The organism is Jannaschia halovivens, assembly GCF_046452375.1.
Taxonomy (GTDB): domain Bacteria; phylum Pseudomonadota; class Alphaproteobacteria; order Rhodobacterales; family Rhodobacteraceae; genus Jannaschia; species Jannaschia halovivens.
In genome coordinates, this window is the sequence record NZ_JBKFDJ010000002.1 from 654,034 (window position 1) to 707,500 (window position 53,467).

The following is a 53,467-nucleotide window of genomic DNA, read 5'->3' on the forward strand; positions in this document are numbered from 1 at the left end:
CAGATCGACAGCCGAACGACCGACGACATCCTCATCCTGGAATTGACGGAGGCCCGGCTCGACGCGGCCTGCGCCGTCGGCTTCAAGGAACAGGTGCGCGAGTTGTGCGGCGGCCATGGGGGTCGCGTCGTGCTCGACATGGCCAAGGTCGATTTCCTCGACAGCAGCGGGCTCGGCGCGCTGGTGTCGGTTATGAAAGGGCTCGACGGGCGCACGCTGGAACTCGCGCGCACGCGCGGCGCGGTCAGCCGCGTGCTCGACCTGACGCGGATGGACCGGGTCTTCGCGATCCACGACGATCTTCCGGGCGGGGCGGCGCCGGGACAGGACGCGGCCTGATGGCGCAAGCGATGGCTGCCTCGCCGCCGATGACCACGCGCAGTGCGCGGATCGCGGGTACGGCCAACGCCGTAGCCGAGGCGATGACCGCCTTCGCGCGCCTCTTCGAATTGGACTGGCTCCCGGAGGCCCGACGCGCGGAAGTCGAACTCGTCGTGGCCGAAGTGCTCAACAACATCGTCGAACATGCGCTCGCCGGGCGAGACGATGCGTGGATCGAACTGGCCGTCACGGCCGAGGGGGGACGCGTGTTCGTCATGACGGCCGATGACGGCTGCCCGCTGCCTTCGCCGCTTCTCGCGATCGCGGAGCTTCCGACGCAGGATCCGCAAACGGGCGAATTGCCCGAGGGGGGATTCGGCTGGTTCATCATCCATGCCCTGACCGAGGATATGACCTACGAGCGGGCGGACGGGCTGAACCGGCTGCACTTCTCGTTCGTGATCTGAGCCGGGCCTGCATCCCTCGGCATCGCCGTTCGTGCCCCGGCTGGGTACGCCGGTTTGGCGCCCTACCCGATTTCCTCGACGGAGCTGGTTCGCGGCAGATGCGTGACGTGTTGGCAATGCCCGCCCTGCGACCTAGCCTCCGATGCGAATTCGATCCCCGAGAGGTGCGCATGCGTGATTTCCACCGGCCCGGCCGTTCCCCCGTCCTGGCGCGCAACGGCATGTGCGCGACGTCCCACCCGCTCGCGGCAAAGGTCGCGATCGACGTACTGGAACGGGGCGGCAATGCCGTCGATGCGGCGATCGCGGGCGCGATCCTCCTGGGATTGTGCGAGCCGCAGATGACCGGGATCGGGGGCGACTGCTTCGTCCTCCTGAAGCCAGCGGGATCGGACGAGGTCCGCGCGTTGAACGGATCGGGCCGTGCGCCGGCGGGCGCTTCGGCCCAGACGCTGCGGGCGCAAGGCCACAAGACCGTCCCCGCCCATTCGCCCTGGGCCGTGACGGTGCCGGGCGCTATCGACGCATTCTGCACGCTCTCGGAGCAGGAGGGGAAACTGGGGATCGAGGACACGCTCGCCCCCGTGATCCCTTATTTCGAGGAAGGCGTGCCGGTCGCACCCCGCGTCGCCTTCGACTGGGCCAAGGACGCGGCGACCCTTCAGGGCCACGCGCGCAGGGCGTATCTGGGTGACGACATCCCCGCGACGGGCGCCACCTTTGCGTCGCCGAGGCAGGCCGCCGCCCTCCGCCGGATCGCTGCCGAGGGGCGGGACGGGTTCTACGCGGGCGAGGTCGCCGAGGACATGGTCGCGGCGCTGACCAAGGCGGGCGGGCCGCATACGATGGAGGATTTCGCGGCGACGGCCTGCGACTGGGCCGACCCCGTTTCGGGTCTCTACAAGGGCACCGAACTGGTGGAGCATCCGCCCAACGGCCAGGGCGCGACGGCGATCCTGATGGCCAACATCCTCGCGCAATTCGACATCGCCGCGATGGACCCGTTCGGCGCGCGCCGCACCCATATCGAGGCCGAGGCCGCGAAACTGGCCTATGACGCGCGCAATCGCTTCCTCGCCGATGCAGATCACATGACTCGGCTCGAGCACATGCTCGACCCGGCAACAGGCGCCGCCTTGGCGGAACTGATCAATCCCAAGCGCGCCACGCCGCGCCTGACCGAGACGGCCGAGGCGGTCCACAAGGACACGATCTACATCACCGTGGTCGATCGCGACCGCATGGCCGTCTCGCTGATCTATTCGATCTTCCACGGCTTCGGATCGGGGATCGCGTCCGAAAAGTTCGACATCCTGTTTCAGAATCGGGGGGCAGGCTTCACGTTGGACCGCTGGCATCCGAACGAAATAGCACCCGGCAAGCGGCCGATGCACACGATCATCCCCGCGATGCTGCGCGAGGGCGGGCGCGTGACGATGCCGTTCGGCGTCATGGGCGGACAGTATCAGCCGAACGGGCATATCCGCGTCCTGTCGAACATGCTCGATTTCGGGATGGACGCGCAGAGCGCGATCGATGCGCCGCGGGCCTTCGCCGACGGTGGCGTGCTGAAGCTGGAGCGGGGTTATGACGACGGGGTCGTCACCGAACTGGCGGCGATGGGGCACCGGATCGAGGTTCCGGAGACGCCGATCGGCGGCGCGCAGGCCATCCGGATCGACGCCGACGGCTATCTCGAAGGTGCGTCCGATCCGCGAAAGGACGGTTGCGCGCTGGGGTACTGAGGCGCGGGCGGGCGCCCTAGATGCGCTCGATCGCCAATGCGATGCCCTGACCGCCACCGATGCACATCGTAATGAGCGCGCGGCGCCCGCCGATGCGCTCCAGCTCGTGCAGCGCCTTGACGGTGATGATCGCACCGGTCGCGCCGACCGGGTGACCCAGCGCGATGGCCCCGCCATTCGGGTTCACGCGGGCCGGGTCGAGCCCCAGCTCGGCGGTCACGGCGAGGGCTTGCGAGGCGAAGGCCTCGTTGGATTCGATGACGTCGAAATCGCCGGCCGAAAGCCCTGTACGTTCGAGGAGCGCGCGGACCGCCGGGACGGGTCCGATCCCCATCACCTCGGGGCGCACGCCCGCATGGCCGTAGCCGAGGATGCGCGCGCGCGGCGTCAGGCCCGCCGCGTCGGCCGCGTCCGCGCGCGCCAGCACGAGCGCCGCCGCGCCGTCGTTGATGCCCGAGGCATTGCCCGCAGTGACCGTGCCGTCCTTCTGGAAGACCGGACGAAGGCCGCCCAGGGTCTCCATCGTCGAGATCTTCGGGTGCTCATCGACCTCGAACGCGACCTCCTCGCGCCGACGCCGCACCGTGACCGGCACGATCTGATCGGCGAAACGCCCCTCGGCGATGGCGGTAGCCGCCCGCTCCTGACTTTGCAGCGCGAAGGCGTCCTGATCGGCGCGAGTGACGCCGTGTTCGGCGGCGACGTTCTCGGCGGTGACGCCCATATGACCCGTGCCGAACGGACAGTTCAGCGCGCCCAGCATCATGTCGCGCCCCACGACATCGCCCATCTTCGCGCCCCAGCGGGCATCGGGCAGGATGAAGGGCGACCGGCTCATGTTCTCGGCGCCGCCGACCAGCGCGAAATCGGCATCGCCGAGATCAAGCGCCTGGGTCCCCGACACGATCGCCTGCACGCCCGATCCGCAGAGGCGATTGACGTTCATCGCGGGCACCGTCTCGGGCACGTCGGCCTGCATGGCGGCGACGCGGCTGAGATACATGTCGCGCGGCTCGGTGTTGATGACGTGGCCGAAGACGCTCGTCCCGATCTGCGTGCCTTCGATGCCCGCATCGGCGATGGCGGCCCGGGCTGCCACGGTGGCCAGCTCGATCGGCGGAATGGCGGCGAGGCTGCCGCCGAAGGTTCCGATGGCGGTGCGGCGGGCGGACAGGATGACGACGTCGGACATGGGGCCTCCGGGGGCAACAGGGTGCTGGCAGTCTGACGGGCGTGGGTCGCGGTGAAAAGCGGGACGTCGCGGCGGGATCAGCCGTCGCGCGACGCCAGGAGGTCGAGCGCGCGCAGAAGCGGCGCCGCATCGGCCCCGAGTTCGGCCACGAGCTGTCGCTGATAGGCGGTCGCGATGGGTGCCAGTTCGGCGACCATGGCGTGCCCGCTCTCCGTCAGGGTGAGGTCGACGAGCCGCTTGTCCCCCGCGTTCACGCGCTTGGCGACATGACCCGCCGCCTCGAGCCGGGCGGCGGCGCGGGAGACGCGGGATTTCTCCATGTCGGCCCGGTCGGCGATCTCGCGCACCGAGACCGTGCCCGACCCCGCGAGATGCGCGATCACGCGCCATTCCGCGCGCGTCAGGCCGAACCGGTCGCGGTAGTCGCGGGCGAAGTCGCGGCTGACCCGCCCGGCGGCCACGGCCAGCCGATAGGGCAGGAAGTCGTCGAGGCGGAAATCGTCCATCCCGCTTCAGTGCCGCGCGGAGGCGGGCCGTGTCCAGCCCGCCCGAACGCGTCAGGCGTCGAACCGCAGCGGCGCGACCGTGCGGAACATGCCCGTCGCGCGCAGCTTGTCGAGCACGGCGGCGGGCGGCTGGTCGTCGAGATAGAGCAGCGCGATCGCCTCGCGCCCGCGATCCGACCGGCCGAGCGTGAAGTTCGCGATGTTGACGCCGTTGTCGCCCATCGTCTGGCCCAGCGTGCCGATGATGCCCGGTACGTCTTCGTTGGTGGTGTAGAGCATGTGGGCCCCGATCTCGGCGTCGATATTGATGCCCTTGATCTGGATGAAGCGCGGCTTGCCGTCGGTGAAGACGGTGCCCGCGATGGACCGTTCGCGCGATTTGGTGCGGACGATCAGCTTGATGTAGCCGTCGAAGACGCCCGACTTGTCCTGCCGCGTGGTCGACAGATCCACGCCCCGCTCGCGCGCGAGGACGGGGGCCGAGACCATGTTCACGTCTGGGTTCGTAGCCTTCATCACGCCCGCGATGGCCGAGCAGTTCAGCGCCTCGAGGTTCATATCGGCGACGGTGCCGTTGTAGAGGACTTCGATCGCCTCGATCGGCTCGTCGGTCATCTGGCCCACAAAGGCGCCCAGATGGTCGGCCAGCTTGATCCAGGGGCCCATGACCTTGGCCTCCTCGGCGGTGACCGACGGCATGTTGAGCGCGTTCGAGACTGCGCCCGTCAGGAGGTAGTCGGCCATCTGTTCGGCCACCTGCAGGGCCACGTTCTCCTGCGCCTCGGTGGTGGCGGCGCCCAGATGCGGGGTCACGACCACGTTGGGCAGGTTGAAGAGCGGGCTGTCGGTCGCGGGCTCGGTCTCGAACACGTCAAAGCCCGCACCGGCGACATGGCCGGATTTCAGGAGGTCGGCGAGTGCCGCCTCGTCCACCAGGCCGCCGCGTGCACAGTTGACGATCCGCACGCCCTTCTTGGTCTTGGCGAGGTTCTCGGCCGACAGGATGTTGCGGGTCTGGTCGGTCAGAGGCACGTGCAGGGTGATGACATCGGCGCGGGACAGAAGGTCGTCCAGCTCGACCTTCTGGACGCGCAGGTCGGTCGCGCGTTCCTCCGACAGAAAGGGATCGTAGGCCACGACCTTCATCCCGAGGCCCACGGCCTTCTGGCAGACGATGCCGCCGATATTGCCGGCGCCGATCACGCCCAGCGTCTTGCCGGTCAGCTCGACCCCCATGAAACGCGACTTCTCCCATTTGCCCGCATGGGTCGAGGCACTGGCCTCGGGGATCTGGCGGGCCACGGCGAACATCATGGCGATCGCATGCTCGGCGGTTGTGATCATGTTGCCATATGGCGTGTTCATCACGATTACGCCGCGCTTCGAGGCCGCGGCCTTGTCGACATTGTCGGTGCCGATGCCCGCGCGGCCGACGACCTTGAGGTTGGGCGCGGCCTCGAGCAGCTTCTCGGTAACCTTGGTGGCGGACCGGATGGCGAGGCCGTCATAGTCGCCGATCACGGACAGGAGCTTGTCCTTGTCCTTGCCGAGGCTGGGGTCGAAGGTGACGTCGATGCCGCGATCGCGGAAGATCTGGACGGCGGTTTCGGAGAGCTTGTCGCTCACGAGGACTTTGGGGGCCATGTCGGGCTCCTTCAAGATGGGTTCGGGCGGGCCGGTGGCCCGGAGATGGGATCAGGCGGCGGTCTCGGCATGATACGCCCAGTCGATCCAGGGCAGCAGCGCTTCGATGTCCGAGGTCTCGACCGTCGAGCCGCACCAGATGCGAAGGCCTTCGGGTGCGTCGCGATAGCTGCCGATATCGAGGGCCACGCCCTCCGCCTCGAGCCGCTTGGCGATGCGCTTAGACGTGCCCTCGGGCGCGTCGATGGTCAGGCAGACGCTGGTGGTCGAGCGCGTCGCCGGATCCGACGCGAGGTTCGCGATCCAGTCCCGCGTCTCGCAGAAATCCCAGATGGCCGTCGCGTTGGCGGTGGCGCGGTCGATCAGGCCCGAAAGGCCCTCGCCCTCGGCCCAGTCCAGCGCGGCGAGGTAATCCTCGACGCAGAGCATGGACGGCGTGTTGATCGTAGCGCCGGAGAAGATCCCCTCGATCAGCTTGCCGCCTTTCGTCAGGCGGAAGATCTTCGGCAGCGGCCAGGCGGGGGTGTAGCTTTCCAACCGATCGACGGCGCGGGGACTCAGGATGATGACACCATGCGCGCCCTCGCCGCCGAGAACCTTCTGCCAGCTGAACGTCGTCACATCGAGCTTGTCCCAAGGCAAATCCATCGCGAAGGTCGCGCTGGTGGCGTCACACAACGTCAGCCCCGCGCGATCGGCAGAGATCCAGTCGCCATCAGGCACGCGCACGCCGCTCGTGGTGCCGTTCCAGGTGAAGCAGACGTCGGTGTCCCAGTCGACCGCGCCCAGATCGGGCAACGCACCGTAGGGCGCCTCCATCACGGTCGCATCGAGGTTCAGTTGCTTGACGGCATCGGTGACCCAGCCCGCGCCGAAGCTCTCCCAAGCCATCATGGTCACGGGGCGTGCGCCCAGCATCGTCCACATCGCCATCTCGTAGGCGCCGGTATCCGAGGCGGGCACGATGCCGACGCGGTAATCGTCGGGCAGGCCCAGAAGCGCGTGGGTCCGATCGATCGCGGCCTTGAGCTTGGCCTTCCCGACGCTCGCGCGGTGCGAGCGGCCGAGGGGCGCGTCATCGAGGGCGGAGAGGGTCCAGCCGGGGTGCTTGGCGCAGGGGCCGGACGAAAAACGCGGATTGGCCGGCCGCGTGGCCGGGGTGTTCGTCGCAGTCATGTCTATCCTTGCAGATATGTGCCCTTCGTTGGGGAAGGGTGTCCCACCGCCGTCGCTATCGGGGGCCGAGGGGTCGCGCAAGGCGCATAATGACGCTAGTCGGCGGGAAACCGGGGCCGCGCGCCCTGCCCCGTCGCTTATCGGAAACGCCCATGCACACCATCGTCCTGACCGCCGCCGCCCCCATGATCGAGATCCCGCTGGTCGAGGCGTTGCGCAACGGCTGGGGCGGAGGCGATGCGCGCTGGCTGGATCGGGACCGCGCCGCCGAATTCGACCTCGACCACCTGCCTGACACGCTGGACGCGACGCGCGCCGAGATGGACGGCATGGGCATCGACCTGAACGTCGTACCCCGAGAGGGACGGCGCAAACGCCTGCTGCTGGCCGACATGGACTCGACGATGATCCGGCAGGAATGCATCGACGAGCTGGCGGACGAGGCGGGCGTCGGTGAGCGCGTCGCGGCCATCACGGCCCGCGCGATGAACGGCGAGATCGACTTCGAAGGCGCGTTGCGCGAACGGGTCGGCCTGCTGGAGGGGTTGGACGAAGGGGTGATCGAGGCCGTGCTGCGCGACCGGATCGACCTGATGCCGGGCGGACCGGTGCTCTTGGCGACGATGAAGGCGCATGGCGCGAAGGCCGCGCTTGTCTCGGGCGGGTTCACGGCCTTCACGCAGGCCATCGCCGCGCGGCTGGGCTTCGACTGGAACAGGGCGAATACCCTCCTGACCGAAGGCGGCCGCCTGACCGGGCACGTCGTCGATCCGATCCTCGGGCGCGCCGCCAAGGTGCAGGCGCTCGAAGAGTTGACCGCCGAGATGGGCGTGACCGCGGCCGACGTGATCGCGGTCGGTGATGGGGCAAACGACCTCGGGATGCTGACCCGCGCGGGGATGGGCGTGGCGCTCCATGCCAAGCCGACCGTACAGGCCGAGGCCGGGCTTCGCGTCAATCACGGCGACCTGACGACGCTCCTCTATCTTCAGGGCTACCACCGGGAGGCGTTCGCGGCTGCCTGACGGCCGCGCCGCGATCCGCGTGCCGGATCGTCATGGCCATGTCATTCGGCCGCACTATCTGGCGGCTCGAGACCGACAGGAGCCCGCCATGACCGAGATCGATCCCGTCCGCTTCGTGCTCGACATCCTTCTGCCGCGGCGCTTTCGCCGGCACCGCTAGCGCCGGTCGCGCTTAGAGCCCGGCTTCGGAGACGATCTGCGCCCGGCTCTTCCGCTGGCGTTCGGTCGCGGATTTCAGCTGGCCGCAAGCCGCCATGATATCCTCGCCGCGGGGCGTGCGGATCGGCGAGGCATACCCAGCCTGCATCAGGATCGTCGCGAAGGCGCGGATGCGGTTGTTCGACGATCGCGTATAGGGCGCGCCGGGCCATTCGTTGAACGGGATCAGGTTCACCTTGGCCGGAATGCCTTCGAGCAACTCGACCAGCCGATGCGCGTCTGCGTCGCTGTCGTTCACCCCGTCGAGCATCACGTATTCGAAGGTGATCCGCTCGGAGTTGGTGGCCTTCGGATAGTCGCGCAGCGCGTCGAGCAGAGTGTCGATGTTCCAACGCTTGTTGATGGGCACCAGCACGTCGCGCACCGCGTCGGTCGTGGCGTGGAAGCTGACGGCCAGAAGGCACCCGATCTCCTGGGCGGTGCGCGCGATCTCTGGGACGACGCCGCTCGTCGAGAGGGTGATCCGGCGACGACCCAGCGCGATGCCCTCGCCATCCATCACGATGCGCATCGCATCGCGGACATTCTCGAAATTGTAGAGCGGCTCGCCCATGCCCATCAGCACGATATTCGACAGAAGGCGCGGCCCCTTGTCGCCGGTGCCGGTGCCCGGTTCGGGCCATTCCTCGAGGTCGTCGCGCGCCAGCATGACTTGGCCCACGATCTCGCCTGCCGTCAGGTTGCGCACCAGCTTCTGGGTGCCCGTGTGGCAGAACGAACAGGTCAGCGTGCAGCCGACCTGGCTCGACACACACAGCGTGCCGCGCCCCTCCTCGGGGATGTAGACGACCTCGACCTCGTGCCCGCCCGCGATGCGCACGAGGTATTTGCGCGTCCCGTCCCCGGAGACCTGCCGCGTCACCACCTCGGGTAGTTCGACCGTGAACCAGTCGGCGAGCTTCGCGCGGATGTCCTTCGACAGGTTGGTCATCGCCGCGAAATCGCGAACGCCCCAATGATAGAGCCACTGCCAGATCTGGCCCGTACGCATCTTGGCCTGCCGCTCGGGGATGCCGATCTCGATCAGCGCGTCGCGTAGCGCATCGCGGGTCATGCCGATCAGGTTCGGACGGTCCGCCACCTCCTTGCGGGGCACGGTCAGGACGTCCGGGGTGACGGGCGCTTTCATGGCATACTCCGGGGGCAGGTGCCGAAACGTAAACGGGCGCCCCATATAGGAGCGCCCGCGCGAGAACTCAAATGGCCGCGCCTAGCTGCCGCAGCGGGCCTCTGCATCGGCAACGGCGGCGGTGAAGCCCAAGAGGCTGAACGTGTCCTGAGTCTGCGTACCGCGACCCGAACGACCCGAGACCACCGCCTCGGCGCCGCGGCGCATCGATGCGACGATCCGCTCGTCATCGGTGGGCGACGCGGCCCAGGCCAGTTCGCCATCGGTGAAGAGCTCGTAGGAATCCGATCCGATCTGGATCGTCACGGTCGAGCCGTCTGCGTAAGGATACCCCCCCGTCGCCGAGACCTCGCCCTTCTTCTCCGAGCCGGGCCAGTAGCTGACGAACAGGCGGATATCGCCGCGCCGGGCCGCGACCTCGCGGCCGTCGCGCGTGTTCCGGATGGATTTCGGCGCCGAGACGATCCAGCATTGCGTCGGATTGTCCTCGACGAAGACGGACCAATCCGTCTCGGTGTTCACGCGGTTCGCGCTCTCCTGCGCGACCGCGGGGGTCACGCAGAGCAGGGCGGCCAAGATCGCGGGGGCCATCGCCTTGTGAGTCATGTCTGTCACTGCCTCTTCACGTCGTTCGAGGCCGCCCCCGTCCGGGTTGGCCCGGATCGCGGGCATGGGCCTCGCGTGGTTCCCAATTTCGCAACCCGGTGTTAGCGCAGGCGGAGGCCACGGGGGAAGCCCGTGCGGCGGAAAATCGCGCATGGAGGCGATATGGACGGGATCAGCGGAGATGCGGTCGACCTCGTGCAGGTGATCCGGGGCGATCGGGTCGAGTCGGTGCATCGCGGACATGCGGTGATCTGCGATGGATCGGGGGCCGTGATCGAGAGCTGGGGCGCGCCCGGCGTCGTGATCTATCCGCGCTCCTCGGCCAAGATGATACAGGCGCTGCCACTCCTGGAATCGGGGGCGGGACGGGATCTCGACGATCGGCAGCTGGCCTTCGCCTGCGCGTCGCATAACGGCGCCACCATCCATCGCGAAGCGGCGGCGGGCTGGCTCGATGCCATGGGGCTGTCGGAGAGCGATCTGCGCTGCGGCTCGCAATGGCCCGATGACCGCCCCGAGCGGGACCGCCTGATCCGGGCCGGGGACACGCCTTGCCAGCTTCACAACAACTGTTCGGGCAAGCATTGCGGCTTCCTGATGCTCGGGCGGCATCTGGGCGCAGGGCCAGGATACGTTGACGCCGCGCATCCGGTCCAGACGGCCGTCCGGGCCGCCTTCGAAGAGGTGACGGAATTGGACAGTCCGGGCTACGGCATCGACGGCTGTTCGGCGCCGAATTTCGCGACCCGGCTGTCGGCCTTCGGCGGGGCGATGGGCCGGTTCGCCGCCGCACGCGCGGGCGGCGGGACGCGGGCCGACGCGATGGCGCGGCTGGTTACCGCGATGGCGACCCATCCCGAGATGGTCGCGGGCGAGACGCGGGCTTGCACCGACCTGATGCGTGCGATGGAGGGCCGCGTCGCGGTCAAGACGGGCGCGGAGGCCGTCTATGTGGCGATCGTCCCGGAACTCGACCGGGGGATCGCGCTGAAGATCGCCGATGGCGGAACCCGTGCCGCCGAAGCCGTGATCGCGGCGCTGCTGGTGCGGGTCGGGGCGCTCGCGGCGGACCATCCGGTGGCGCGGCGCCTGACCCATGGGCCCATCACCAACCGGCGCGAGATCGTGACCGGCCGCTACGATGTGACGCTCGGCTGACCGGGCGCGCCCTGGGCGGCCCAAGCCGCCTCGAGGGCCTCCAGCAGGATCTGCTTCTTGAGCGGTTTCGTCAGATGCGCCGCGAAGCCCGCCACGCGCAGGCGCTCGCCCATCTCGTCGCCCGTATGCGCCGTCAGCGCGAGCAGAGGAACCGGCGCCAGCCCGGCCTCGGCCTCGGCGGCGCGGATCGCGGCGGCCGCGCCGATGCCGTCGAGCACCGGCATCGAGATGTCGAGCACGACCGCGTCGAACCGGCTCTCGGCCTGCGCCGCGACCGCCTCGGCCCCATCCTCGACGATCGTGTAATCCAGTGCGCCGCCCGCCAGCATCCGGTCCAAGAGGAAGCGGTTGGTTTGGTTGTCATCCGCCAGGAGGATACGCCGCGCCGCTCCCCCTGACGCGGTAAATACGGGGCCGGGGGCACGAGTGGCTTCGTCGGATACGGCCAGCGCCGCCGCCAGATCCGCCGCCGCAGCCGGCAGTGACAGCACCGCGCGGGCGCGCGCCGCAAGCGCGGCCTCGACCGGGGCGCCGTCGCGCAGCACGATCGGCGCCACGGCGTCCGCCGGGACATCCTGCGCCCGCGCGACAAGCGGATGGGGCCCGGATGTCGTCCGCAAGACCTCGACTTCCGCAGCCGAGAAGCTCTCGGCCAAGGCGTCGCAGATCACGCCCGGCCCCAGCGCCACGGTGGCGGGCAGAAGCGGCAGCGACGGTCCGGGTTCGAGCATCCGGAGCGGCAGCGATAGCAGGAAGGTCGCCCCCGGCCCGGCCTCGTCCGAGAGGTGCAGCGTGCCCCCCATCCGCTCCGCCAGTCCGCGCGAGATCGTCAGGCCCAACCCGGTGCCCTCCTTGGTCGACAGCCCCGCATCGCCGGCCTGGCCGAACGCCTCGAAAATCGCGTCGCGCTGGGCGTCCGCGATGCCCGGCCCGGTGTCGGCGACCGCGATCGACACCGCGTCGGGCGCGCGCGCGACGCGGACGGTCACGCCGCCCACCGACGTGAACTTCATCGCGTTGCCCAGAAGGTTCATAACGATCTGCCTCACCCGACCCTCGTCGCCGATGACGGGCGCGGAAGCGTCCAGCGGCCAGGACAGCGCGATGGGCACGCGCGCCCGGCCCGACGCCTGCGCCAGCCGGATGCAATCGCGCAGCATCGCCTCGAGGTCGAAGCGGTCGGCGCGCAGGTCCATCTTGCCCGCCTCGATCTTCGAGACGTCGAGCGTGTCGTTCACGATCGTCAGCAGCGCCTCGGCCGAGTCGCGGATCGTCCGGGCCGAGAGCCGACCCTCCTCGTCGGTCACCTGCTCGGCCAGCATGTCGGCCAACCCGATCACCCCGTTCATCGGCGTCCGGATCTCGTGGCTCATCCGGGCGAGGAAATCGGCCTTCATCCGCGCCGTCGCTTCGGCCGTGTCGCGCGCGGCGGCCAGTGCGTCCACCCGCGCCTCGTCCTCGGTCACGTCGACGGCGAGCGACACCAGATCGCCGTCGGGCGCACGCCGGTCCGACAGCCGGATGATGCGCCCGTCATAGTGCCGCAGGATCATTGGATCGAACTGGTCACCGTGCCAGCGTTCGGTCATGGCGTCCGCCCATTCCCCTTCGTCCTGATCGCCGGTGTCGAAGCTTCCCTCCTCGGCGGCGATCTCGAACATTTCGGCGGCGGATGCGCCGGGCCCGACCACGCCCGCGCAGTCGAAGAGGTTGAGATAGACATGATTGGCCGCGACCATCGTGCCCTGTGCGTCGAACAGGGCGAAGCCGTCGCGCATCGCTTCGAGCGCGTGCCAGAGGCGGCGGCGGGCGCGGTCGGCCTTTTCGGCGGCCTCCTTGCGCTGGGCCAGAACCTGAGCCTGCCGTTCGGTCAGCCGCAGGTTCGTTTCGCGCTCGGCAAGGTAGTCGCGCGACAGGCGGTCGGCATTGGCAACCAGGGCCGCATGGGCCCGGCTCAGATCCCGCTTGGCGCGATCCAGCATCCGCTCGGCGGCGAGGCGGCGGCGGCGTTCCTGCTGATAGAGACCGTCCGGCGGCGATCCGTCCATGCCCAGCCCTCTCGCGCGTCCGGCCGATCCGGGCGCCCGCGCCTTGTTGGCAGGGTCGGGTAAAAGGCGGGTTAAGCGAGCCGGATCAGTTCAGGTCGAAATGCAGCGGATATTGCCGCCCGTCGAACGCCCCGAAGAGATCGCCGATATCGGGATGCGTCACCGGTTCGCCCGAGCGATCGAGGGTCAGGTTCTGCTCGGAGACATAGGCCACGTAGTAGCTTTCGTCGTTCTCGGCGAGCAGGTGATAGAAGGGCTGATCCTTGCGGGGCCGCGCCTCCTGCGGGATGTTGTCGTACCACTCCTCGGAGTTCGAGAACTCCGGATCCACGTCGAAGATCACGCCCCGGAAGGGGTGCTTCTTGTGGCGAACGACTTCGCCGAGGCCATATTTGGCGTGGTTATGCAGCATGACACGTTGCCCTTTCCCCTGTCCGTTCCTAGACCGCGCCCGCGGGACTTGTAAATCGCGCACCCCCCGATTCGGCGGAAACACACTGTGGAATCAGTCCTGACAGTCCTGCAGATCGTGGCGCCCGTCTTCACCCTCGCCGCGATCGGCTTCGCATGGGTCCGTCTCGGGTATGATTACGACACGGCCTTCGTGACCCGACTGGCGATGACCCTCGCGGTGCCGTGCCTCGTATTCGCCGCCCTGGCCGAGGGTCAGATCGATGCCGCTGCCGCCGGACGCCTGACCGTGGCGACGCTGGCGGTCTATGCCGCGATGGTCGTCGTATTCCGCATGGTCTGTGCGGTGCTCGGGCTCGAGCCGCGGACCTTCTGGGCGCCGTTGATCTTCGGAAACACGGGCAATCTGGGCCTGCCGCTGGCGCTTTTCGCGTTCGGCGATGTGGGGCTCGGCTATGCGGTGGTCGTCTTCTCGGTGACCGCGATCCTGCAATTCACGCTGGGGATCTGGATCGTCGCGGGCGGCGGCAACCCGGTGCGCGCCCTGAAGGAGCCCATGGTCGCGGCGACCCTGCTGGGCGGGCTGTTCCTGTGGCAGGGTTGGACCCTGCCCGATGTCGCGATGAACGCCATCGGCCTCGTCGGGCAGATGGGGATCCCGCTCATGCTGCTGACGCTGGGCGTCGCGATCGCACGCATACGCCCCGCCGGACTCTGGCCGATGGCAGGTCTCTCGCTGCTGAAGCTCGCGATCTGCGCCGGGCTCGCGCTCGGGATCGGCCTTGCCTTCGGGCTGTCAGGGCCCGTGCTCGGCGTGCTCGTCGTCCAATTGGCGACGCCCGTCGCCGTGTCATCCTACCTCTTGGCGCTGAAATACGGCGCCGACGCGCCGCCGGTCGCGGGCCTCGTGGTGGTCTCGACGCTGATGTCCGTGGCCGCGCTGCCGCTGATCCTCGCCGCTTTCGTATGACGTGATTGGCAGGACCGGGTCGGGCCTGCTATCATCGCTCAAAATCGGACGAACAAGAGCCGGGCAGTGACCATGAAATTCATCTTGCAGATCGCGTGTCTGCTGCTTCTGACCGCGTGCGGCGGCGGCAGCTCGGGCGGGGACGGTCGCGCGCCGCGCGACCTCGACGACGCGTGCCGTATTCTCGACCAGCGCCCCGGATACCTGCGCGCCTTCCGCGCGGCCGAACGCAAATGGGGCGTGCCCGTGCATGTCCAGATGGCGACGATCTACCAGGAATCGAAGTTCATCTCGGATGCCCGCACGCCGCTTCGGTTCGCCCTCGGCGTGGTTCCGATCGGGCGCCAGAGCAGTGCCTTCGGCTACTCCCAGGCCCTCGACGCGACCTGGAAGGAATACCAGCAGCAGGAGGGCGGTCGGCGCACGCGGCGCGACAACATCCGCGACGCGACCGATTTCATGGGCTGGTACATGGCCGAGACCAACCGATCGCTCGGCATCTCGCTGTCGGACGCGCGCAACCAGTATCTCGCCTATCACGACGGGCGCACCGGCTTCCGGCGCGGGACCTATCGCTCGAAGCCGTGGCTGATGCGGATTTCCGGCGAGATCGAAACCCGCGCGGCCAACTACCAGCAACAGCTTCTCCGCTGTCGCTGAGACGGCGGCGCGCGCGCCGTCATCCCGCCCGGTCCGCCCCGCGTAGCATCGCGCGGTGGATCGCCTCGGCGAGGCCGGTCTGTCCACTGCCCGCGACGGCCTCGGCCTGGGCGCGGCGCAGGAAGCTGTCGAACTGCGATTCGCCGCCGCCCGATGCGCCGGGCGGCCCCGTTCCCGACGCACGCATCATCTCGGCGAAGAGAAACGCCTCGAGCTGTACGGCCTGTTCGCGCAACGGATCCGGTGCTGACACCCGATCCGCCGGGGCGGGCGGTGCCGTGATCGAAATTGTCATAGGCGGGCCTCCTCTGACGTTCAGAGATCATCTCCGGGTAAAGGATTCCGTAACGCCCGGTCGCTAGGTCTCTCGCCGACAGAACCGGAGCGCAGCCTTGCCGTCAGTCAGCCCGATCCCGACCCAGATGCCCGCCCAAACCCCGCCGCCGCGCGCGCCGGGGATGGCCGCGAAGGACGGGTTCGCCAAGGCGCTCGCCGCAGAAATGGAAGGGCGTAACGGCGACCCCGCGGTCGGAGAGGCGGATGTCGAGGATGTACTCTCATCCGACGACGCGACCGCCGAATCATCGACCGAGTCCGCGTTCGCCGACAACCATCTTGTCGGTTTCGGGGACGCCGTGCCGTCGACCGACCCGCGCGAACCGATGCAGGGTCGGCCGGACGCGGCTCCGCCGCCGCTCCAAACCGCCGGACCTCTGGGCCTCGCGCCGCTGTCCCAAGATGCCGGGACGGACGGAGCACCGCGCATGGTGGAGGTGACGGCGCCACGCCCCGGCCCGCCTGGTTCGGTGGCCGGATCCCCCCTGCACGTAGACGCGGCGGGCAGCGGGACGCCGATGCCTCCACCAGACCCCGTCGCGCAGGCGATGTCTTTGCCGCGCGGGCAGCCCGCGCCGCGCGAGGACGCGGTCCTGCCTCCTGCTCCCAAGGACGTCGCGGTGCCGCGCCGCCCGATCGATGGCGATCTCGAGGGCCCGCTGATGCAATCGCCGCGCGCCAAGGCCGAGACTGTCGGGGCCGACCCGCGACTGTGGATACCGTCCCCCCGGACGACGGTCGCAGAGCACCCTGGTCGAGCGATGCCACAGACCGGTCCGATGCCGCCTGCAGCCGACACGCCGCCGGACGATCCGCCGCCAGAGGTCGCCGCGACCTCGCATCGCGGGATCGGCCGGTCCGAACCCTCCCCGACGATACCGGCCAACGTCGCGTCGTACCCCCCTGCCCCGCCCGTATCGGCGCCCGTCATGGACCTGTCGGCGCCTCCGGTCGCGGTCGCGGTCGAAGGCGGACCGGTCGCACACATCGATGGAGGCGCGACCCGCGCTCCGATCGTGCCGCTACGCGACCTGCCGCAGGTGCTGACCCAGCTCGCGTCTCCGATCACCCGGTCCGACATCCAGGCCGGGACCGAGCGGCTTGCGAACGGGGCACTGCGCACCGAGCTGGAACTGGCCCCGGCCGAGCTCGGGCGGCTGCGCCTCGTGATGCAGACGGGTGAGCGCGGGTTGCAGATGATCATCACCGTCGAACGCCCAGAGACCATGGACCTCGTGCGGCGCCATATCGACGGGCTGCAACGCGGCCTTCTGGGCGATGGCGTCGCGCTCGACCGGATCGACCTGGGAATGGGCGGGGCGGGTTGGGACCGCCGCGACGATCGGCCCGACGGGGCCCCGGGCCCCGAAGACGACGCCATGGCGGCGATGGACCCGGCATCGACGCCTGCCCCGGCCGCGGCCGGGGCCGTCCAACCCGGCCGCCTCGACATTCGCCTTTGAAGGAGCAGACATGGATGCCCTGACCCCGCTCGCCGGCACAGCCGTCGCCAGCGCCACTCCCCCGAGTTCGGCGGCCAAGATCGCGTCGGATTTCGACACGTTCCTCACCCTTCTGACGGCGCAGATCCGCAACCAGGATCCGCTCGAGCCGGCAGACAGCACCGCCTATACCGCGCAGCTCGCGACCTTCTCGAATGTCGAACAGGCGGTGCAGACCAACGAACTCTTGACCACGATGATCGGGCGAATGGACCAGGGCCAGGCAAGCACCGCCGCCTCGTGGATCGGCCTCGACGTGCGTCATGCCGGACCCGTGAGGGTCGGCGGCGCGGCCACCGACCTCGTGGTGACCGTCCCGCCCGGGGCGGATCGAGCTGTGCTGGTCGCGTCACTGCCGGACGGATCAGAAGCGGGGCGCTGGCCCATCCCGACGGACACGACCGCGCTGACCTGGCCCGCGCCGGGCCGGGGCGAGGGCGTGCCGGACGGGACGTACCGCCTGCATGTCGAATCGTCGGCGGGCCAACAGGAGAATGTCGCCATGCCGGTGTCGCATTACGGCCGGGTCGAGGAGGTCGTGCTGGGCCCATCGGGCGCCGAGCTGGTCCTCCACGGCGGCATCCGCCTGCCCGCAACGTCGATGGAGGCGATCCGCAGCCCGCAGACGAGCTAGGCCGGCGACGGCGGTGACGGCAGACGAAGAAGCCGGTGGCGCACGGCTAGAGCATCGCGCCCAGCGCGAAGGCGCCGGCGGCGACGGCGGACCCGGCGAGGAACCAGACCACGGGCGAACGGCGCGAGCGGCGCGCGTCGACGACGACCGTGCGGTCGGGGCGCCGCAGCGCATCCTCGACGGCGGTCGGAAGATGCGGCCCGAAGCGCGCCAGAACCCGGGCCGTGCGCGCAAGGTCCCGCGCGAAGGCCCGAGGCCCGAGATTCTCGCGGATGTAGCGCTCCACTTCGGGCCGTGCGGCCGTCCAGAGGTTCATATGCGGGTTCAGCGTCCGCGCCACGCCCTCGACCACAACCATCGTCCGTTGCAGCAGGATCAGTTCGGTCCGCGTCTCCATGCCGAACCTCTCCGTCACCTCGAAGAGATAGGCGAGCAATCGTCCCATCGAAATGCGGGAGGCGTCCATGCCGAAGATCGGCTCGCCGACCGAGCGCAGCGCCTGCGCGAAAAGGTCGACGTCGCGGTCGGCCGGCACGTATCCCGCCTCGAAGTGGACTTCGGCCACGCGGCGGTAGTCCTTGCGGATAAACCCCATCAGGATTTCGGCGTAGACGCGGCGCGTGTACTCGTCGAGCCGCCCCATGATCCCGAAATCGACGGCCACGATGTCGCCGCCGGGAGCGACCATCAGGTTTCCCTGATGCATATCCGCGTGGAAATACCCGTCGCGCAGCGCGTGCCGCAGGAACATCGCTATGACCCGCTCGGACAGCTCGACCCGGTCGTGTCCCGCCGCGTCCAGCGCCTCCAGATCGGCCATCTGGATGCCTTGGGCCCAATCGAGCGTCAGGACGGCGCGGCCGGACAGGCCCCATTCGACCTGCGGCACAGAAAATCCTTCGTCGCGCGCGGTGTTGGCGGCGAATTCGCCCGCCGCGGCCGCTTCGGTGCGCAGATCCAGCTCCTGCTGCACAGTCGCGTCGAAATGCGCGATCACGTCCATCGGGCGCAGGCGACGCGCGCCCGGCGACAGGATCTCGACCATGCGTGCGCCGAAGTAGAACGCGTCGATGTCGCGGCGAAAGGCGCGCGCGATGCCCGGCCGCAGAACCTTCACCGCCACGCGGCGCCCGTCCGAGACGAGCCGCGCTTCGTGGACCTGCGCGATCGAGGCCGCGGCGACCGGCTCGGAAAAGCTCGAGAACATCGCATCGAGCGGCAGACCGAGATCGCGCTCGACCATGGCTCGCGCTTCGGATGTCGGGAATGGCGGCAGCTTGTCCTGCAGGATGCGCAACTGGACCGCGAGATCAGAGCCGACAAAATCAGGTCGGGTCGAGAGGATCTGGCCCAGCTTGATGTAGCTCGGGCCCAGCGCCGTGATCGCGCGCGTCACCGGCGGCAGCGCGGGATCGCCCTCGTATCCCAGCCAGCGAAAGGGCCAACCGAGCACGCGCGCCGCGATGCGCAGACCGCGCGGCGCATCGACCTGATCGAGCACGACCGCCATCGCGCCCGTCCGCTCGAACGTGCCCGCCGTGCGGATCAGACGCCAGATGTTGTGGGGACCACGCATCGTCGGGTCGGACCTACAGCTTCCAGCCGGAATGCAGCGCCGCGATCCCGAACGAGAGGTTGCGATACGCCACGTTGCCGAAGCCCGCATCCGCGATCATTCCGGCGAAGCGGTCCTGATCGGGGAACCTTCGGATCGATTCGACGAGATATTGATAGGAGTCGCGATCCCCGGCGATCGCCTGGCCCATGCGCGGAATGACGTTGAAAGAGTAGAGGTCATAGGCCTTCTGCATCAACGGGTTGGGCAGCTGCGAGAACTCGAGCACCATCAGCCGTCCGCCGGGTCGCAGCACGCGGTAGGCCTCGGCCAGGGCATCGGGGATGCGCGTGACGTTCCGGATGCCGAAGCTGATCGTGTAGACATCGAAGCGCCCGTTCTCGAACGGCAGCGCCATCGCGTCGCCCGCCACCCAGTCGATGGCCGCGCCCTCGGCCTCGGCACGGCCGCGCCCGGCGACGAGCATGCCCTCGGTCATGTCGCAGACGACGGCCTCTGCACTCGGCGCGCGGTCGAGGAAGCGGAAGGCGATGTCCCCGGTCCCGCCCGCCACGTCCAGCAGGCGCTGACCGGGGCGCGGCGCCAGCCAGTCCATCATCGCGTCCTTCCAGACGCGGTGGATGCCCATCGACATCGCATCGTTCATCACGTCGTATTTCGAGGCCACGTTGGTGAAGACGCCGTGGACGCGGCCCGCCTTCTCGCCCTCGGGGATATCCTCGAAGCCGAAATGGGTGGTCTTGGGGGTGTCTTGCGTCATCGGGCGGCCGTCCTCATGTCTCGGCATGACTTATAGGGCGCGAGGCCCCGACCGAAAGGGCACCATGCCGGAACTTCCCGAAGTCGAGACGGTACGCCGCGGGCTGACGCCCGCGCTCGAAGGCGCGCGCCTGACCCGGGTCGACGTCAACCGCCCCGATCTGCGCTGGCCGTTCCCCGAGCGGATGGCCGAGCGGTTGCAGGGTGCGACCGTGACGGCGCTGGGGCGGCGATCGAAATACCTGCTCCTCCATCTCGACACCGGCGAGACGCTGATCGTGCATCTGGGCATGTCCGGGCGGATGGTCGTCGACGATGTGCAACAGGGTAGCTTTCACCGCGATGCGGGATGGCTGCCGCAGCATGACCATGTCGTCTTCCACACCGACGGGCATCAAGTGACCTTCAACGACGCGCGGCGCTTCGGGTTCATGGACCTCGCGGCGACGGATGCGCTCGACGCGCATGTCCACTTCGCACGGATGGGGCCCGAACCGATGGGCAACGGGTTTCACGAGGCGCATCTGATCGACGCGCTGGCTTCGAAGAACACGCCGATCAAATCCGCGCTGCTCGACCAGCGCGTCGTCGCGGGTCTGGGCAACATCTATGTCTGCGAGGCGCTGCACCGGGCCGGCATCGCGCCCACCCGCAGAGCACGGCGCATCGCCGCCCCGCGCGTCGCCCGGCTGGTTCCGATCATCCGCGACGTTCTGGCCGAGGCGATCGCGGCGGGCGGATCGAGCCTGCGCGACCACCGGCAGGCGGACGGCACGCTGGGCTATTTCCAGCACGGGTTCCGGGTCTATGACCGCGAAGGCGCGCCCTGCCCGACGCCCGATTGCGACGGGACGATCCGGCGGATCGTGCAGGCCGGACGTTCGACGTTCCACTGCCCGCGCTGCCAGAGATGACTTGAACCGCGTCGGACCATCGGGCAGGCCTGACATCCCAGGCACCATGCGGAGCGGCGAAATGGGTTACGAGACGTTGAACGTGGACGTGAGCAATCACGTCGCCCTGATCCGGCTCGACCGGCCTGACGCGCTGAACGCGCTCAACTCGAAGCTCTTGGGCGAGCTGTCCCGCGCGTTGAAATCGGCGCAGGACGACAAACAGGTGCGCTGCATCGTGCTGACCGGATCCGAGAAGGCCTTCGCCGCCGGGGCCGACATCCGCGAGATGTCCGAGAAATCCTTCACCGACGTCTTCATGGGCGATCTCTTCGGGCCCGAGGTCGAACAGTTCCTCCGCGTCCGCAAGCCGATCATCGCCGCCGTGTCCGGCTATGCGCTGGGCGGCGGCTGCGAGCTGGCGATGATGTGCGACTTCATCATCGCTGCCGACACCGCCAAGTTCGGCCAGCCCGAGGTCAATCTAGGCGTGGTCGCGGGCATCGGCGGCACCCAGCGCCTGACGCGGGCGGTGGGAAAGGCCAAGTCCATGGACATGCACCTGACCGGTCGTTTCATGGATGCCGAGGAGGCCGAGAAATCGGGCCTCGTCAGCCGGGTCGTGCCCGCCAAGAAGCTCGTCGAAGAAGCGCTCGCGGCGGCGGGCAAGATCGCCGAGAAGTCGATGATCACGGTCACCGCCATCAAGGAGGCGGTGAACCGCAGCCAGGAGGTCGGGCTGGCCGAGGGGCTCCTGTTCGAGAAGCGGCTGTTCCACGCGCTCTTTGCGACAGAGGACCAGACCGAAGGCATGACCGCATTCGTCGAGAAGCGCGAACCCCAGTTTCGCGACCGCTGAGCTCCGGTGCGGTCTCGCGCCCGGCGGTTGACGCCGCGCGCGTGGCGTTCTAAGGCGCGCTCCATATGCGTGTGAGGCCCGCTTTGGCCGGATCGAGATCCTGGGGGCGTCCGCCGTCCCCCGACCGGATCGGGCCTTCGCGCGACTGAACACGAACCCGATCCGAAGGACCGATCATCATGGCAAATTCGCCCCAGGCCAAGAAGCGCGCTCGTCAGAACGAGGCCCGATTCGCCGTCAACAAGGCACGTCGCTCGCGCATCCGCACCTATCTCCGCCGCGTCGAGGAGGCCATCGCCTCGGGCGACCAGGCCGCCGCCGCCGAGGCCCTGAAGGCCGCCCAGCCCGAGCTGATGCGCGGCGTGACCAAGGGCGTCTTCCACAAGAATACGGCCGCCCGGAAGGTGTCCCGCCTGTCGTCCCGCGTGAAGGCTCTGGCCAACTGATTCCGTGTTCCGGGCGCGGCCCGGAGACACAGTCAAGAATTTTAAGGGCCTGCCGGATCGGCGGGCCCTTTTTCGTTGAAACACAGTAGCCTGCGACGCGAGAGCGAGATTCTTTTCCGCCCAGCGGCGAGTCAAGACCAACGTTCGATTGAAGCGGATCGGGCGCGAACGATATTCCCTCCATACAGCGAGTCAGATCGCTCTAGTGGGAACATCGCATGGGCACCGAAGCGGGTCCGCAAATCCTCGAGGTGGGGCCTCGGGAGGCGTGGGATATCTTGTCGAAAGAAACCGCCGCGATGCTTGTGGATGTTCGGACCCGACCCGAGTGGGATTTCGTGGGAGGGGCCGACCTGTCGGACCTGAACAAGGACGTCGTTCGCATCGAATGGAAGTCCTGGCCCGGCATGGACCACAACCCCGCGTTCGTCGCGGCATTGAAGGAAGGGCTTTCGGGACTGCCATCCCACCTTCTCTTCATCTGCCGTTCGGGCGCCCGGTCGATGCAGGCGGCCCAGGCCGTGGCGGAGGCCCTCGGTGACGAGGGACGCGCCGTGACATGCATCAACGTGGCCGAGGGGTTCGAAGGCGATCTGGATCCGTTGGGACGACGGGGGGGCCTCAATGGATGGAAGGCCCGAGGATTGGCGTGGCGTCAGTCCTGAATGGAACGATTGAAGCGGGACAGGGCCGGAGAGCAGACATGACGGACGGGACGTGGCAACACGCCAAGGGCGTGATCGCGAAGGACGTGGGAGCGCATAACTTCAAGGCGTGGATCGCGCCACTGGAATTCGCGTCGGTCGAAGGCCGCGTCCTGCACCTGACGGCCCCGACGGATTTCATCGGCAAGTGGGTCGGCCAGAACTACCAGGACGTGATCCTGCGCCGGATGACCGAAGGCGGCGCCGACGTCACCCGCCTCGTGTGCGCCGCCGCCTCCGATCGCCCCGCCGCCAGCACGCCCGACGAGGTCGCACCCCGCACGCGGTCCCGCAGCGAGAGCGAGCTGGACAAGCGCTTCACCTTCGATCGCTTCGTGGTCGGCAAGTCCAACGAGATGGCCCACGCCGCCGCACGCCGCGTCGCCTCCGGTGCCACCGTCAGCTTCAATCCGCTGTTCCTGCATGGGCGCGTCGGCCTCGGGAAGACCCACCTAATGCAGGCGATCGCCTGGCAGATCCAGGAACGCGATCCCGACTGCCGCGTGCTCTACCTCTCGGCCGAGCAGTTCATGTATCGCTTCGTGCAGGCCCTGCGCGAAAAGAACACCATGGATTTCAAGCACCTCTTCCGCAGCGTCGACGTGCTGCTGGTCGATGACGTGCAGTTCATCGCCGGCAAGGACAGCACCCAGGAGGAGTTCTTCCACACGTTCAACGCGCTGGTGAACCAGGGCAAGCAGGTCGTCATCTCGGCCGATCGCAGCCCGGCCGAGATCTCGGACCTCGAGGAGCGGATCACCTCGCGTCTCGAGATGGGCCTCGTGGTCGATCTGCACCCTGCCGATTACGAGCTTCGCCTCGGCGTCCTGCAGCAGCGCGTCGAGAGCCTGGGCGAGCACTACAAGGGCTTCACGGTCGAGGACGGCGTGCTGGAATTCCTCGCCAGCCGGATCAACACCTCGATCCGCGCGCTCGAAGGGGCGGTCACCCGCCTCGCGGCCTATGCCGACCTCCTCAAGCAGCCGGTCTCGATGGCCCACGCGCAGGAGGTGCTGTCCGACGTCCTGCGCTCCAGCCAGAAGAAGCTGACGATCGACGACATCATGAAGACGACCTGCGAGCATTATAACCTGCGCATGTCCGACATGACCTCGGCACGGCGCTCGCGCACGGTCGCACGCCCCCGCCAGATGGCGATGTATCTCTCCAAGAAGTTGACGCCGCGCAGCTATCCCGAGATCGGGCGCAAGTTCGGCGGGCGCGATCACACGACCGTTCTCTACGCCGTCCGCAAGATCGAGGAGCTGATCGCGGCGGAGCCGCAGATCGCCGAGGATGCGGAGCTTCTGACGCGCAAGCTCGACGGCTGACGCGGGCATTGCGCGCCGGCGCGCGGCGGGTATGCTGCGCGTCCGAAACCCGACGAGGCCGACATGAAATTCTCCATCGAACGCGCCGCCCTCCTGAAGGCGGTGAGCCAGGCGCAGGCCGTCGTCGAGCGCCGGAACACCATTCCGATCCTCGCCAACGTCCTGATGGAGGCCGCGGATGACGGGGTCAGCTTCAAGGCGACCGATCTCGATATCGAGGTGATCGACAAGGCCACCGCGCAGATCGAGCGCTCGGGCGGAACGACCGTCAGCGCCGTCCTCTTCCACGAGATCGTGCGCAAGCTGCCCGACGGCGCGCTGGTGCAGATCGACGAGGATCAGGCGGCGGGCCGGATGAACGTCACCGCGGGCCGGTCGCATTTCTCGCTCGCGACCCTGGCCAAGGAAGACTTCCCGGTCATGGCGTCCTCGGACTACGCGGCCAATTTCTCTTGCGATGCGCCCGTGCTGCGGCGGCTCTTCGACAAGACGCGGTTCGCCATCTCGACCGAAGAGACGCGCTATTACCTCAACGGCGTCTACATGCATGTGGCCGAGGGCGCCGACGGCCAGGCGCTGCGTTGCGTGGCGACCGACGGCCACCGGCTGGCGCGCGTCGACGCGCCGCTGCCCGACGGGGCCGCCGACATGCCCGGCGTGATCGTGCCCCGCAAGACCGTCGACCAGATGCGCAAGCTTCTGGACGATGACGAAATGCAGATCGCCGTCTCGGTATCCGAGACGAAGGTCCGCTTCGCCACGCCCGAGATCACGCTGACCTCGAAGGTGATCGACGGCACCTTCCCCGATTACGGCCGCGTCATCCCGACCGGCAACACCCGCAAGCTGGAAGTGGACGCCGCCGATTTCGCCAAGGCGGTCGACCGGGTGGCCACCGTCTCGTCGGAGCGGTCGCGCGCCGTCAAGCTGAGCCTCGACGAGGACCGGCTGACCCTTTCGGTCAACGCCCCCGACGCGGGCGCCGCCGAGGAAGAGCTGGCCGTGGCCTATGGCGACGAGAAGCTGGAAATCGGGTTCAACGCCAAGTACCTGCAGGAAATCGCGGGCCAGGTGGATCGCGAGAATGCGGTCTTCCTCTTCAACAACGCGGGCGATCCCACGCTGATGCGCGAGGGCGGCGACGAGAGCGCCATCTACGTCGTCATGCCGATGCGTGTCTGACGCCCCTCCGGGGCGATGCGTGTCTGATGCCCCCCCGGGTCGGGTCGCCACGCTCGCTCTGTCGCATTTCCGCTCGCACCGCCGCACGCGGCTGACCTTCGACGCGCCGATCACCGCCATCCATGGCCCGAACGGCGCGGGAAAGACCAACCTCCTCGAAGCCATCTCGCTGCTGTCGCCCGGACGGGGCATGCGCCGCGCCCAGGCCGAGGAGATCATCCGCCGCCCCGAGGCGTTGGGCTGGCGGATCGCGGCGACGGTTTCGGGCGATGTGCCGCACGACATCGAACTGCGCGCCGAACCCGGCCAGCCCCGCACTACCCGCATCGACGACAAGGCGACCGCGCAGGTGGCGCTGGCACGGCTCTTGCGGGTGCTCTGGCTGGTGCCGTCGATGGACCGGCTCTGGCTTGAAGGGGCCGAGGGACGTCGCCGCTTCCTCGACCGCCTTGTCCTGTCCTTCGACCCGGCCCATGCCGAGGGCGCGCTGCGCTACGAGAAGGCGATGCGCGATCGAAACCGCCTCCTGAAGGACGGCGTGCGGGACGCGCATTGGTATGCCGCACTCGAGGCGCAGATGGCCGAGTACGGCGCCGGCATCCAATCGCGCCGCGTGGCCGCGCTCGCCCGCCTTGTCGCCGCGCAGGATACCGACGGCCCCTTCCCTGCCGCGGCGCTTGCGCTCTCGGATGGCGGCGCGCAGGTCGGGGCCGAGGATTTCGCCGCCAGCCGGTCCCGTGACATGGCGGCGGGTCGCAGCCTGGTTGGGCCGCATCGCACAGACCTCCTGGGGCGCTATGCCGCCAAGGACATCGAGGCACGGCTCTGTTCGACCGGCGAGCAGAAGGCGCTCCTGATCTCGCTCATCCTCGCCAATGCCCGTGCGTTGAAGACGAGCGAAGGCACGCCACCGATCCTGCTGCTGGACGAGGTCGCGGCGCATCTGGATGCCGACCGCCGCGCGGCCCTCTATGCTGAGTTCCATGCGCTCGGCGGGCAGGTCTTCCTGACGGGAACCGGCCGGGAATTGTTCGAGGGGCTGGAGGGTGCCATGCATCTGGAGGTGACCGAGGCGGACGGCGAAAGCCGCGTGGAGATCGCATGACACCGAACCGGCTGAACCTCGTCACGCTGGGCGTCACCGATCTGGCTGCGTCGAAGGCGTTCTACGAAGCGTTGGGCCTCGTTGCCGAAGACGCGCCGCCCTCTGTCGTGTTCTTTCCGATGGGCGGGTTCAAGCTCGGGCTGTTCGGGCTCGATACGCTCGCGCAGGAACTGGGTCGCCCGGTCTCCGAACTCGGGCGGGGCGCGGTGACGCTCTCGGTGAACTGGCCGTCCGAGGCGGATGTGGACGCGGCGTTCGAGGCGGCGATCGCCGTCGGCGCCCGCGCGGTGTCACGGCCCACGAAGATGGAATGGGGCGGATATTCCAGCCACTGGGCGGACCGGGACGGGCACCTCTGGGAGTACGCGTTCAACCCGGTCTGGCCGCTCGATTCGGACGGCTGGATTTCGGACGCCTGAACCCACCAGATTTGGTGTCATTCGCGTGACAATCCCCGCCCGGGATCATATATCTTGGGGGACACGAAGGGGATAATCGACAATGGCTGACGCAGCCCCCACGCCCGAGGAATACGGTGCGGATTCCATCAAAGTTCTCAAGGGCCTGGAAGCCGTGCGCAAGCGGCCGGGCATGTATATCGGCGACACCGATGACGGGTCCGGTCTGCACCACATGGTCTACGAGGTCGTGGACAACGGCATCGACGAGGCGCTGGCGGGTCACGCGACCGAGGTGAGCGTCAAGATCCACGCCGATTCCAGCGTCTCGGTGAAGGATAACGGGCGCGGCATTCCGGTCGGCCTGCACGAGGAAGAGGGCGTCTCGGCGGCCGAGGTCATCATGACCCAGCTCCATGCGGGCGGGAAGTTCGACCAGAACAGCTACAAGGTCTCGGGCGGCCTGCACGGCGTCGGCGTCTCGGTGGTCAACGCGCTGAGCGACTGGCTGGAGCTGCGGATCTGGCGCGACGGCAAGGAGCATGTCGCCCGGTTCGAGCACGGCGACACGGCCGAGCATCTGAAGGTCGTCGGCGACACCACCGAGACCGGCACCGAAGTGCGGTTCATGGCCTCGCTCGATACCTTCTCGAACCTCGATTACGTCTTCGCGACGCTGGAAAAGCGGCTGCGCGAGCTGGCCTTCCTCAACTCCGGCGTGAAGATCGTGCTCGAGGACGAACGTCCGGCCGATCCCCTGCGCACGGAGCTGTTCTACGAGGGCGGCGTGAGGGAGTTCGTCAAGTATCTCGACCGCTCGAAGAGCGCCGTGATGCCCGAGCCGATCTACATGGAGGGCGAGCGCGACGGGATCGGCGTCGAAGTCGCGATGTGGTGGAACGACAGCTACCACGAGACGGTCCTGCCGTTCACGAACAACATTCCCCAGCGCGATGGCGGCACCCATCTGGCGGGCCTGCGCGGCGCGCTGACGCGGACGATCAACCTCTACGCGCAATCCTCCGGGATCGCGAAGAAAGAGAAGGTCAGCTTCACTGGCGACGACGCCCGCGAGGGCCTGACCTGCGTGCTGTCGGTCAAGGTGCCCGATCCGAAATTCTCCAGCCAGACGAAGGACAAGCTCGTCTCGTCCGAGGTGCGGCCCGCGGTCGAGAACCTCGTCAACGAGAAGCTCGCCGAATGGTTCGAGGAGAATCCCCAGATCGCGCGCGAGGTGGTGGGCAAGATCATCGAGGCCGCGCTGGCGCGCGAGGCGGCGCGCAAGGCGCGCGAACTGACGCGGCGCAAGACGGCGATGGACGTGGCCTCCCTGCCCGGCAAGCTGGCCGATTGCCAGGAGAAGGACCCCTCCAAGGCGGAGCTGTTCCTCGTCGAGGGCGACAGCGCCGGCGGCTCGGCCAAGCAAGGTCGCGCCCGCCAGAACCAGGCCGTCCTGCCGCTCCGGGGCAAGATCCTGAACGTGGAGCGCGCGCGCTTCGACCGGATGCTGTCCAGCCAGGAGATCGGGACGCTCATCACCGCCATGGGCACCGGCATCGGCCGCGACGAGTTCAACTTGGGCAAGCTGCGCTACCACAAGATCGTCATCATGACCGATGCGGACGTGGACGGCGCGCATATCCGCACGCTGCTGCTCACCTTCTTCTATCGCCAGATGCCCGAGATCATCGAGCAGGGGCATCTCTACATTGCGCAGCCGCCGCTCTTCAAAGTCGGGCGCGGCAAGTCCGAGGTCTATCTCAAGGATCAGACCGCGCTGGAGGATTACCTCGTCCAGCAGGGCACCGACGGCGCGGTGCTCCGCCTGCCCTCGGGCGAGGAGATTGCGGGCCGCGACCTCGACCGCGTCGTGCAGGCGAGCCGGGTGTTCAAGCGCATCCTCGACGCCTTCCCGACCCACTACCCGCGCCACATCCTCGAACAGGCGGCGCTGGCCGGGGCCTTCGACGCCGAGGGCCTGTCGGACCTGCAGGGCGTCGCGGACCGCGTGGCCGCCCGGCTGGACCAGGTGGCCGAGGAATACGAACGCGGCTGGCAGGGTCGGATCACGCAGGATCACGGCATCCGGTTGGCCCGCGTCCTGCGCGGGGTCGAAGAGGTGCGGACGCTTGACGGCGCGGTCCTGCGCTCGGGCGAGGCGCGCAAGCTGGCGCAGGCCGCCGGCGCGACCGAAGGCACCTATCGCGAACCGGGCCGGCTGGTCCGCAAGGATCGCGAGAACATCGTGCACGGGCCGACGGATCTGCTCGAGGCCGTGATGGCCGAGGGCGAGAAGGGCCTGAGCCTCCAGCGCTACAAGGGTCTGGGCGAGATGAATCCCGACCAGCTCTGGGAGACGACGCTCGACCCCGAGGCGCGCACGCTCCTGCAGGTCAAGGTCGACGACATGACCGAAGCCGACGACGTGTTCACCAAGCTGATGGGCGACGTGGTCGAACCCCGTCGCGAGTTCATCCAGGAGAACGCGCTCTCGGTCGAGAACCTCGACTTCTGACGCCGATGCGGACGCTCTACGAGGCCTCCGGCGGGCATGACCGCCTCCGCGAGATGACCGAGGCGTTCTATGCCAAGGCCGTCGCCGACGATGTGCTGGGCGCGATGTTCACCGCCGCGGCCAGCGAGCACGCGCGCTGGCTGGCCGGCTGGATGACCGTCTCGTTCGGCGGCCCGCGCGATTATGTCGAGGAGCGGGGCGACCTGCGCTTCGTCATCTGGCAACACGCGGGCCTGAAGTTCACCGAAGACCAGCGCGCCCGCTGGGCGGAGTTGATGCTGACCTCCGCGCGGGAGGTCGGCATGCCGGCGGCCTTCATGCCGGGCTTCACCCAATATGTCGAAGTCATCACCCGCAGCGTCGCCGAGCAGTCGCACATGTCCCTGCCCGAGATGCGCGTGATGCTGGGCTATCCAGAAGGGTTCACGCCGACGCCCGCTAGCGGATGAAGCAGTCGACGTACTCCTCGCCAAGGCCAACCTCGGCATAATGTGTCCGGCACAGCTCGATCTTGGTGAACACGTCCTCGTATCCCAGGACCTCGCCCCACGGATCGACGTAGCACATCACGCCGTTGACCTGGAAATGGGTGATCATCTCGTCCACGCCCTCGGGCACGACGAGCGTGTGCGTCTCGCCCGGCGGCTCGTAGACGTAAGAGCCGGTCTCGGCCATCCAGTCGTGCTCAAGATAGTGCCAGCGCCCCTTGAGAACGAGGCCGTGCACCCCTTGCGGATGCCGGTGGCGCGACAGCACGCCCGACTTCCGGACGCGCAAGAGATTCATCCAGTAGCCCTGCGACCGGTTGAGGCAGAGCGGCCGGAACCACACGTTCTCGGCCTGCGGCACCCAGAGACGTTCGTCCTCGGGGATGGCGTCGGGCACCACGATTTCCTCCAGCGCGTCCTTCGGAAACGGCAACTGGTAGGGCATCCTCGGGTCGTGATCCTTCATATCCGTCCTCCTCACATCGCCATGTAGCCGCCATCGACGGGATAGACCGCGCCGGTGACGTAGCTCGCCTCGTCCGACAGCAGCCAGCGGGCAAGCGCCGCGACCTCCTCGACCCGGCCCCAGCGCCCGGCGGGGGTGCGCGCCATGATGGCGTCGTTGCGCGTGGTGTCGTCCTGCAACCCTTGGGTCATCTCGGTGTCGATCCAGCCCGGCGCGACGGCGTTCACGCGCACGCCGTCCCCGGCCCAGCGCCCGGCCAGCGCCTTGGTCAGCTGCGCCACGCCACCTTTGGACGCCGAATAGGCCGGCACGCGTGGGCCCCCGAAGGTCGACAGCATCGACGCCGTGTTCACGATCGCCCCGCCCGACGCGGCCAGCAGGGGATGCGCGGCGAGGCAGCAGCGCATCGTCCCCGTCAGGTTCACGTCGATGACGCGGGCGAAGGTCTCGATCTCGTATTCGTCGTCGCGGGCGATGATGCCCGCGCAGTTCACCAGCCCATCCAGCCTATCGAGCCCGTCGAAGGCGGCCGCGACCGACGCCGTATCGGTCACATCCATTAGCCGTGTCTCGATGTCGGGGGTGTCGAAGGCGTCCAGCTCGGCCCGGCTGGCCGAGGCGGCGACGACGTGCCAGCCCGCACCGGCGAGGCTGCGCGCGATGCCCGCACCGATCCCGCGCGTGCCGCCGGTGACGAGGACGGTGTTCATATCCCCGAGACTATGCGGGCCGTCAGTGGAAGTCCCGCGATTTCGGGATGACACGCACGTCCCTCGGGTGGCGGGAGGTGTGGCTGGGCAGCGGGTTCACCACGTGATCGGCGCGCGCGAGGTCGGATTGCAACTCGTCCTCGGAGAGCCGCGTCAGCGCGTCGTTGCGATCCGCGATCTCGCGGGCGACGACGTGGATGACGGCATCGTCGAACTGCACGTGCCCATGCACCGCCATCAGTCGCGACGACATGATCGGGCGGCGGAACCTTGCGAAGAGGTCGGGCCAGATCACTACGTTCACGACGCCGGCCTCGTCCTCGAGCGTGACGAAGCAGACCCCCTTGGCCGACCCCGGCTTCTGCCGGATCAGCACGAGCCCCGCGACCGAACAGGTCTGGTTGAAGCGCAGGCTCCGCAGGCGGTCCGACCGGGTATAACCGCCGCGATCCATCGCGCGGCGCATGAAGCTGACGGGATGGGCCTTCAGCGACAGGCGCGCGGTCTGGTAATCGGCGACGACATGCTCGCGCATCGGCATCTCGGGCAGGGCATGGACCGGCTCAATGCCCACATCCGGCGCGTCCCCGTGGGTGAAGAGCGGCAGGTTCGGCCCGCGCCGGATCGCCTTGGCGTCCCAGAGCGCCGCGCGGCGGTCCTGCCCGCAGGACCGGAAGGCATCCGCCGAGGCCAGCGTCTCGATGGCGCGCTTCGACAGGCCCGTGCGGCGGCGCAGCTCCTCAACATTCGCGTAAGGCCGGTCGCGGGCGGCGGTCAGGCGTGCCAGCTCATCGGCCTTCAGGCCCGACAACTGCCGGAACCCCAGCCGCAGCGCGTAAGTCTCGGGCCCCGTCGGCTCCAGCAGGCTGTCCCAGTCGGAATAGTTCACGTCCACCGGCAGCACCGTCACCCCCGATTTCTTCGCCATGTCGACGATCTGCGCGGGCGCGTAGAACCCCATCGGCTGCGAGTTGAGAAGCGCGCAGGCGAAGACGTCCGGGTGGTGGCACTTGAGATAGGACGACACATAGACCAGCCGCGCGAAGCTGGCGGCGTGGCTTTCGGGAAAGCCGTATTCGCCGAAGCCCTCGATCTGGCTGAAACAGCGGGTGGCGAAGACCTCGTCGTAGCCCCGCGCGACCATGCGGTCGATCATGCGCGACTTGTGGTTGCGAATATCCTCCTTCGAGCGCCAGGTCGCCATGGCGCGGCGCAACCCATTGGCCTCCTTGCCCGAGAACTCGGCGGCGACCATGGCGATCTTCATCGCCTGCTCCTGAAAGATCGGCACGCCCAGTGTCCGCCCGAGGATCTTCTGCAACTCGTCCTGCGGATATTGCGGGCCGGGCGTAGGATATTCCGGTTCCTCGTCGCCACGGCGTCGCTTGAGATAGGGATGCACCATGTCGCCCTGAATTGGACCGGGACGGACGATGGCGACCTGGATCACGAGGTCGTAGAAACGGCGCGGCTTCAGCTTCGGCAGCATCGCCATCTGCGCCCGGCTCTCGACCTGAAAGACGCCCAGCGAATCCCCCCGGCAGAGCATGTCGTAGGTCGCGGCGTCCCCCTCGGCGATCGTGGCGAGATCCATGTCGATGTCGTAGTGATCCTTCAGGAGACCGAAGCACTTGGCGATGCAGGTCAGCATCCCCAGCGCCAGCACGTCCATCTTGAAGATGCCCAGCGCGTCGATATCGTCCTTGTCCCATTCTATGAACGTCCGGTCGGGCATGGCGCCGTTGCCGATGGGGACGGTGCGGACCAGCGGCTGATCGGTGATGATGAAGCCGCCGACATGCTGACCCAGATGGCGGGGCATTCCGATCAGCTGATCGGTCAGGCGCAGCACGCGACGTACCAGCGGATCGGCGACGTTCACACCCGTATCCTCGGGATGCATGTCGGCGGTCGACGACCCCCACGAGCCCCAGGTCGTCTTGGCCAGCGCACTCGTCACGTCTTCGGTCAGGCCCATCACCTTGCCCACCTCGCGGATCGCCATGCGGGGGCGGTAATGGATGATCGTGGCGCAGAGCCCTGCATGGGCGCGCCCGTAGCGCGTGTAGATATGCTGGATGACCTCCTCGCGGCGCTCGTGCTCGAAATCGACGTCGATATCGGGCGGCTCGTTGCGGTCGGCACTCAGGAAGCGTTCGAACAGGACCTCGTTGAGCGCGGGGTCCACGGACGTGATCCCGAGGCAGAAGCAGACCGCCGAATTGGCCGCCGACCCCCGGCCCTGGCAGAGGATGTCCTGCGATCGGCCGAACTCCACGATTTCCTGGATCGTGATGAAGTAGCGCGCGAGATCGCGCTCGGCGATGAACGCCAGCTCCTTCTCGAGGGCGTCGCGCACCTTGCCCGGCACGCCATCGGGATAGCGAAGCGCCGCGCCCGCCTCGGTCAGGATGCGAAGATGCCCGTCGGGAGTGCGGCCGGCGGGGATGTGGTCTTCGGGATATTCGTATTTCAATTCGCTCAGCGAGAAGTCCAGCCGGTTGGCGATGCGCAGGCTCTCGGTGATGGCATGGGGCCAGCGTTCGAACAGGCGCTGCATCTCCCCTGGGGACTTCAGGTAGCGCTCGGCATTGGCGTCGAGGCGGAAGCCCGCATCGGCGATGGTGCATTTCTCGCGAATGCAGGTCATCACGTCCTGCAGCGGGCGACGCTCGGGCGTGTGATAATGGACGTCGTTGGTCGCCACGATCTTCAGGTCATGGGCACGCGCCAGCCGGTCCAGCGCCTCGATCCGGGCGGCATCGTCGCCGCGATAGAGATGGGCCGCCGCGACATGGGTCAGCGCGGGCATCCGGTCCGTCAGGCGCGGCAGGTCGGCGGCGAAGGCCGCCGCGTCGTCGCCCGGAACGGCGATCAGGATGCTGCCGGCCTGATGCGCGCGCAGATCCGCCAGCGTGATGTCGCAGCGCCCCTTCTCCTGCCATTCGCCGTTCGGTCCGGTCATCCGCCCCTTCGAGATCAGCGCGCAGAGATTGCCGTAGCCGTCGCGATCCTTCGGATAGGCCAGGAACTCCGCCCCGCAGGTCAGGATCAGCCGCGTCCCGATCAGGGGCGTCATGCGGGTGGTGGTCGCTTCGGTATGCATCCGCACCACGCCAGCCATCGAGTTGCGGTCGGCGATCCCGATGGCGTGATAGCCCATCTTCCAGGCCGTCGTGGCCAGGTCCACGGCATCCGAGGCGCCATGCAGGAAGGAAAAGCACGACGTCACGCCCAGCTCGACGAAGGGGGCGGGCGGGTTTTTGGTGAAGACCTGGTCGGGGTCGAGCGTGCGCTTGTCGGGAGTCAGGGGGGCGTCGGGCATTGCAGTGCTCCGGGTCTGGGATCAGGCGGGGTGCCGGTCAGGAGACGGGGGGCCAGCCCCCCGTCGGCTGCGCCGACTCCCCCCGAGGTATTTCGGGCCAGAGGACGACAGGGGCGCGTTAACCTTAACGGCGGGTGAAGGTTTCGGCGGGGCGATCACGGGAACATCCCGTGCATGAACCAGTCGGGCATGCCGCCCCGGCCGTCACCCACGATCCCCTCGCGGAACAGCCAGTAGCGCGCGCCCTCCTCGACCTCGACCTTGTAGTAGTCCCGCAGCCGCGTGCCGGGCCGGGCGCGCCACCATTCGGGGGCCAGCCGTTCGGGACCCTGATGCCGCGCGATCCGATAGGGCCGCTTGCGCCAGGCGAAGCGGACGGGCGGGCCTTCGGGGACCGCATAGAGCACCTCGATCCGCTCGGGCGCCTGCAGCAGCCGGACGGGCCGTTCGCGCCGGGGGGCCGCCACCAAGCCGCCACCGCCGAGACCGCCGGGGGCGAGACGTTCGGCGCGGGACCGGGTGCCCCCGGCCAGCGCGGGCACCCAGCGCTCGGCCCGCTCGGGGATGTGGCTTTCGCGGAGTTCGGGGACCTGCACGGCGCCGACGCCCAGCCGCGCCGAGAGCCGGTCCATCAGGGTCGCGATGGCGACATCGCTCTCGGTCTCGCCGTCGAGTCGGACCTGCGCGGCCGCCTGGTCTTCGACCCGCGTCGCCTCCAGCGCGATCATGTCGAAGCCGAAGCCCGCGTCGAGGCTCTCGAAGCGCTTCTCCAGCAGGCGGCGCAGGTGGTCCGGGTCGCGGCTGGCCCGTGCCGTGCCCGCATCGAAGCGCGCCGTCGCCCCGTCGACACGGTAGAGCTCCAGCCGCAGGATGCGCGCGCCCTGCCCCGCCACCCCCAGCCGGTCGCAGAGCGCCGACATCAGCTCGGGCAGCAGCGGCTGCGGATCCATCACCGACTCGGGCAGGCGGCGCAGCACGCGGAACCGCTCGGGCGGCGCGGGGCTGACCACCGGCTCGGGCAGGCGGCCCAGCGCCTGGTCGAGCCGGCGCAGCGGCGTGTCGAGCATCCGACCATCGCGCCCGAAGCGCCGCTCCAGCACGGCGCGGGGCACCGCCATCAGGTCGCCGATCCGCTTGAGGCCGAGGCGGCGCAGGGTCAGGACCGTCGCGCCGTCCAGCCGCAGCGCCGCCACCGGCAGCGGCGCCAACCGATCCGCCAACGCGGCCTCGGTGCAGATCGGGGCCGCGTCGCCATGCCGTGCCAACGCCCAGGCCGCGCCGTGGGTCGGGGCCACGGCGATGCGCGCGGCCTGTCCCAGACCGTCCAGCCGGGTCGCCATATCGGCCAGCATCCCCGCCTCGCCGCCCCAGAGATGGGCCGCGCCGGTGGTGTCGAGAACCACGCCGTCCGTCCCGTCGGTCGCCGACCACGGACACCAGCGCCGCGCCCAGTGCGACAGCCGGACCAATGCGCCCGCGTCGCCCGCCAGGTCCGCCGGGCGCACGATCAGTTCGGGGCAGAGGCTCTGCATGTCCACGACCCGCATCCCGCGGGACGCGCCGATCTGGGATGCGCCCGCGTTGGCCGCGTGGATCACCGGGCCGTGGGGCCCCTCGGCGGCCAGCACCAGCGGCGCGTCGGCATCGGGTTCAGGGGCGGCCGTCTCCCACGGCACGGGGTCGGGCCGGGGCGTCGCCGCCTGCACCCGCGCCCACCGCGCCATCGCGAACTGCGGCAACCAGATCGAGGCGATGCGTCGCCCGGTCATGGCTGGCCACCCACCGGCCGGGGCGCGCACCCCGCGACCGGAACAGCTCCGCGCCCCAGAGCGGCAGACCCGGCGCACGCGCGTCGAGCGTGTTGTCCAGAGACGGAAGCGCCGCGACGGACCAGCGCTCGGCGGCGACCGACAGGTCCGCCACGCCGTCCGGGCGCAGCAGCCAGAGCGGCACGCCCGACCGCCGCGACCGCAGCGCCAGCCGCTTGGTCGCGGTGAAGTCGAGCGCCTTGGGATTGCCCCAGACCTCGCCGATGACGGCGGACAACGCGCTGCATTCCAGTCCTTCCTCCATCGCCCAGAGCGCGTCGATCGCGCGGTTCGCCGTGACCCTCAGGATGGGCCGTTCGTCACTCTGGATTCCCCGGATCGAGGGCAGGCCCGCCTCGCTGGCCGCGCGCCGGTCCTGCACCCAGAGGATCGGCCGGCCGCGCGGGGCGGCCTGGTCGATCTGGGCCAGCACGAGGCCGGTGCCCGCCCCGTCCCGCGAGGTCGAGAAGGCTTCCGTCAGGACGGGCGGATCGGAATCGGGCATGGCGTGGCAACCCGGGGAATCGCTAAAATGTTCCCCTAATGTTCTCATGTTGCGCGGGTTTGTCGAGTCCTGTCAGGACTCGAGGCAGGACGCGATGCTGTTTGCCAATGCTGTCAGTGTCTTGACATAGAAATCGGGGCCCAGCGCCTGTTGCATTCCGAGCGGGTCCAGCACCGCGGTCCGGGCGTCGGAGCCTTCGATCACCGTATCCACGAGGCCGGAATTGGCCTGTGCCTCGCCGAAGACGCAGATGACCGATTCGTCCGCGATGGCGGCGCGCAACTCGGCGATGTGGGCGGCTCCTGGATCGGCCGCGTCGCCGCGCGCGATGGCACCGAAGGCCGGACGGTCGAACGCGGCTTCGAACGGGCCGTAGCCGTCATGGAACACGACGAAACCGCGATCGGGCAGCCCGTCGAGGCGGGTGCTGATCTTCCGGGCGGCGTCGGTGATCTCGGCGCGCCCCGCTTCGGCATTCGCGGCGTAGATGACGGCATTCTCGGGGTCGAGCGCCGAGAGCCGCGCAGCGATCGCGTCGATCCACAGGATGCCGTTCGCCGGGTCGAGCCAGCCATGGGGATCGAGCCCGCCATGGTCGTGACCCTCGTGCCCGCCCTCGTCGCTCGCATGGTCGTCATATTCATGGTCGTCATGGCCATGATCGTCGTGGCCGTGATCATCATGGCCTTCGTCGGCATGCTCCGCGTGATCGCCATGATCGCCATGGTCGTGCCCCTCGACCAACCGGGTGCCGGGCACGTCGAGAAGCTCCAGCGATGCGCCCTCCTCGGACAGCGCCTCGACCGCGTCGGCCAGCCATGGCGTCAGCTCGCGCCCGACCCACACGACCGCATCCGCCGATTCGAGCGCGCCGGCCTGGGACGGACGCAGGCTGTAATCATGGGGCGATCCACCCTGTGGCAGGATCAGGTCGGGGGTGCCGACGCCGTCCATCACACGCGCCACGAGCGAATGGACCGGCGCGATATCGGTGACGACACGCGGCGGCTCGGCCCAGGCGGGCATGGCGACGAGAGATAGGACAAGGGCGCGCATCATGGTGTATCTCCGGGTCAGGACGAGCGCTTGTTAGACGCAACATTATAACATATCAACCCCTCATGACTCCAATCGGCTTCACCCGTCACGATCATTCCGACTGTGTCGAGACCTCCCTCGCCGCAGCCGAGGCGCATTGCGCCGCGCGTGACCTCCAGTTGACGAGCGCGCGCCGCCAGGTGCTGGAAATCCTGCTGCGCGAGCATCGCGCGCTCGGTGCCTACGACATCGTCGAGCGAATGCGCGCCGATGGGCACTCACCGCAGCCGCCGACCATCTATCGCGCGTTGGAGTTTCTAGGGGCGCAGGGTTTCGCGCACCGCATCGAACGGCGCAATGCCTTCGTCGCCTGCATCTGTCCCGGCCAGCCGCACGACCCGATGTTCCTGATCTGCCGCGCCTGCGACGCCGTGGCCGAAGCGCAAGCCAACCCCGCCGCAGTCGACCCGATCGCTCGCGATGCGGGGTTCGAGATCGAACGCAGCTCGATCGAACTGGAAGGGCTCTGCCCCGCCTGCCGCGAGACCGCCGCGTGACGCCCCTTCTCGCCCTGACGAACATCTCGGTACATCTCGACGGACGCCGAATCCTGCATGACATCGACCTGTCGGTCGCGCCTGCCGAGATCGTCACGATCGTCGGGCCGAACGGGTCGGGCAAGTCCACGCTGCTGCGCACGATCATCGGGGCCCTGCCCGCCGCCGGCCGGATCGAACGCGCGCCCGGGCTCCGGATCGGATACGTGCCACAGACGCTGGCGCTCGACGCGACGCTGCCGCTCACGGTGCGCCGGTTCCTGAACCTGCCCCGCCGGACCGCGCGCGACCGCCTCGAGACGGCGATGGCGCGGGCAGGCATCGCCGCGCTGGCCGACAGCCAGATGGCCGATCTCTCGGGGGGACAGCGGCAACGCGTTCTTCTTGCGCGCGCTCTGCTCGGGGACCCGCAGATCCTCCTCCTCGACGAGCCGACGCAGGGCCTCGACCAGCCCGGCTCCGCCGACTTCTATCAGCGCCTGGCCGAGATCCGCGACGAGACCGGATGCGCCGTTCTGATGGTCAGCCACGAGCTGCACGTGGTCATGGCGGCCTCGGATCGCGTCGTCTGCCTCAACGGTCATATCTGCTGCGATGGACGACCCGAGCATGTCGCCTCGGCGCCGGAATACCGCGCGCTCTTCGGCACGGGCACGCGGGGCGCGCTGGCGCTCTATCGCCACGAGCATCACCATCACCACCACGGAGATGCCGGCTGATGCTCGACGATTTCGTCGTCCGCGCAGCGCTTGCCGGACTGGGTGTCGCCGTCGCGACCGGGCCACTGGGCTGCTTCGTGGTCTGGCGTCGGATGGCGTATTTCGGCGACGCGACCGCGCACGCGTCGATCCTCGGGGTGGCGCTGGCGCTGGCCTTCGGCGTCTCGGTCAGCCTCGGGGTCCTTCTGGTGGCGGCGGGCATGGCGGTCGGCGTGACGCTCATGACGGGACGGCGCCGCGCGTCGGACACGGTCCTCGGCGTGCTCAGTCACACGGCGCTCGCCACGGGCCTCGTGGCCGTGACCTTCGTGCCGGGCATCCGCATCGACCTCACGTCCTTCCTCTTCGGGGACATCCTCGCAGTGCGCCCAATCGACCTCTGGGTGATCTGGGGTGGGGCCGGCATCGTGCTCGGCCTTCTGGCCTGGCGCTGGACACCGCTCCTGACGGCGACGCTGGGGACGGATCTCGCGCAGGCCGACGGCATCGCCGCGCGCCGCGAGCAGCTGATCCTGACGCTGGCGCTGGCGGTGACGGTCGCGGTGGCGATCAAGGTCGTCGGGGCCCTCCTGATCTCGGCCATGCTGCTGATCCCGGCGGCGGCGGCGCGCACGGTCTCGTCCACGCCGGAGGGCATGGCCATCCTGGCGACGCTGGCCGGGGCGATCTCGGCCCTGGGCGGTGTCGCGCTGTCCTTCATCACCGACGCACCGACCGGCCCGAGCATCGTCTGCGTCGCGGCCGTCCTGTTCGCGATCTCCCTCGTGGTCGATCAGGTCCGCCGCTAGGGGCCTTCTTCGCGGAGGGGGCAGGCGGATCGCGGCAACCCAGACATGGGCGGGTCCGATCGGTTAGCATTCCGGCGATGGCGCGGGAGTCCCGATCACCGCGACCGAACCGTCGAAGATAGAAGGAGCGGGCGATGAAGATGGCCGATCTCGGGATGCAGGGCCGATCCGGTCTGATGATGCGACGTGACAACGCGATACACTCACTGCGGGCCGGGGCACGGCCGTCACGGTGCGTCCGGGCGCGCGTGGCGGCGTGACCGTCTGCCGTCGAATGACGCTACCCGAGTTGCGGCTCGTGCTGGACTGGGCGGCGGCCGAGGGCTGGAACCCCGGTCATGACGACGCCGAGGCCTTCTGGGCGGCCGACCCGGACGGGTTCTTCGTCGCCGAAGCGGACGGCGCGCCGGTCGCGGCGATCTCGGTCGTCAACCACAGCGCGGCCTTCGCCTTTCTCGGCCTCTATATCTGCCGCCCGTCGCATCGCGGGCGTGGCATCGGCCTCGCGCTCTGGACCCACGCGCTGGCCCATGCGGGCAACCGGATCGTCGGGCTGGACGGGGTCCCGGACCAACAGGCCAATTACGCGCGCTCGGGATTCGTCGCCGCGGGCGGGGCCATGCGCCATGTCGGCCGGATCGACGGGCAGCGCTCGGACCGCATCGGACCTGCGCGCCCCGATGACATCGCCGCGCTGTTGGATCTCGAGGCACGGGCGTCGGGCTGGGGGAAGCCGGTCTACATGGCCGCGTGGTTCACGGATGCGCCGACGCGTCACACCTTCGTTCTGCGAGATGGCGGCGCGATCCGGGGTGTGGCGACGCGGCGCGCCTGCCGTGTCGGCGTGAAGGTGGGGCCGTTGATCGCGCCCGACGATGCGACCGCGATGGAGCTTCTGGCCCACGTCGCGGGATCGGACGACGTCGAGATCACGGTCGATGTTCCGCTGGCCGCCGAGACCTTCGCCGCCCGTTGCAGCGCGGAAGGGATGGTCGCGGGGTTCCAGACCGCACGCATGTACCGGGGCCTGGTTCCCGCCATGCGGCGCGGCCTTGAGGTCAGCTTCGGAGCGACGTCGCTGGAACTCGGCTGACGGCGCCCGCCCGTCACGGCCCGTAGAACACGCCGACCAGCCAGAGCGGGACCGCGGGGACGTAGGTCACCGTCAGCAGGACGAAGACCAGCACGCCGATGAAGGGCAGGTTCGTCTTCGTCGTGGCCCAGACGTCGGTCTTGGCGATCGAACAGGCGGTGACGAGGACGCTCGCGACCGGCGGCGTCTGCTGGCCCAGCGCGATGTTCAGCGTCAGGAGAATGCCGAAATGCACCGGGTCGATTCCGAGCTGGTTGACCAGCGGCATGAAGATCGGGACCGTCAGGATGATCGCCGCGGCCCCGTGCAGGACCATGCCGACGAACAGAAGGAAGACGTTGATGATCATCAGGACGAGGAACGGATTTTCGGTCAGCGTCGTGATGCCGGCGGCAAGCTTCTGCGGCATCTGGGTTTCGGTCAGGTAGAGCCCGAGCACCGCCGAGGACGCCACGAGCAGCATCACCACAGAGGTCTGGAGCACGCCGTCGATCAGCGCGGCGTAGAGCTTCCGCAGGTTCAGCTCGCGATAGACCAGGAGCCCGATGGCCAGCGCCGCGAGGACGGCGAGCCCCGCGCCCTCGGTCGCCGTGACGATCCCGCCGAAGATGCCGCCGAGGATGATGACCGGCAGCATCAGCGCCCAGGCTGCCTCGCGGGTGGCTTGGCCCAGCCGGGCAAGCGAGAACCCATCCTCGCGCGGGAGGTCGTAGCGCACCGAGAAATAGTAGCACATGGCCATCAGGAGCGACGCGCCCATGAGGCCCGGCACGATCCCGGCGACGAAAAGCTGCACGATGGAGGTGTTGGAGAGCGCGCCGTAGAGGATCATCGGGATCGAGGGCGGGATGATGATCGCCAGCGATGCGGTCGAAGAGGTGAGCGCGGCGGCGAAGCGCGGCGCATAGCCCTTGCGCTTCATCGCCGGGATGAGGACGGAGCCGGTGGCCGCGACGTCCGCCACGGCCGAACCCGAGATCTCGGCGAAGAACAGCGACACACCCACATTCACCATCGCCAGCCCGCCCCGGACGAAACCGATCAGCGCCGATACGAAGGCGATCAGCCGGACCGAAATGCCGCCCGTGTTCATCAATGCGCCCGCAAGGATGAAGAGCGGGATCGCGATCAATGGAAAGCTGGTGGCCCCGTCGAAGAGCGATAGCGCCGCGTTCAGGAACCCCAGCGAGCCGTTCAGGAGCCAGACGCCGACCAGCGCGCTGGCGAGGATCGACACCGCGATGGGCAGGCCCATGGCGATCAGGAGGAACATCGAGAGGAGGACGAGCGCTTCGGTCATGGGCGACGGCCCGCCCGCGCCAGCTCGGCCTCGGCCCGCGCGATCTCGTGCGAGATCTCCTCGGCTTCGGGGTCGCGACCCGCGACGATCGCGTCGCGCCGCTCGGGCAGGGTCAGAACGCGGCCGAGGATCATCAGCGCCGCGGCTACGGGCAAGACGCCCTGCACCACGACGCGGGGCACGAAGCGCAGGGTCGTCATCGTCTCGGTGCCGAAGAATTCGAGGATCGCCCAGCCACCCCAGACGACCACCGCGAAGGTGGCCAGAAACAGCGCCTCGACGACCCAGAACAGGATCATCCGGAACGGCATGGGCAAACCGAAGAGGAGCCCGTTGAACCCCAGATGCGCGTTGCGCAGCACCGCGAGCGCCGCGCCCGTGAAGGTGATCCACGCCAGGAGAACGGAGGACACCTCGTCGTACCAGATCAGCGACGCGCCCGAATAGCGGAAGGCCACGCCCAGCAGGACGATGCCCGCTAGGACGACGATCATCGCGAGGGTCGCGACCTGAAGGCCGAGATCGAGCGTGCGGATGACCGTCTTGCGCATGTCATGCGATCCATTGCGGGACGAGGGGGCGGCGCGCCCGGATCGGCGCGCCGCCCCGTGTCATGGCGTCGGGGTCAGGAGCCGTTGGCGAGGGACATCGCCTCGTCGATCATGGCCTGCCCGTTCTCGACCTCGGTCGCGAACTTCTCGTAGATCGGGCCCGAGGCGTCGACGAAGGCCGCGCGGTCGGCGACGTTCACCTCCATGCCCGCTTCCGTCAGCTTGGTCAGCAGTTCGTCATCCTGCGCGGCCCCCTGCTCGCGCGCCCAGACGGCCACTTCCTGCGCCGTCGTGGCGAGGATGTCCTGGATCGCAGGATCGAGCTTCTCAAAGGTCTCGACGCCCACGGTCGGATAGGCGGGCGAATAGACATGGCCGGTCATCGAGAGGTATTTCTGCACCTCCTCGAACTTCGCGCCCGCGATGTTGGTGAGCGGGTTCTCCTGCCCGTCGATGACGCCGGTCTGAAGTGCGACGAACACCTCCGAGAAGGACATCGGCGTCGGATTGGCGCCCCATTCCTCGAACATCGACACGCGCCAGGACGAATTGGGCGTACGGATCTTCAGGCCGTCGAGATCGGCGGGCACGTTGACCGGGCGCTCGTTGTTGGTGATCTGCCGAAAGCCGTTCTCCCACACCGCGAGCGGACGGTAGCCCTTGGCCTCGGCGGCGGGCACGAGCGTGCCGCTGAACAGCGTCTCGTCCATCCGCGCGAGATGGTCGCGATCGGCCACGAGGAAGGGCAGATCGAAGATCGCGTATTCCGGCGCGATCTCGGGCATGACCGAAGACGGCAGCGTGATGTGCATCGTGCCCAGCCGGATCTTCTGGAGCATGTCCTTGTCCTTGCCGAGTTGCGAGCTGTCGAAGACGGTGACCTCGCCCAGATCGCCCAGCTTCTCGTTGGCACGGCGCTGGAACTCGTAGGCCGACTGGCCCTGCAGCGAGTTCGGCGTGGCCGATATGCCGAAGATGATCTCTTCCTGCGCGGCGACCGTGCCGCCCCACCCGAGTGTCAGCGCGACCAGCGCGCCCAGCTTCATCGTTTTCATGTCATCCTCCCAGATTGATCCGTGTTCTGTCGGCCCGTGCCGACGGTCCTAGCCTCCGGCCGCCGCCGCGGTGAGGCCGGTCGTACCGGCCGACCAGTCCGGCCGGGTCATCAGCGCCGTGCGCAACTCCGCGTGCGCCGCGTCATCGATCGTCTTCGGCGGGTGGCGGGCGGCGAGCTTGCGCCCCAGCGCCAGCGCCGCCAGCGTCGCGCCCGTATCCGCGATGCCCCGCCCCGCGATGTCGTAGGCGGTGCCGTGGGCGGGCGTGACGATCGGAAAGCCGTAGCCCGCGATCAGCGTTACGCCGCGATCGAACCCGATCAGCTTCATGGCGATCTGTCCCTGGTCGTGGAACATGGTCAGCACGGCGTCGAACTCGCCCTTGAGCGCCCGCACGAAGACCGTGTCCGACGGCACGGGGCCGGTGACCGCCATCTGGCGTGCCTGTGCGCGTGCGACGGCGGGCAGGATGATGTCGTCATCCTCGGCCCCGAAGTTGCGACCATCCCCCGCATGGGGGTTGAGTGCGGCGACGCCGATACGCGGGCGGTCGAAGCCCGCGTCCTCCATGACCTCGATCGTCAGCGCGAGGCTGTCGAAGACGCGATCCGTGCTCAGGGTGTCCGCGACGTCGCGCAGCGGGATATGGGACGTCGCGCGGGCGTTCCAGACCTCGTCGAGAACGTTGAATTCCCGCCCCGAGCGCGGCGCGTCGAGAACCGCGTCGATGAAGCCGATCTCGTCGACATGGTCGGGCTTGGCCATCCGCATCGCGGCCTTGTTGAAAGGGGTGAAGGCCACGGCGTCGGCGAGGCCGGCGCGCGCCGCCAGAAGGGCCGCCCGGAAATTCTCCAGCGCAGCACCGCCCGCTGCGCCCGTGGCCTCGCCCACGGAAGCGTCGGCCGGATCGGAATTGCCCAGGTCGACAACGAACGTCCCGGCGTCCGGTCGCGTCAGATCGTCCGGCGTGACGAACGGCAGGTCCAGCGTCACGCCCGCCTGCGTCGCCCCGAGCGCCAGCGCGCGGGCATCGCCGAAGACGGTGATGCCGGCACCCGCCGAGGCGTCGGCCAGAGCGCGGGCCGCCAGCTCGAGACCGATGCCGCCGGCATCGCCGAGGGCCATTGCGATTCGCCGCTGCTCCGCCATCCCGCCTCCCGTTTGTATACAAAATACACAGGTGCTCTCGAATGACAAGCGGAAGGCTGCTAGGTGCGTGTCAGGCCCACCAGACGAGTCGCCCGCGACATGCATTCGACCCCGATCCGCACCATCGCCAAACGCAGCCTGCACGATCAGGCCGTCGAGCAGATCAGGGACCTGATCATCGAAGGCCACCTGGAGCCGGGGCACCGGATCGACGAGGCCGTGCTGATCGTGAAGCTGGGCATTTCGCGCACCCCATTCCGCGAAGCGCTGCGGACGCTGGCCGCCGAAGGGTTGATCGAGATCCGGCCGTCACGAGGCAGCGTCGTACGGAAGCTCTCGGCCGACGAAGTGCGCGGGATGCTGGAATTGCAGGCTCATCTGGAGGCCTTCGCGGGCCGTCTTGCCTGCGCGCGGGCCACGGATGCCGAGATCGACGAATTGCTCGAGATCCACGACCGGATGATGGCGCTCTACGAAGCGCGCGACCGCCTGCCCTATTACAAGCTGAACCAGGCATTCCATACGCGGCTGTCCGAGATCACGGGCAACGAGGCGTTGGCCGAGACCCAAAGAAGCCTGCAGGCCCGCCTGAAGCGCATCCGTTTCATCGGCAACCGGCAGGAAGACTTCTGGCGGGCGGCGGTCGAGGAGCATGCCGAGATGGCCGAAGCCCTGCGCGCGCGTGACGGCGAGCGGCTGGCCGAGACCATGGAGCGGCATCTGACGAATACCTGGGACCGCGTGCGCAACGTCGTCACATCGGACGACTGACCCGCGCTGGCCGAATGGCCGGTTCGGCCAATGAAAAGGCCGGGCCGCACGATTGCGCGGCCCGGCCCGGTGTCGCTCAGTGACGGATCACTGCTGCCAGGACTGGACGAGCTCGTCGTAGGAAACCGTCATCGGCTCCTCGTCCTCGTTCTCGATCTTGGCATAGGGCGCGCCGTCCATGTCGAACCAGACCTGCGGGTCCTGCTCTTCGTTCATGACCGGACCGATATCGCCTTGCACGCCGGCGCGCTCGAGACGCTCCAGCACGCTTTCCTGCGCCTCGCACAGCGCGTCGAGCGCTTCCTGTGCGGTCTTGGCGCCGGACATGGCGTCACCGATGTTCTGCCACCAGAGCTGTGCCAGCTTGGGGTAGTCCGGCACGTTCGTCCCGGTCGGCGACCACGCCACGCGGGCGGGCGAGCGGTAGAACTCGATCAGGCCGCCCAGAAGGTTGGCACGCTCCGAGAAGTGGTCGGAGTTGATCGTCGACTCGCGGATGAACGTGAGACCCACGTCGGACTTCTTGAGGTCCACCGTCATCGAGGTCACGAACTGCGCGTAGAGCCACGCGGCCTGTGCCCGGTCGACGGGCGTGGACTGCATAAGCGTCCACGATCCCACGTCCTGGTAGCCGACCTTCTGGCCGTCCTTCCAGTAGACGCCGTGCGGCGAGGGGGCCATGCGCCACTTGGGCGTGCCGTCCTCGTTGAGTACCGCCGCCGCGCCGTCACCGACCATGTCGGCGGTGAACGCGGTGTACCAGAACATCTGCTGGGCGATCTGGCCCTGCGCCGGGATCGGACCCGCTTCGCCGAAGGTCATACCGGCAGCCGAGGGCGGCGAGTACTTCTGCAGCCATTCGATCGCCTTGTTGACCGCGTAGACTGCGGCGGGCGAGTTGGTCGCACCGCCCCGAGCCACGCAGGAGCCGACCGGCTGGCTGTTCTCGTTGACACGGATGCCCCATTCGTCGACCGGAAGGCCGTTGGGTTCGCCCACATCGCCCATGCCGGCCATAGACATCCACGCGTCAGTGTAACGCCAGCCGAGGCTCGGGTCCTTCTTGCCGTAATCCATGTTGCCGTAGACGTCGCCTTCGACGCCCATATGGCTCAGGTCGCGGCCAGTGAAGAATTCGGCGATGTCCTCGTATGCGGACCAGTTGACCGGAACACCCAGCTCGTAGCCGAAGGTGTCCATGAAGTCGGTCTTGTTCTTCTCGTCGTTGAACCAGTCGTAGCGGAACCAATAGAGGTTCGCGAACTGCTGGTCAGGCAGCTGGTAGAGCTTGCCGTCGGGCGCCGTCGTGAACTGGAGCCCGATGAAGTCGTCGAGGTTCAGCGTGGGCGACGTGACGTCCGCACCTTCGTTCGCCATCCAGTCGGTCAGGTTGCGCACCTGCTGGTAGCGCCAATGCGTGCCGATCAGGTCGGAGTCGTTGACATAGGCGTCATAGACATTCTGCCCCGACTGCATCTGCGTCTGCAGCTTCTCGACGACATCGCCCTCGCCGATCAGGTCGTGCGTCACCGAGATCCCGGTGATCGCGGTGAAGGCGGGTGCCAGCACCTGGCTTTCGTATTCGTGGGTCGTGATCGTCTCGGAGACGACGTTGATCTCCATGCCGGCGAAGGGCTGGGCCGCGTCGACGAACCACTGCATCTCGGCTTCCTGCTCCTCGCGGGTGAGGACCGAGAGGCCGTCGATCTCGTTGTCGAGGAACGACATCGCGGCTTCCATGTCCGCGAAGGCCGGCCCGGCGAGCAGCGCGAGTGCCATCCCCATCGCGCTCGTTGATCGTATCAGGGTTTTCATCCTTTACCTCCCATTGGTCTTGGACGTTTTCTTGGTTACCCGCGCCGTCCCGAAGGCGGCACGAATTCGGTATCGCCTAGACCCACCGGAACACGGCAGCGGCGTAGGCTAGGCAGAGGACGAGGGCCCAGTATTGCGGCCCGATCCCCAGCGCGAGCCAGATCAGGTTTATGAAGGCCGAGCCCAGCAGCGTGATGAACAGCCGATCACCCCGAGTCGTCTCGATCCGGAGGATGCCGGTGCGCGGCGTCTCGGGATAGCGGATCGCGAGCACCGTGAAGGTCACGAGCAGGAGCGCGATCACCCCGAAGAACGCAGCCGTGGGCCAGGTCCAGGCCATCCAGTCAAGCATGACGCGCCTCCCCCCGACCGATCATCACACCCGCCCCAGGGCGAAGCCCTTGGCGATGTAGTTGCGCACGAAATAGATCACGAGCGCGCCGGGCACGATCGTCAACACGCCCGCCGCCGCAAGCACGCCCCAGTCGATGCCCGATGCCCCTTGCGTCCGCGTCATGATCGCCGCGATGGGCTTGGCGTCCACCGTGGTCAGCGTGCGCGACAGGAGCAGTTCGACCCACGAGAACATGAAGCAGAAGAACGCGGCGACGCCGATGCCGGAGGCGATCAGCGGCATGAAGATCTTCACGAAGAAGCCGCCGAAGCTGTAGCCGTCGATATAGGCCGTCTCGTCGATCTCCTTGGGGACGCCGCGCATGAAGCCTTCGAGGATCCAGACCGCGAGCGGCACGTTGAAGAGGCAGTGGGCAAGTGCCACGGCGATATGCGTGTCGAAGAGGCCGACCGATGAATAGAGCTGGAAGAACGGCAGGGCGAAGACCGCGGGCGGGGCCATCCGGTTGGTCAGGAGCCAGAAGAACAGGTGCTTGTCGCCCATGAACGTATAGCGCGAGAAGGCGTAGGCCGCGGGTAGCGCGACGGTCAGCGAGATCACGGTGTTCATCACCACGTAGATCAGCGAATTGACGTAGCCCATGTACCAGGATGGGTCGTTCAGGATCTTGGCATAGTTCGCCAGCGTCAGGTCGCGCGGCCAGAGCGAGAACGTCCCGAGGATCTCGGAATTGGTCTTCAGGCTCATGTTCAGGAGCCAGTAGATCGGCACCAGCAGGAACAGCAGGTACAGCGTCATGACCACCGCGCTGCCCGATGGGCGGAAGCGCCGGCGGGTCGCGGCATAGGGCCGCGAGGTAACGACATTGCCGGGAATGGTGCCGGCGCCGGGGGCTTGGACGGTGTTGTCGGTCATCCCCGGGACTCCCGCGCGTCGAGATTGGTCATCACCGTGTAGAACACCCATGAGATCAGCAGGATCACGAGGAAGTACATCAGGCTGAACGCCGCCGCGGGTCCGAGGTCGAACTGCCCCAACGCCATCTTCACGAGGTCGATCGACAGGAAGGTCGTGGCATTGCCCGGACCGCCGCCGGTGACGACGAAGGGTTCGGTGTAGATCATGAAGCTGTCCATGAAGCGCAGAAGGATCGCGATCATCAGGACACCCGCCATCTTGGGCAGCTCGATGAAACGGAAGACGGCCCAGCGGCTCGCCTGATCGATCTTGGCGGCCTGGTAATAGGCGTCGGGGATCGAGCGCAGGCCGGCAAAGGCCAGAAGGGCGACCAGCGACGTCCAGTGCCAGACATCCATCACGATCACCGTGACCCACGCGTCGAGGGTGTTCTGCGTGTAGTTGTAGTCGATCCCCAGCGCGTCGAGCGTATAGCCCAGCAGGCCGATATCGACGCGCCCGAAGATCTGCCAGATCGTGCCCACCACGTTCCACGGGATCAGCAGCGGCAGCGACATCGCCACGAGGCAGAAGGACGACCAGAAGCCCGATTTCGGCATGTTCAGGGCCACGAAGATGCCCAGCGGCACCTCGATGGCGAGGATGATCGCCGAGAAGGTCAGCTGGCGGGCCAGCGCGTTCCACATCCGCTCGGAGGCCAGCATCTCCTCGAACCAGGCAAGGCCGGCCCAGAAGAACTGGTTGTTCCCGAATGTGTCCTGAACCGAGTAATTCACCACCGTCATCAGCGGGATGACCGCCGAGAACGCGACGAGCAGCAGCACCGGAAGGACGAGGAACCAGGCCTTGTGGTTGACGGTCTTCTGCATCACGCAACCCTCCCCTGTGTGTCATCCGACCCGATCGGCGCGAGACGCCAGTCATCAGCGTAGACGTTGATGCCCTCTGGCGCCAAGCCGATGCGGTCGACATCGGCGGGAATGGGATCACCCTCGCCCGCGATCGCGCTGACCTCGTGGCCCATCACATCCAGCCGAACGATCCTGTGCCGCCCGACATCCTCGATCCGGGTGATGGTGGCGGGCAGACCTTCGCCACCGGACCGGAGCTGGATGAATTCGGGCCGCACTCCGATCTGGATGCGCCCCTCGCCGGAATAGGCGGCCCCGAGGTCGATCGCCGTCTCGCCGATCCGCGCCATGCGCCCGTCCAATGTCGCGTCGAACAGGTTCATCCCCGGCGAGCCGATGAAATACCCGACGAAGGTGTGGGCGGGCCGCTCGAACAGCTCGCGCGGGGTGCCGATCTGCACGACGCGCCCGTCATGCATCACAACGACCTTGTCGGCGAAGGTCAGCGCCTCGGTCTGGTCGTGGGTCACATAGATCATCGTGTGCCCGAAATCGTCGTGCAGTTTCTTGAGCTGGGTCCGCAGCTCCCATTTCATGTGCGGGTCGATCACGGTCAGCGGCTCGTCGAAGAGGAGTGCGTTCACGTCCTCGCGGACCATGCCGCGCCCGAGGCTGATCTTCTGCTTGGCGTCCGCCGTCAGGCCCCGCGCCTTGCGGTTGAGCTGATCCTCCATGTCGATCATCGCGCCGACCTTCTGGACGCGGCGCGCGATCTCGTCCGGCGGGAGGCCGCGGTTCTTCAGGGGAAAGGCGAGGTTCTCGCGAACGGTCATCGTGTCGTAGACGACCGGGAACTGGAACACCTGCGCGATGTTGCGCTCGGCGGTGGGCGCATCGGTGACGTCCCGCCCATCGAAGAGCACGCGCCCATGGCTCGGGCGCAGAAGCCCCGAGATGATGTTCAGGAGCGTGGACTTGCCGCAGCCCGACGCCCCCAAGAGTGCGTAGGCTTCGCCGTCCGTCCAGTCGTGATGCAGCTCCTTCAGGGCGTAGTCGTCCGGCCCCTTGGGATTCGCCATGTAAGAATGCGCCAGGTTCTCGAGCGTGATCTTGGCCATCAGGCGGCCTCAGCATAGCTGGCGCCGACGACGAGCGCGCCGTCCGCGTCGAAGAGATAGACCCGCGACGGATGCAGGTAGACGTCGAGCGCCTGTCCGGGCGTCAAATCACGGATCCCGTGGATTAGCCCGACCCACCGCTCGCCGTGATGATCGAGATGGACGAAGGTCTCGGACCCGGTGATCTCGGTCACGGTCAGCGTGGTCTCGAAACGGATCGCGCCCTCGACCGGCTCGAGCGAGAGATGGTTGGGACGGAACCCCGCAAGATAGGTGCCGTCGCGCAGGCCATCCCCGAGATAGCCGGACGGCAGCACGTCATCGGTACCATAGGTCATGGCGTCGCCGCGCTTCTGAAGCGTCAGGAAATTCATCGGCGGGTCCGAGAAGACGCGTGCCGTCGTCGCGTCGGCGGGCTGTCGGTAGACCTCGGCGGTCGGTCCGAACTGCGTCACCCGCCCCTCCCAGAGCGTGGCGCAATTCCCCCCGAGCAGCAACGCCTCCTCGGGCTCGGTCGTGGCGTAGACGAAGATCGCCCCCGACGCCTCGAAGATGCGCGGGATCTCGGCCCGCAACTCCTCGCGCAGTTTGTAATCCAGATTGGCCAGCGGCTCGTCGAGCAGGACAAGACCTGCGTTCTTGACCAGCGCCCGCGCCAGGGCGCATCGCTGCTGCTGGCCGCCCGAAAGCTCCAGCGGCTTGCGCTCCAGCATCGGGGTCAGCTTCATCATCTCGGCCGTCTCGTCGACACGGCGGTCGATCTCGGCCCGGTCGATCCCCATCAACTTCATCGGCGAGGCGATGTTCTCGCGGACCGTCATCGACGGGTAGTTGATGAACTGCTGGTAGACCATCGCGACCTTGCGATCCTGGACGCGCATCCCCGTGACGTCTTCACCCTGCCAGACGACGCGCCCTTCGGTCGGCTGGTCGAGCCCTGCCATCAGGCGCATCAGAGTTGTCTTGCCCGAAGATGTTGGCCCGAGCAGCACGTTCATCGTGCCGTTCTCCAGCGTCAGATCCGTGCGGTGGATATGCGTCTGGGCGCCCACCTGCTGTGTCACGCCTTGCAACGACAAACTCATGCCCGACCTCCCGTCATCTTGTTCCGAGCACTCCGCCGCCCCCTGCCGTCTCTGCGCCGTGTCGCGTTCGGGCGGGGCAGAACACCGCCCTCGCGGACCTACGGCGCCGAACTCGGCATCCTCTGACGTAAGCGTAAGACAGAAATCCGGGACGACCTAGCCCGCAATCGCCCATTCGCGCCTGCCCTGCCCCGGCGTCATTGAGATCCGAGCGCAGGTTGCATCCGCCGTAGGAGACAGCGACGCCCTGCTGTCCCATGCTTGCCGGACAGCGAAGCCCGACCAACCGTCGCCTGTGACAACCCGGAACCGCGTTCGCCCGCACCCGGCGACGTCGGCGCCGTTAATGCCGCCGGACGCGAAAAAACCGCCCGGAGGCGGCGTCTTGCGTGGATATTGAAAATGGTTGCGGGAGTAGGATTTGAACCTACGACCTTCAGGTTATGAGCCTGACGAGCTACCGGGCTGCTCCATCCCGCGCCAATTCGTCATCGTTCGAGAGATACATTCGATGTGCTTCCTAGGTTTGGCGATGACCTACTCTCCCACGTCTTAAGACGCAGTACCATCGGCGCTACAGCACTTAACGGCCGGGTTCGGGATGGGACCGGGTGTTTTGCTTGCGCTATGATCACCAAACCGAGGAAACACATCGAATTCCAAGCCGAGCACGCTGTGCGTGTATGCTCTTGTTCAGTCCAATCAGAAGCCAGGCTTCTACTGGATCAAATCAAGCCTATCGGACAATTAGTACCAGTCAACTGAACGCCTTACGGCGCTTACATCTCTGGCCTATCGACGTGGTGGTCTACCACGGTCCTCAGGGATATCTTGTTTTGAAGGGGGCTTCCCGCTTAGATGCCTTCAGCGGTTATCCTGTCCGATCATAGCTACCCAGCACTGCCATTGGCATGACAACTGGTCCACCAGTGGATCGTTCACCCCGGTCCTCTCGTACTAGGGGCAACTCTTCTCAAATATCCTACACCCACGGAAGATAGGGACCGAACTGTCTCACGACGTTCTAAACCCAGCTCACGTACCTCTTTAAACGGCGAACAGCCGTACCCTTGGGACCTGCTCCAGCCCCAGGATGAGATGAGCCGACATCGAGGTGCCAAACACTGCCGTCGATATGGACTCTTGGGCAGTATCAGCCTGTTATCCCCGGCGTACCTTTTATCCGTTGAGCGATGGCCCTCCCACTTGGGACCACCGGATCACTATGGCCGTCTTTCGACTCTGCTCGACTTGTCAGTCTCGCAGTCAGGCTGGCTTCTGCCATTGCACTCAACGATCGATGTCCGACCGATCTGAGCCAACCTTCGCGCGCCTCCGTTACTCTTTAGGAGGCGACCGCCCCAGTCAAACTACCCGCCACAGAGGGTCCCGGATCCGGATAACGGACCGCGGTTAGATATCAAGCGAGGCAAGGGTGGTATCTCAAGGGAGGCTCCACGGCGACTGGCGTCACCGCTTCAAAGC

The 53,467-nt window shown here is 67.8% G+C and carries 51 protein-coding genes, 1 tRNA gene and 2 rRNA genes (2 of these 54 running past the window's edge); 24 read left to right on the forward strand and 30 right to left on the reverse strand.

Annotated features, from left to right (window positions below):
• From ACK8OR_RS16750 to ACK8OR_RS16760, 3 genes are all read left to right on the forward strand, one after another.
• Positions 1-339 carry the 3' portion of an STAS domain-containing protein gene (locus ACK8OR_RS16750; RefSeq protein WP_410190526.1) on the forward strand. 3 nt of this gene lie to the left of the window's left edge, so the window shows 339 of its 342 coding nt (coding positions 4-342); its start codon lies off the left edge, out of view; it ends in the stop codon at positions 337-339.
• The gene (locus ACK8OR_RS16755; protein WP_410190527.1) at positions 339-788 is read left to right on the forward strand and encodes an ATP-binding protein; all 450 of its coding nucleotides are present in this window, start codon (positions 339-341) and stop codon (positions 786-788) included. The genes ACK8OR_RS16750 and ACK8OR_RS16755 overlap by 1 nt, the downstream gene beginning before the upstream one ends.
• A 170-nt stretch (positions 789-958) precedes the next feature.
• Positions 959-2,533 carry a gamma-glutamyltransferase family protein gene (locus tag ACK8OR_RS16760; RefSeq protein WP_410190528.1) on the forward strand — a complete coding sequence of 525 codons (1,575 nt, stop codon included), beginning with the start codon at positions 959-961 and terminating at the stop codon, positions 2,531-2,533.
• A 16-nt stretch (positions 2,534-2,549) separates the two neighbouring features.
• Here ACK8OR_RS16760 and bktB read toward each other — a convergent pair whose 3' ends face one another.
• The 4 genes from bktB to ACK8OR_RS16780 form a co-directional block, all read right to left on the reverse strand.
• A complete protein-coding gene (bktB, locus tag ACK8OR_RS16765; protein ID WP_410190529.1) occupies positions 2,550-3,725 on the reverse strand; it encodes a beta-ketothiolase BktB in 1,176 nt (391 codons plus the stop codon).
• Positions 3,726-3,802: 77 nt separating this feature from the next.
• Positions 3,803-4,231: a MarR family winged helix-turn-helix transcriptional regulator gene (locus ACK8OR_RS16770; RefSeq protein ID WP_410190530.1), complete on the reverse strand. Its 429-nt coding sequence runs from the start codon at positions 4,229-4,231 to the stop codon at positions 3,803-3,805.
• Positions 4,232-4,282: 51 nt separating this feature from the next.
• Positions 4,283-5,875, reverse strand: coding sequence for a phosphoglycerate dehydrogenase (gene serA / locus ACK8OR_RS16775; RefSeq protein ID WP_410190531.1), 1,593 nt, complete (start codon positions 5,873-5,875; stop codon positions 4,283-4,285).
• 51 nt (positions 5,876-5,926) lie between these two features.
• Positions 5,927-7,051 carry a phosphoserine transaminase gene (locus tag ACK8OR_RS16780; protein ID WP_410190532.1) on the reverse strand — a complete coding sequence of 375 codons (1,125 nt, stop codon included), beginning with the start codon at positions 7,049-7,051 and terminating at the stop codon, positions 5,927-5,929.
• A 152-nt stretch (positions 7,052-7,203) separates the two neighbouring features.
• Here ACK8OR_RS16780 and serB point away from each other — a divergent pair, with 152 nt between their 5' ends.
• The gene (gene serB, locus ACK8OR_RS16785) at positions 7,204-8,076 is read left to right on the forward strand and encodes a phosphoserine phosphatase SerB (RefSeq protein WP_410190533.1); all 873 of its coding nucleotides are present in this window, start codon (positions 7,204-7,206) and stop codon (positions 8,074-8,076) included.
• Positions 8,077-8,248: 172 nt separating this feature from the next.
• Here the strand turns inward: serB and rlmN are convergent, their stop codons facing one another.
• On the reverse strand, positions 8,249-9,424 hold the full coding sequence (gene rlmN / locus ACK8OR_RS16790) for a 23S rRNA (adenine(2503)-C(2))-methyltransferase RlmN (protein ID WP_410190534.1): 1,176 nt from the start codon (positions 9,422-9,424) through the stop codon (positions 8,249-8,251).
• Positions 9,425-9,505: 81 nt separating this feature from the next.
• On the reverse strand, positions 9,506-10,030 hold the full coding sequence (locus ACK8OR_RS16795) for an invasion associated locus B family protein (protein ID WP_410190706.1): 525 nt from the start codon (positions 10,028-10,030) through the stop codon (positions 9,506-9,508).
• A gap of 162 nt (positions 10,031-10,192) precedes the next feature.
• Here ACK8OR_RS16795 and ACK8OR_RS16800 point away from each other — a divergent pair, with 162 nt between their 5' ends.
• The gene (locus tag ACK8OR_RS16800; protein ID WP_410190535.1) at positions 10,193-11,188 is read left to right on the forward strand and encodes an asparaginase; all 996 of its coding nucleotides are present in this window, start codon (positions 10,193-10,195) and stop codon (positions 11,186-11,188) included.
• Here ACK8OR_RS16800 and ACK8OR_RS16805 read toward each other — a convergent pair.
• Together ACK8OR_RS16805 and hspQ are read right to left on the reverse strand one after the other, a co-directional pair.
• Complete coding sequence (locus ACK8OR_RS16805; protein WP_410190536.1) at positions 11,167-13,236, reverse strand: ATP-binding protein; 2,070 nt, start codon at positions 13,234-13,236, stop codon at positions 11,167-11,169. The genes ACK8OR_RS16800 and ACK8OR_RS16805 overlap by 22 nt on opposite strands.
• Before the next feature lie 85 nt (positions 13,237-13,321).
• Complete coding sequence (hspQ, locus tag ACK8OR_RS16810) at positions 13,322-13,648, reverse strand: heat shock protein HspQ (RefSeq protein ID WP_410190537.1); 327 nt, start codon at positions 13,646-13,648, stop codon at positions 13,322-13,324.
• Positions 13,649-13,735: 87 nt separating this feature from the next.
• Here hspQ and ACK8OR_RS16815 point away from each other — a divergent pair, with 87 nt between their 5' ends.
• Positions 13,736-14,617, forward strand: coding sequence for an AEC family transporter (locus ACK8OR_RS16815; protein ID WP_410190538.1), 882 nt, complete (start codon positions 13,736-13,738; stop codon positions 14,615-14,617).
• Positions 14,618-14,689: 72 nt separating this feature from the next.
• Positions 14,690-15,277 carry a transglycosylase SLT domain-containing protein gene (locus tag ACK8OR_RS16820; protein WP_410190539.1) on the forward strand — a complete coding sequence of 196 codons (588 nt, stop codon included), beginning with the start codon at positions 14,690-14,692 and terminating at the stop codon, positions 15,275-15,277.
• A 19-nt stretch (positions 15,278-15,296) separates the two neighbouring features.
• On the opposite strand, the gene ACK8OR_RS16825 is transcribed toward ACK8OR_RS16820, so the two are convergent.
• Positions 15,297-15,572 carry a flagellar biosynthesis protein FlgJ gene (locus ACK8OR_RS16825; protein WP_410190540.1) on the reverse strand — a complete coding sequence of 92 codons (276 nt, stop codon included), beginning with the start codon at positions 15,570-15,572 and terminating at the stop codon, positions 15,297-15,299.
• A 970-nt stretch (positions 15,573-16,542) separates the two neighbouring features.
• On the opposite strand from ACK8OR_RS16825, the gene ACK8OR_RS16830 reads away from it, so the two are divergent.
• Both ACK8OR_RS16830 and ACK8OR_RS16835 read left to right on the forward strand, forming a co-directional pair.
• Positions 16,543-17,076 (forward strand): flagellar hook-length control protein FliK, encoded by a 534-nt coding sequence (locus ACK8OR_RS16830; protein WP_410190541.1) that lies wholly within the window; start codon positions 16,543-16,545, stop codon positions 17,074-17,076.
• Between the two features lie 10 nt (positions 17,077-17,086).
• On the forward strand, positions 17,087-17,749 hold the full coding sequence (locus tag ACK8OR_RS16835; protein ID WP_410190542.1) for a flagellar hook capping FlgD N-terminal domain-containing protein: 663 nt from the start codon (positions 17,087-17,089) through the stop codon (positions 17,747-17,749).
• 46 nt (positions 17,750-17,795) lie between these two features.
• On the opposite strand, the gene ubiB is transcribed toward ACK8OR_RS16835, so the two are convergent.
• Together ubiB and ubiE are read right to left on the reverse strand one after the other, a co-directional pair.
• Positions 17,796-19,325, reverse strand: coding sequence for a 2-polyprenylphenol 6-hydroxylase (gene ubiB / locus ACK8OR_RS16840; protein ID WP_410190543.1), 1,530 nt, complete (start codon positions 19,323-19,325; stop codon positions 17,796-17,798).
• A gap of 13 nt (positions 19,326-19,338) precedes the next feature.
• Positions 19,339-20,085: a bifunctional demethylmenaquinone methyltransferase/2-methoxy-6-polyprenyl-1,4-benzoquinol methylase UbiE gene (gene ubiE, locus ACK8OR_RS16845; RefSeq protein ID WP_410190544.1), complete on the reverse strand. Its 747-nt coding sequence runs from the start codon at positions 20,083-20,085 to the stop codon at positions 19,339-19,341.
• A 64-nt stretch (positions 20,086-20,149) separates the two neighbouring features.
• Between ubiE and mutM the strand changes: the two genes are divergently transcribed.
• The 10 genes from mutM to ACK8OR_RS16895 all read left to right on the forward strand — a co-directional run bounded on the left by mutM (position 20,150) and on the right by ACK8OR_RS16895 (position 29,966).
• Positions 20,150-20,998 (forward strand): bifunctional DNA-formamidopyrimidine glycosylase/DNA-(apurinic or apyrimidinic site) lyase, encoded by an 849-nt coding sequence (mutM, locus tag ACK8OR_RS16850; protein ID WP_410190545.1) that lies wholly within the window; start codon positions 20,150-20,152, stop codon positions 20,996-20,998.
• Between the two features lie 61 nt (positions 20,999-21,059).
• Positions 21,060-21,836 carry an enoyl-CoA hydratase gene (locus ACK8OR_RS16855; RefSeq protein WP_410190546.1) on the forward strand — a complete coding sequence of 259 codons (777 nt, stop codon included), beginning with the start codon at positions 21,060-21,062 and terminating at the stop codon, positions 21,834-21,836.
• A gap of 179 nt (positions 21,837-22,015) precedes the next feature.
• Complete coding sequence (rpsT, locus tag ACK8OR_RS16860) at positions 22,016-22,282, forward strand: 30S ribosomal protein S20 (RefSeq protein ID WP_410190547.1); 267 nt, start codon at positions 22,016-22,018, stop codon at positions 22,280-22,282.
• Positions 22,283-22,560: 278 nt separating this feature from the next.
• Positions 22,561-22,947, forward strand: coding sequence for a rhodanese-like domain-containing protein (locus ACK8OR_RS16865; protein WP_410190548.1), 387 nt, complete (start codon positions 22,561-22,563; stop codon positions 22,945-22,947).
• A gap of 38 nt (positions 22,948-22,985) precedes the next feature.
• Entirely contained in the window at positions 22,986-24,317 is a 1,332-nt protein-coding gene (gene dnaA, locus ACK8OR_RS16870) for a chromosomal replication initiator protein DnaA (RefSeq protein ID WP_410190549.1), read from the forward strand.
• Between the two features lie 63 nt (positions 24,318-24,380).
• Positions 24,381-25,499 carry a DNA polymerase III subunit beta gene (gene dnaN, locus ACK8OR_RS16875; RefSeq protein ID WP_410190550.1) on the forward strand — a complete coding sequence of 373 codons (1,119 nt, stop codon included), beginning with the start codon at positions 24,381-24,383 and terminating at the stop codon, positions 25,497-25,499.
• A 19-nt stretch (positions 25,500-25,518) separates the two neighbouring features.
• Positions 25,519-26,604, forward strand: a complete 1,086-nt coding sequence (recF, locus tag ACK8OR_RS16880) for a DNA replication/repair protein RecF (RefSeq protein ID WP_410190551.1) — start codon at positions 25,519-25,521, stop codon at positions 26,602-26,604.
• Complete coding sequence (locus ACK8OR_RS16885) at positions 26,601-27,023, forward strand: VOC family protein (RefSeq protein WP_410190552.1); 423 nt, start codon at positions 26,601-26,603, stop codon at positions 27,021-27,023. Before recF ends, ACK8OR_RS16885 begins: the two co-directional genes overlap by 4 nt.
• 82 nt (positions 27,024-27,105) lie before the next feature.
• Positions 27,106-29,517 carry a DNA topoisomerase (ATP-hydrolyzing) subunit B gene (gene gyrB, locus ACK8OR_RS16890; protein ID WP_410190553.1) on the forward strand — a complete coding sequence of 804 codons (2,412 nt, stop codon included), beginning with the start codon at positions 27,106-27,108 and terminating at the stop codon, positions 29,515-29,517.
• Between the two features lie 5 nt (positions 29,518-29,522).
• A complete protein-coding gene (locus ACK8OR_RS16895; protein ID WP_410190554.1) occupies positions 29,523-29,966 on the forward strand; it encodes a globin domain-containing protein in 444 nt (147 codons plus the stop codon).
• On the opposite strand, the gene ACK8OR_RS16900 is transcribed toward ACK8OR_RS16895, so the two are convergent.
• The 6 genes from ACK8OR_RS16900 to ACK8OR_RS16925 form a co-directional block, all read right to left on the reverse strand.
• Positions 29,956-30,471 (reverse strand): 2,4'-dihydroxyacetophenone dioxygenase family protein, encoded by a 516-nt coding sequence (locus ACK8OR_RS16900; RefSeq protein WP_410190555.1) that lies wholly within the window; start codon positions 30,469-30,471, stop codon positions 29,956-29,958. The two genes, ACK8OR_RS16895 and ACK8OR_RS16900, sit on opposite strands and share 11 nt — an antisense overlap.
• A gap of 11 nt (positions 30,472-30,482) precedes the next feature.
• Positions 30,483-31,181 (reverse strand): SDR family NAD(P)-dependent oxidoreductase, encoded by a 699-nt coding sequence (locus tag ACK8OR_RS16905; RefSeq protein ID WP_410190556.1) that lies wholly within the window; start codon positions 31,179-31,181, stop codon positions 30,483-30,485.
• Between the two features lie 22 nt (positions 31,182-31,203).
• On the reverse strand, positions 31,204-34,506 hold the full coding sequence (locus ACK8OR_RS16910) for an error-prone DNA polymerase (protein ID WP_410190557.1): 3,303 nt from the start codon (positions 34,504-34,506) through the stop codon (positions 31,204-31,206).
• A 155-nt stretch (positions 34,507-34,661) separates the two neighbouring features.
• Positions 34,662-36,275, reverse strand: a complete 1,614-nt coding sequence (locus ACK8OR_RS16915) for a Y-family DNA polymerase (RefSeq protein WP_410190558.1) — start codon at positions 36,273-36,275, stop codon at positions 34,662-34,664.
• Entirely contained in the window at positions 36,157-36,819 is a 663-nt protein-coding gene (locus tag ACK8OR_RS16920) for an ImuA family protein (protein ID WP_410190559.1), read from the reverse strand. The genes ACK8OR_RS16915 and ACK8OR_RS16920 overlap by 119 nt, the downstream gene beginning before the upstream one ends.
• A 72-nt stretch (positions 36,820-36,891) precedes the next feature.
• Positions 36,892-37,878, reverse strand: coding sequence for a zinc ABC transporter substrate-binding protein (locus ACK8OR_RS16925; RefSeq protein ID WP_410190560.1), 987 nt, complete (start codon positions 37,876-37,878; stop codon positions 36,892-36,894).
• 62 nt (positions 37,879-37,940) lie between these two features.
• On the opposite strand from ACK8OR_RS16925, the gene ACK8OR_RS16930 reads away from it, so the two are divergent.
• From ACK8OR_RS16930 to ACK8OR_RS16945, 4 genes are all read left to right on the forward strand, one after another.
• Entirely contained in the window at positions 37,941-38,414 is a 474-nt protein-coding gene (locus tag ACK8OR_RS16930; protein ID WP_410190561.1) for a Fur family transcriptional regulator, read from the forward strand.
• Positions 38,411-39,133 carry a metal ABC transporter ATP-binding protein gene (locus tag ACK8OR_RS16935; protein WP_410190562.1) on the forward strand — a complete coding sequence of 241 codons (723 nt, stop codon included), beginning with the start codon at positions 38,411-38,413 and terminating at the stop codon, positions 39,131-39,133. The genes ACK8OR_RS16930 and ACK8OR_RS16935 overlap by 4 nt, the downstream gene beginning before the upstream one ends.
• Entirely contained in the window at positions 39,133-39,921 is a 789-nt protein-coding gene (locus tag ACK8OR_RS16940) for a metal ABC transporter permease (protein WP_410190563.1), read from the forward strand. Before ACK8OR_RS16935 ends, ACK8OR_RS16940 begins: the two co-directional genes overlap by 1 nt.
• A 256-nt stretch (positions 39,922-40,177) precedes the next feature.
• A complete protein-coding gene (locus tag ACK8OR_RS16945; RefSeq protein ID WP_410190564.1) occupies positions 40,178-41,014 on the forward strand; it encodes a GNAT family N-acetyltransferase in 837 nt (278 codons plus the stop codon).
• Between the two features lie 13 nt (positions 41,015-41,027).
• Here ACK8OR_RS16945 and ACK8OR_RS16950 read toward each other — a convergent pair whose 3' ends face one another.
• The 4 genes from ACK8OR_RS16950 to ACK8OR_RS16965 form a co-directional block, all read right to left on the reverse strand.
• The gene (locus tag ACK8OR_RS16950) at positions 41,028-42,314 is read right to left on the reverse strand and encodes a TRAP transporter large permease (RefSeq protein ID WP_410190565.1); all 1,287 of its coding nucleotides are present in this window, start codon (positions 42,312-42,314) and stop codon (positions 41,028-41,030) included.
• Positions 42,311-42,865: a TRAP transporter small permease gene (locus tag ACK8OR_RS16955; protein ID WP_410190566.1), complete on the reverse strand. Its 555-nt coding sequence runs from the start codon at positions 42,863-42,865 to the stop codon at positions 42,311-42,313. The genes ACK8OR_RS16950 and ACK8OR_RS16955 overlap by 4 nt, the downstream gene beginning before the upstream one ends.
• 74 nt (positions 42,866-42,939) lie before the next feature.
• A complete protein-coding gene (locus tag ACK8OR_RS16960) occupies positions 42,940-43,920 on the reverse strand; it encodes a TRAP transporter substrate-binding protein (RefSeq protein WP_410190567.1) in 981 nt (326 codons plus the stop codon).
• Positions 43,921-43,968: 48 nt separating this feature from the next.
• Positions 43,969-45,045: a 4-hydroxythreonine-4-phosphate dehydrogenase PdxA gene (locus ACK8OR_RS16965; protein WP_410190568.1), complete on the reverse strand. Its 1,077-nt coding sequence runs from the start codon at positions 45,043-45,045 to the stop codon at positions 43,969-43,971.
• A gap of 123 nt (positions 45,046-45,168) precedes the next feature.
• Between ACK8OR_RS16965 and ACK8OR_RS16970 the strand changes: the two genes are divergently transcribed.
• A complete protein-coding gene (locus tag ACK8OR_RS16970; RefSeq protein WP_410190569.1) occupies positions 45,169-45,840 on the forward strand; it encodes a GntR family transcriptional regulator in 672 nt (223 codons plus the stop codon).
• Between the two features lie 87 nt (positions 45,841-45,927).
• On the opposite strand, the gene ACK8OR_RS16975 is transcribed toward ACK8OR_RS16970, so the two are convergent.
• The 9 genes from ACK8OR_RS16975 to ACK8OR_RS17015 form a co-directional block, all read right to left on the reverse strand.
• Positions 45,928-47,655: an ABC transporter substrate-binding protein gene (locus tag ACK8OR_RS16975; RefSeq protein WP_410190570.1), complete on the reverse strand. Its 1,728-nt coding sequence runs from the start codon at positions 47,653-47,655 to the stop codon at positions 45,928-45,930.
• Between the two features lie 76 nt (positions 47,656-47,731).
• Entirely contained in the window at positions 47,732-48,007 is a 276-nt protein-coding gene (locus ACK8OR_RS16980) for a DUF2160 domain-containing protein (RefSeq protein WP_298429087.1), read from the reverse strand.
• 24 nt (positions 48,008-48,031) lie between these two features.
• Positions 48,032-48,925 (reverse strand): carbohydrate ABC transporter permease, encoded by an 894-nt coding sequence (locus ACK8OR_RS16985; RefSeq protein WP_410190571.1) that lies wholly within the window; start codon positions 48,923-48,925, stop codon positions 48,032-48,034.
• A complete protein-coding gene (locus ACK8OR_RS16990; RefSeq protein ID WP_410190572.1) occupies positions 48,922-49,797 on the reverse strand; it encodes a carbohydrate ABC transporter permease in 876 nt (291 codons plus the stop codon). The genes ACK8OR_RS16985 and ACK8OR_RS16990 overlap by 4 nt, the downstream gene beginning before the upstream one ends.
• Positions 49,797-50,897: an ABC transporter ATP-binding protein gene (locus tag ACK8OR_RS16995; protein ID WP_410190573.1), complete on the reverse strand. Its 1,101-nt coding sequence runs from the start codon at positions 50,895-50,897 to the stop codon at positions 49,797-49,799. Before ACK8OR_RS16995 ends, ACK8OR_RS16990 begins: the two co-directional genes overlap by 1 nt.
• Positions 50,897-51,982 carry an ABC transporter ATP-binding protein gene (locus ACK8OR_RS17000; protein ID WP_410190574.1) on the reverse strand — a complete coding sequence of 362 codons (1,086 nt, stop codon included), beginning with the start codon at positions 51,980-51,982 and terminating at the stop codon, positions 50,897-50,899. The genes ACK8OR_RS16995 and ACK8OR_RS17000 overlap by 1 nt, the downstream gene beginning before the upstream one ends.
• A gap of 403 nt (positions 51,983-52,385) precedes the next feature.
• Positions 52,386-52,462 (reverse strand) — tRNA-Met (locus ACK8OR_RS17005).
• 44 nt (positions 52,463-52,506) lie between these two features.
• Positions 52,507-52,621: ribosomal RNA gene (gene rrf / locus ACK8OR_RS17010) — 5S ribosomal RNA — on the reverse strand.
• A gap of 87 nt (positions 52,622-52,708) precedes the next feature.
• Positions 52,709-53,467 (reverse strand): 23S ribosomal RNA (locus ACK8OR_RS17015); it runs 2,072 nt beyond the window's last position.

Bases quoted from the DNA above. Each gene is read 5' to 3' on its own strand.
- ACK8OR_RS16755 (WP_410190527.1), top strand. From the start codon at position 339: ATGGCGCAAGCGATGGCTGCCTCGCCGCCGATGACCACGCGCAGTGCG.
- ACK8OR_RS16760 (WP_410190528.1), top strand. From the start codon at position 959: ATGCGTGATTTCCACCGGCCCGGCCGTTCCCCCGTCCTGGCGCGCAAC.
- bktB (WP_410190529.1), bottom strand. From the start codon at position 3,725: ATGTCCGACGTCGTCATCCTGTCCGCCCGCCGCACCGCCATCGGAACC.
- ACK8OR_RS16770 (WP_410190530.1), bottom strand. From the start codon at position 4,231: ATGGACGATTTCCGCCTCGACGACTTCCTGCCCTATCGGCTGGCCGTG.
- serA (WP_410190531.1), bottom strand. From the start codon at position 5,875: ATGGCCCCCAAAGTCCTCGTGAGCGACAAGCTCTCCGAAACCGCCGTC.
- ACK8OR_RS16780 (WP_410190532.1), bottom strand. From the start codon at position 7,051: ATGACTGCGACGAACACCCCGGCCACGCGGCCGGCCAATCCGCGTTTT.
- serB (WP_410190533.1), top strand. From the start codon at position 7,204: ATGCACACCATCGTCCTGACCGCCGCCGCCCCCATGATCGAGATCCCG.
- rlmN (WP_410190534.1), bottom strand. From the start codon at position 9,424: ATGAAAGCGCCCGTCACCCCGGACGTCCTGACCGTGCCCCGCAAGGAG.
- ACK8OR_RS16795 (WP_410190706.1), bottom strand. From the start codon at position 10,030: ATGACTCACAAGGCGATGGCCCCCGCGATCTTGGCCGCCCTGCTCTGC.
- ACK8OR_RS16800 (WP_410190535.1), top strand. From the start codon at position 10,193: ATGGACGGGATCAGCGGAGATGCGGTCGACCTCGTGCAGGTGATCCGG.
- ACK8OR_RS16805 (WP_410190536.1), bottom strand. From the start codon at position 13,236: ATGGACGGATCGCCGCCGGACGGTCTCTATCAGCAGGAACGCCGCCGC.
- hspQ (WP_410190537.1), bottom strand. From the start codon at position 13,648: ATGCTGCATAACCACGCCAAATATGGCCTCGGCGAAGTCGTTCGCCAC.
- ACK8OR_RS16820 (WP_410190539.1), top strand. From the start codon at position 14,690: ATGAAATTCATCTTGCAGATCGCGTGTCTGCTGCTTCTGACCGCGTGC.
- ACK8OR_RS16825 (WP_410190540.1), bottom strand. From the start codon at position 15,572: ATGACAATTTCGATCACGGCACCGCCCGCCCCGGCGGATCGGGTGTCA.
- ACK8OR_RS16830 (WP_410190541.1), top strand. From the start codon at position 16,543: ATGGACCTGTCGGCGCCTCCGGTCGCGGTCGCGGTCGAAGGCGGACCG.
- ACK8OR_RS16835 (WP_410190542.1), top strand. From the start codon at position 17,087: ATGGATGCCCTGACCCCGCTCGCCGGCACAGCCGTCGCCAGCGCCACT.
- ubiB (WP_410190543.1), bottom strand. From the start codon at position 19,325: ATGCGTGGTCCCCACAACATCTGGCGTCTGATCCGCACGGCGGGCACG.
- ubiE (WP_410190544.1), bottom strand. From the start codon at position 20,085: ATGACGCAAGACACCCCCAAGACCACCCATTTCGGCTTCGAGGATATC.
- mutM (WP_410190545.1), top strand. From the start codon at position 20,150: ATGCCGGAACTTCCCGAAGTCGAGACGGTACGCCGCGGGCTGACGCCC.
- ACK8OR_RS16855 (WP_410190546.1), top strand. From the start codon at position 21,060: ATGGGTTACGAGACGTTGAACGTGGACGTGAGCAATCACGTCGCCCTG.
- rpsT (WP_410190547.1), top strand. From the start codon at position 22,016: ATGGCAAATTCGCCCCAGGCCAAGAAGCGCGCTCGTCAGAACGAGGCC.
- dnaA (WP_410190549.1), top strand. From the start codon at position 22,986: ATGACGGACGGGACGTGGCAACACGCCAAGGGCGTGATCGCGAAGGAC.
- dnaN (WP_410190550.1), top strand. From the start codon at position 24,381: ATGAAATTCTCCATCGAACGCGCCGCCCTCCTGAAGGCGGTGAGCCAG.
- ACK8OR_RS16885 (WP_410190552.1), top strand. From the start codon at position 26,601: ATGACACCGAACCGGCTGAACCTCGTCACGCTGGGCGTCACCGATCTG.
- gyrB (WP_410190553.1), top strand. From the start codon at position 27,106: ATGGCTGACGCAGCCCCCACGCCCGAGGAATACGGTGCGGATTCCATC.
- ACK8OR_RS16895 (WP_410190554.1), top strand. From the start codon at position 29,523: ATGCGGACGCTCTACGAGGCCTCCGGCGGGCATGACCGCCTCCGCGAG.
- ACK8OR_RS16900 (WP_410190555.1), bottom strand. From the start codon at position 30,471: ATGAAGGATCACGACCCGAGGATGCCCTACCAGTTGCCGTTTCCGAAG.
- ACK8OR_RS16905 (WP_410190556.1), bottom strand. From the start codon at position 31,181: ATGAACACCGTCCTCGTCACCGGCGGCACGCGCGGGATCGGTGCGGGC.
- ACK8OR_RS16910 (WP_410190557.1), bottom strand. From the start codon at position 34,506: ATGCCCGACGCCCCCCTGACTCCCGACAAGCGCACGCTCGACCCCGAC.
- ACK8OR_RS16915 (WP_410190558.1), bottom strand. From the start codon at position 36,275: ATGACCGGGCGACGCATCGCCTCGATCTGGTTGCCGCAGTTCGCGATG.
- ACK8OR_RS16920 (WP_410190559.1), bottom strand. From the start codon at position 36,819: ATGCCCGATTCCGATCCGCCCGTCCTGACGGAAGCCTTCTCGACCTCG.
- ACK8OR_RS16925 (WP_410190560.1), bottom strand. From the start codon at position 37,878: ATGATGCGCGCCCTTGTCCTATCTCTCGTCGCCATGCCCGCCTGGGCC.
- ACK8OR_RS16930 (WP_410190561.1), top strand. From the start codon at position 37,941: ATGACTCCAATCGGCTTCACCCGTCACGATCATTCCGACTGTGTCGAG.
- ACK8OR_RS16940 (WP_410190563.1), top strand. From the start codon at position 39,133: ATGCTCGACGATTTCGTCGTCCGCGCAGCGCTTGCCGGACTGGGTGTC.
- ACK8OR_RS16950 (WP_410190565.1), bottom strand. From the start codon at position 42,314: ATGACCGAAGCGCTCGTCCTCCTCTCGATGTTCCTCCTGATCGCCATG.
- ACK8OR_RS16955 (WP_410190566.1), bottom strand. From the start codon at position 42,865: ATGCGCAAGACGGTCATCCGCACGCTCGATCTCGGCCTTCAGGTCGCG.
- ACK8OR_RS16960 (WP_410190567.1), bottom strand. From the start codon at position 43,920: ATGAAAACGATGAAGCTGGGCGCGCTGGTCGCGCTGACACTCGGGTGG.
- ACK8OR_RS16965 (WP_410190568.1), bottom strand. From the start codon at position 45,045: ATGGCCCTCGGCGATGCCGGCGGCATCGGTCTCGAGCTGGCGGCCCGC.
- ACK8OR_RS16970 (WP_410190569.1), top strand. From the start codon at position 45,169: ATGCATTCGACCCCGATCCGCACCATCGCCAAACGCAGCCTGCACGAT.
- ACK8OR_RS16975 (WP_410190570.1), bottom strand. From the start codon at position 47,655: ATGAAAACCCTGATACGATCAACGAGCGCGATGGGGATGGCACTCGCG.
- ACK8OR_RS16980 (WP_298429087.1), bottom strand. From the start codon at position 48,007: ATGCTTGACTGGATGGCCTGGACCTGGCCCACGGCTGCGTTCTTCGGG.
- ACK8OR_RS16985 (WP_410190571.1), bottom strand. From the start codon at position 48,925: ATGACCGACAACACCGTCCAAGCCCCCGGCGCCGGCACCATTCCCGGC.
- ACK8OR_RS16990 (WP_410190572.1), bottom strand. From the start codon at position 49,797: ATGCAGAAGACCGTCAACCACAAGGCCTGGTTCCTCGTCCTTCCGGTG.
- ACK8OR_RS16995 (WP_410190573.1), bottom strand. From the start codon at position 50,897: ATGGCCAAGATCACGCTCGAGAACCTGGCGCATTCTTACATGGCGAAT.
- ACK8OR_RS17000 (WP_410190574.1), bottom strand. From the start codon at position 51,982: ATGAGTTTGTCGTTGCAAGGCGTGACACAGCAGGTGGGCGCCCAGACG.